Consider the following 46,243-nt stretch of genomic DNA (forward strand, 5'->3'; position numbering starts at 1 on the left):
TCGAAGCGGCCGGGAAACCCGCGGTGATCCTCTACCTATCAGACTTCGACGTGAACGGCCACGCGATGCCGGCTTCGATGGCAGGGAAGCTGGCGTGGCTCAAGCAACGCGGCGACCTCGACCAGCGCGTGCTCGTCGAGCGACTGGCCGTCACGCCCGAGCAGATCGAGGAACTTGACCTTCCGCGCAAGCCCATCGAGGAGAGCGAGGCGACGGGGACCGGCGGCGTCGCGTACAATCGCCGCGTCACCGAGTGGGAAGAGGAACACGGCGCGGGGGCCACGGAGTTGAACGCCCTCGAACAGTACCCCGACGAGTACCGCCGGATCGTCGCGGAGGCCCTACGGCGCTACTCGGACCCGGAGATCCCGACGAAGAACCGCGAGGCCGCCGCCGACTGGAAGCTGGAGGTCGAGGACCGCGTTCACGAAGAACTGCTGGCCGACGGCGTCGACGACGATCTTGACGAACTCCGGCAGTGGGTCGACGACTTCAACGAGGCGTACGCGGCGGTCGCGGACGTGTTCGAGCGCCTGCGCGACCTGAAGGGCGACGATTCGGAGCTGGGCGAGTGGGAGGCCCGCGTCGAGGACGTGGTCGGGGACGTCGAGTACCCCGTGGCGAGCGTCCCCGAGGGCGACGCGGCGCTGCCCGACGATCCGATCTACGACAGCGAGCGTGGCTACGTCGCGAACAAAGCGCGGATCGACCGATATCGGGCGGGAGGAGACGGATGACAGAGGACGAACCGACGTTCAACCGAGCCCACGCGTGGGCGTTTCGGGCCCTGCTGCTCACCGTAGCCGCCCTGCCGTCGATCCCGTACGGCTGGATCTGGCACGAGACAGTCGCCCCCGTATTCGTCGTGCTGGCCCTGCTGGCGGTGTGGATGGTGCTCACGGTCGTTGCCGAACGGCTGGAGGGCCGGAGTGTGAGACGGCAGGGACAGGTGATGCTGGCCGAGCAGGCCGGTGTCCCGCTCGACCAGGACCAGCGAAACGAGTGGAACGACCCGTACGACGCTGAGGAGCGTGATCGGTGACGAAAGAAGTTCAGACAGACCTACGTCGCGACCCGGCACGCTATCCGGTACCACTGTCTCGTGGTGGCCGCGATCGCGTACCCGATCCCGTGCAGGAGTACCGTAGCGACAGCGAGTTCGACGAGCCCAGCGGGGGACACGGGCAGTTGCATCTGTAGCGATAATCTAACGCGTTTCAGTTAAAAACTCGGTCACTCGTCGCCGAACACCTGACTCCCGATCTCGGACAGCTCACTCGCTTCGATGTGGCTGTACATCTTGCTTGTCGTCGCCGGGTCGGCGTGCCGAAGGGCTCGCTGCGCCGCCGAATGATCGGCCTCCCGGAAGTACATCTCACCGGCCCCACGCCGGCCGCCGTGCAGCGTCAGGTAGTCCTTCGAGTCCTCGCTGGTGTCGACGCCCGCGGCATCGCTCAGCCGCTTGAACAGCCGCCTGCCGCCGGAGGTAGACAGCGCCGGCGGCCGGCTGTCGAACTCCCGGATCGCTTCGAGCGGGTCGTCGAACGGTTCCAGCCACTCCTCCACGTCGGCCTCGTCGTGGCCGCGGTCGCGGAGGTCCTCGCGGACCGCACCCCACAGTGAGGGCCGGTGGAACGTCGGGAACAGCGGCCAGTCGTCGCTCGCGGGGTCGAGCACGTCGTGCCACCGCCGCAGCGCGGGGAGCGGCTTGTCGGTCAGCGGAGCCTGCTCGTCGTCCTGGCTCTTGCCGAACACGTCGATCGTCCGGTTCTCCAGATCGAGGTCAGCCCACGTCGCGCCGTTGCGGCCGTCGCGATCGTCGTCACTGCGGGACAGGACCTCCGCCCCACGGACGCCGGCGTAGCCGATGAGGTACGCGAGCGCGCGGTCACGAACGGGGGCGAGAGCGTCGCTTCCTTCCTCGTCGATGGCTTCGTGCGCCCGCTCGTCGACGTACTGCAGGAGCGTCTGTCGCTGCGCGGGACTCCAGAACTGCTGGTCGGCCGACGAGCGCGACGGCCGGTCGGGCATCTCGTCGATTACGGTCGCCGAGTCGGCGGGGTTGTCCTCGAGGTCGCGCCATGCGACACACCACGCCAGATACGACCGGACGGCGTTGAAGTATGTCCACGCGGTCCCGCGGGTGATTCCGCCGTCGGCGTCTCCGTCGTTCGCCTTCACGCGCCGGGCAAGGTACTTCGGGTAGCGGGCGAGCGTGCGTTCGTCGATGCCCTCCAGGTACTCCGTTCCAGTATGCTCGTGCATCCAGTCGATCCACGTCGGGAGGATGCGTTCGAGCTGGGCGGCGTACGCGCCGGAGCGGTCGCCGCTCTCAGGGTCGACCGTCTTCGCCTTGTAGTCGAGGAAGTCGTCTAGTGGGTCAGCGAGTGGTGTGTTCCCGGCGCTGACCCCGGGAGTAGCGTCGTTCTGGCTGGGGTCCATCGTGTCAGTGTACCCTACAGCGTCGACCCACTAGAATGTACTGTTGTTTTTCAGGCTAAACGTGAGTGGGTGCAGACACGGCGTTTCCGGTAGAGAATCGCAAGACGGCTGTACGATAGTCTTGTTGAGCGGTGGTTCTAAACCACATATGACTATACAAAACTGTGGTCTCTATCGCTAGTCACGAACTCCGGCGCAACAAGCGTCTGACGCCCGCTCCCACCGCCCGAGCTTAGAACGTGAGAAGAACGCCGATGCCGATGCCGACGAGAACACCGATCGCCACGCCGATGAACACGCCATCCGCGGCTGTAAGCGGCGGCGACTCGTCCCAGCGTCCGCACTGCGTGCAGCGCTGTCCTGATCCCATGAACGCGTCGTCGACGTAGTCGTGGCCGTGGAGGCGGCAGTACAGCGGGGCAAACGGGCCGTACGGAAGCGACGGCGTGACGTGATCGGTGTCTGATTCGCTGTTCTCACCGGTCATAATTCCCTCCGAAGCAACGCCAGCGACCCCAATACCGGCTGCCAGAGGATTCGAACAACGTTCCCAGCGGCGAGGGCCGCCCTCGTCCTCATGGACAGCGAACCCGAATCGCGGTTCCGATAGTAGTCGTGGACTTCCTCGACGGCCTCGCCAGTCCCGAAGTAGTAGTCCAGATCGTTCGCGAACTCGTGGCGGAGGAGTCCGGTGAACGTCTTTGCGGCGTCCGTCGCGTGCCCTCGCTCGTGCTGGAGAATGAGATCGTGGGCTTTCGGATACTCTTTCAACTCCTCGTCGAGGACGATGACGTTGTACCGGTAATCGTAGTGGTTCTCAGCGCCGGGGAGGTAGTAGACCTCCGGGTCAGCGTCCTGCTCGCGGGTCGTCGTGCAGTTGCGTTCCATCATGCGTTTTCTTCACGCCAGGAATGTTCGATTACGCTCTCGTCGTAGGTCACGTACTCACAGACTGCACAGACGGCGACCGAGGCCGCGTCGGGCGTGGCGATCCAGTTTCGCGATCCACAGCTATCGCAGGGTTCGCCCATCGTCCCGTGGTCATACAGATCGCGGTGCTTCGCACAGAGCGGGCGGCCGTTCCGAGTCGCCGCAGGGTTCGTCTGGCACGCCGAGACGCCGCAGGACTCGCCTGCGACGGCTCCCGACAGCGCTGTGATCAGGTCGTCAGCCATCGTCCTCGAACCCGTAGCCTTCTCGGAGATCACTTTCAGCACAGCCAAGCCGGTTCGCCGCCTCCATCCGGCAGTAGGATTCGTCGCCGCCGTCGACTTCGATCCACTCACCTGTCGTAGCGTCGTGGAACACGCGGGTCATGCCGTCTCACCGTCCTCCCGTTCGATCCGCAGTTCGCCCGTGACGCGAACCGTCTCGGGGAGCGTTCCGGCGCTGTCCGGTTCGCCGACGACCTCGACTGCCGCGTCGCCGACATCCACCATCCCGATGTTCGACAGGTCGATCGAGTCGGCGACGGTCGTGTCGATTTCGACCGTGACGGTGTCGGGGTTCTCGTCGGTCATCGGTCGGCCCCCGGTTCGCCGGCCTCCTTGTAGTCGACCTCATACTGCCGCCCGTGGAACTGCCGCGTCCACGCCGGACAGTCGGTACACTTCCAGACGGTCACCATCTTCCCCTCGGAGACGGTCATCCCGCCGCGGACCCACTGGTGGTTGTCACACTGCCAGCCGTCAGACTGAGGGATGAGGACGCTTCGGTTCGACTCCTTGTAGCCGCCATCCCACGTGCCGGCAAACTCTGAGAGCGTCTGCCGGTACTGATGCGACGCGTAGTCCCCGGAAAGCGACCACTCCAGATCGTGCAGGAGTTGAGCGATCCCCTCCAGCAGTTCCGCCTCGTCCTCGTCGAGCCGCGCGCGCCGCTTGACCTCGCGGACATCCTGGAACAGGTAGTCGAGACTGCCGCCGCTCATGCCGAATCGGCCTCCGTAACCAGCAGTTTCTCCAGCCCCTCGCGGTCGTCGTAGTCCTCCGGCAGCGCGTCGGCCGACACGAGGTCGTACATCAGCGACGCCAGTTCCGAGACGACCATCTCGCGCCGCTCGGGGTCGTCCTGTTCGAGGTGCCGGACGTACACGTCGTGGCGGATCTTCGCCCACTGTTCGCCGTCGAGGTGGCTGATGTCGCGGGCTTCGTCCCACGTGTGCTCGCAGGCGGTGCGTTCGGCGTCGCAGTCGGCCTTGACGTACTCGCGGCAGGGCACGCAGATGAGCAGGCCCGGCCAGTCAGTGTCGCTACTCGACATCGATCTCCACCTCGTCGCGCTTCGCCGCCGGCGGCAGGCGGTCCTTCGCATCCAGGCGCTCGACCACGTCGTCTGGGAGGCCACCCGCGGCCGGGTCCATGACCGTCGTCACCTGCCGGTTCGCCAGCACCGAGACGATGAAGATGTCCGCCTCACACTCCGCACAGCGGATCACGCCGACGTCCCGGTCGGTGTCGAAGCGGAACTTCTGCCGGCGGTCGCCACAGTCCGGACACTCCGGACAGACGAGCGGCCCGCTCATGCGAAGTCCTCCAGGCTCGTCGGCTTTGGCCTCGGTTCGGTGTCGATCCGGTCTTTCGAGACGGTGCCGATCGGGTAGTCGTCGTTGGCGTAGCCGTGGAGTTGGTCGACGACCGTCTCGAACGGGCCGTACGCGTCGGGAACGGGGACGCGTTCCTGACACTTCCAGGTGTAGTCGAAGGCCCAGAACGCTAGGTCGCCGTCCTCGACGGTGACGTACATCGGATTCGGGTTCGAGTCGATCCGGACGGCCTTCGTGTCTGGGTTCTCCCACAGCAGTTTCAGCGCGCGTTCTGCCGTGTGGTTGCACTCCGTCTCGGTCGGTCGCAGGTTCGTACGGTCGATCTCCGTGTCTTGATCGTGCATTAGGTCTCGCCTCCGTTGCCGTCGGTCGCCGTGTCGACTGAGCGAAGTTGATCCGCCAGCCCTCGTTTGAGCCTGACCTGCGTTTCGTCGTAGCCGTCGCCATAGCAGAGGGAAATCCCCTGATGGTATCTCCCCGCGTCCGTGGTCGTCTCCAGCGATTCCAGCACGTCATCGTAGTCCTCGCTCGGGACCACGATCATCCAGTCGTCGGGACTGTCAACCCACTCAGCGAACTCTCGTATCCGCTCTGCAATCTGCTCAGTCCCGCCCGTAGACGGCTCACTCGACACGCCGGATCACCTCCCGCGGCCGCAGTTTCTCGCAGGTGTTCGCCTTCGAGTCGAGGTCGTAGGCCAGCGCCTTGCTGTCGTACTCCCGCTCCCACGGCGGGATTACGACGCGGTACTCGTGCCCGTCGACGGCTTCGACAGTAATGCCGGGACCGAGGCGGTCGGGGTCGATCCCCAGATCGATCACCTCGAACTCGGCTTCGCCGTGCTCGACGAACTCGGTTTCCGAGTCACCATAGACGCGCTTGGTCGCGACGACGGGACTCCAGCCCTCGCGCGGGTCGTACTCGGCCGTCAGGTCCCACAGCGGGGCGCGGTGCCCGTCCTCGGCGACGGTGACCGCGTGGGTCGTGATCGCGCCTGTGCTGTGTTTTCGGATGTCGTCGACCGTGCCGACGAACCGGTCCGCGTCGGCGGGCGTGACCCGGACCGTGTCGTCCGTCGCGAGTGGTTCGAGGTCGGGGTGGGTTGGTTCGTCCGCCATCACGCATCACCCTCGTTTTGCTGCGCGTTCGGCTCGATAGTCTGTAGCTCGTCGAGAAGGTCCTGCATCTCGGTGACCTTCTGCGAGATGTCTTGGAATCGGCGCTCGACGTTGTCCTCGAAGTGTTCCAGTTCGTTGTCGAGACTGTTGAACTGGCCGCCCTCCAGCGCCTGCACGAACTGCTTGGCCTTGTTCAGCCGTTCAATCCGATCGTCGCTGATCGGGTGGACGTACCCCAGTAGCCCAGCGTCCCGGAGTTTGTCGACCGTCTCGGCCTTGTCGTGCAGGTCCTCAGCCTCACGGTCGAGCCGACGGTCGGTCAGTTCCTCCTCCGCCTCCTCGTAGCCGCGCCGGCGGGCTTCCCGGAGGTCCTGTTTCGTATAGTTGGACTCCCCGCCGACGGTTTTCTGGATAAACCGCCCCCAGAACGCCTTGTCGGGCTCGCCCTGCTGGTGCTCGGTCAGCTCCGAGTCGACTTGCTTCCAAATCTGCTCGCTGTTCGGTTTGAGTTCGAACAGTCCCCAGCCCTCAGGTAGCTCCGACTCCTCGACGACGCCGGACCAGGCGACGACGTACCACTCGTCGCAGGCCGTGACGAAGTAGTCCGCCTTCGCACCCTCGTTTTTCTCCGAGAGCCAGTCGGAGCGACTGGCCTTGAACTCGAAGCCGACGACCTTGAAGTTCCGCGACGGGAACGTGTTGACCGCGATTGCGTCGGCCCGGCGGCCGTTCGGGCTGGCCAGTTCGAACGCCAGCGACCACTCCGGTGGGTCGAAGCGGCGTTTGATGGACAGCTTGATCTTGCTGGTTTTCTCCGCGTCGGTCAGGTTCTCCGGGGGTTTGTTCATCAACTCGCGCCACTCGTCCTGTTCTGTGTCGGTGAGTGTCTCCTGCTGTGCGTCGCTCATTCAGGCATCGCCTCCGTTGCCGTCCCGTTCCGCCGGATGGATCGGCCCGAGTGTCTTCCAGATGTCCCTCTGCAGGTACGCCGCGTCCGTCCAGTACTCGTGTTCGCCGCCCCGATACGCCCGCACCACCTCGTAGTGTTCGGCGCAGCCGTCGGCGTCCTCAAGCAGGGGAACGATGTCATCGCCGAGTTCGTCAAGCAGCACGAACCCGACGCGGGTGGGATCCTTTTCGACGGCGATCTCCGTGACGACGGCCCACTGCCAGCCGTCGTACTCCAGCACCGTGCCTCGCGTGACGCCGTCGAGATGCGGGTGGTCGAACTGCAGGGTTTCGCCGCCGGCCATCACTCGTCACCTCCAGCGAACGCGTCGAGCGACTGGTTCTGTGCCTCACGCATCGCCTGCTGGAGTTCGGCGACCGACTCTACGCCCTCGCGGTCGTCGTAGAACGTCAGCAGCCACACGGTCGCCTCACGGAGTTCCGAGCGGTCCGCCCCCGTTTCGACGCTGTGGACCTCCGTGCCGTCGATCGTGAACACGAAGGTGTCCTTCGGGCCGGGCGTGCGCTTGGACGTACGCGTGAGTGCCGTGCCATCCTGGTGTTCCCATTTGGTGTGGAACTTCCCGTGGTCGGCGATGTCCCAGCCGCCGGGGACGGGGTAGCGCAGGTTGGCCTTCGACCACGTCTCGACGTCTTCCCACTCCTCGTGCATCGGCGGGTCGGGGATCGACGGCGGTTCGTCCGGGACGCCGCTGTAGTCGGTGTCGTCCGACATCACTCGCCACCTCCGCCGGCACCCCGACAGCCGGGGCACCACTGTTCCTCGTTGCCGTCTACCTCAACGCGGGTGAGGTTCACGTCGTTCGTGATTTCGATCCCACAGCCGTCGCAGTTGTCGGGTTCGTTCTCGGACATCATTGCCACCGCTCGGGCGTGTCCGCGCTCCGGATAACTGTCGCACTATGCACGTCCATCCGCCAGCGTTCGAGCCGCAGCGACGCGTCGATACACTTCGTACACGGCCGCAGGTTGAACTTCATCACCGCTTCCTCGGCGTCGGCCGCCTCGACCGCCGACCACAGCGACCCCTCGGGGAGCCGCTGGCCGCATTTGGGGTGGTACTCGTAGTCGTACTCGTCGCCGTCGCAGGCGGCCCGCTCGTGGACCGTCCCCGCCGGCGACGAGACGAACCGGCAGTCCGCGGCCTCGTGGACGGTGTCGCCGTTCGGGAGCGTTCGGGTCCGGCGCTCCGGGCGGTCGGTGTCACTCGGCACCGTGATCACCCCCTTCGACGCCGGGGTAGGTCGGCACCCGCAGCGCGACGTTGTGACTCCCGCGGTCGTCAGTCGACGGGAACACGTACCGATACACGCCCGCATCGGTGTCGCTCCCGACACTGCTGAACTCCGCGGCCTCGCCCCACGCGTCGTACACGCCCCACGACCGCGGGCCGTTGCTCGTCGGCGCGACCTCGATCGTCGTCTCACCGTCGGGCGTGTGGAACCGAAACACGTGCTTGCCGACGAGTTCGCCGAGCTGCATCTCGACGCAGTCCTCGTACCCCAGGTCGAACTTGTCACCGTGGTACGCGACGTTGACCGGGTGACCGCGGACGACCATCTCCGTGTCCTCGCTCACCCAGTGGTGGTAGTCCTCGTCGCCGACGTACTCGCGTGGCCCCCAGTCGTCGTGTTCCAGACGGCCGCCATCGGGGAGTGTTTCTGCATCTACGTCGTCGGCGTCGAGCACCTGCGGCGCGGCGAGCCCAGTCTGTAACTCCGAGAAGTTCGTCTCGTCGAGGCAGTCGCCGTGGACGGCGAACGCGTGGTCCTCACGCATCACGCGAGCGAGTTCGTAGTCCGCACCGCCGTCGCCGACACGTTCGAGTGCGTCGGCGATCGCCTCGGCGGCGTCCGCCACCGACAAGCCGTACTCCTCCCCCACGTCGTCGGGCATCTCGGCTTCTTGGATGACGAGGCGGTCACCGGACTCCATGTCGATCGGCTTCCCGCAGATGTCACAGCGGCCGGCGTTCTGCGTGATGGAGTGGTCCTGCATCACTGCCCCTCCCGCTGTTGGTCGAGTTCGTTCGTGAGCGCCGTCTCCAGTGCCTCGGTGTTCTCGACGGCGTCGAGCAGGCGGTCGTGCTGGTCGCCGCCCAGCGCCGCCGCGGAGACCTCGTTGAGCGCCGCCAGCGCGTCGCGGACCTTCGACTGGGCGCGCTCGGTAACGTCGGCGTCGGTCATGCTGTGGCCTCCGTCGGTTCGTAGTGTTCGGCCCGGAACGCGTCGATCGCCTCGCCTTCCAGCAGCGGGACCCACGCACAAGTCTCGCACTTGTAGGGGCGGTTCTTGAACTTCGCCGGGTTGCCGACGAGTGGGTTCGTCGCCTCACAGCGCGGACAGACGAACGCCCAGTAGAACTTCCCGTCATCCAGCGCCGACTCGTCGAGACCGTGGTCGGTCGTGAACGTCAGGCAGATCCCCTCGTCGTTCTGCAGGCGCTCGCGGTAGGCGTCGTGGTGTTCGTCTTGGAACCACTGCATGAGGCGCGTCCGCGTCTGATCGCCGACGCCGTCGACGGTGCTAAGGTCGGCCCCCTCGCGGAGCGCGTCGACGAGGCTGTCCACCGACGGATAGGCCACTTCGACGGCGCTGGCCTCGCGGTCCCGCAGGCCGAGCGTGTCTGTGAGCGTGTCGTGCCAGTCGTCGGTAGTAGTCTGCGCCGTCATGCTTCAGCCTCCCGGGGCTCCGTGATCTCCATCTGAACGAACTCCTCGACAGTCAGTCCACCCTTGAGCGCGGTGAGCACCTCATTCTGGAGTTCGGGTTTAACACCGGCTGTCCTAACGTCGAATCCCAGCGATGCATCGCCCGAACCGAAGGGACTCTCGCAATGGATTCTTGTGATCGCGCCTTTGTCAACAACGTCGACGACCGTCTGTTCGGTCGTCTTCTCGTCGCCGTTGACTCTCAGCGTCGCTTCGATCTGGTCCCCTTCGGAAAGTTCCAGCAGCGCCGCAGCAATCTCGGTTGGGTCGTTGTATGTTTCAACCATGGTCAGCCCACCTTCGAGTAGCCGACCTGTTCGGTTTGCTCGCTGTCGACGGGGTAGCCGGTCTTGCGCTTGACCATCTCCTCCGCTTCAGCGGCGGTTTCGGCCGTCCGTTCGTACCGCTCGTAGCGCTCCCCGGACGGCGTGTCCGGATCGGGTTTCACGACGGTGACCCCCCAGTCGGCCATGAGATCAACGCCCTCCTCGAACGCGGCATCGTCGAGAACACCGAACACCTCTCCGGCCGTGTCGTAGATGTCGCGCCAGGACTCGCCCTCGTCGCGGAGGTCCCGGACGATCTCGCTGAATGGGTTGTCGTCGGGGAGGCCGCCCTGCTCCGCGACGACTTTCGTGGCGCGTTCGGTCCCGTCGCGTGACTCGTCGAACTGCGGTTCGGGGCGGCTCATGCTTCACCCCCGTCGGTATCGGCGGATTCAGACGCGCCGTCGGCGGACACGGACAGTTGTGCTTCCCAGATACGGCCCGCCGTCAGCGGGCCGATCTTGTCGGCGCGTTGCAGCTCGTCAATCTCAGAGATCGGAACTTCGTCGGCGCTGCCGAACTCCGCGATGAGTGCCTCCAGCCGCGTCTCGCCGAGTTTCTCGACAGGTGTGCCGATCCGCTCTTTGAGGCGTTCTGTCTCGTTCATACTTCGACCTCGCCGTTCCGCTCGGCTCGCTTCTGCTGGATCGTGTCCTCCAGTCCGTTAGGGCGGTACGGGGCGAGTACGAACCGCAGTCCGTCGCCGGTTTCGACGGCCATCGGGTACGCGTCAGAGAGCCGCAGCGTCACGTCGCCGCCCGGCGGCAACGCGGTAGCCATGTCTCGCAGGTACGACGCGGCGTACCGCGAGAGCGCCTGCCCCTCGATCGTCACGTCGTCGCTGATCGGCCACAACCCCCGGCCGCCCTTCGGCGGATCCGGGCAGAACGAGACAACCCGGGAGCCGATACTGATCCGAATCGGGTGCCCGCCAGCCACGTCGGCGACACCGACGCCCGCCTTGAACTGCCTGACTGGGACGGTCGCGGTCGCGGCCTCGCCTCGGATCGGGAGTTCGGGACGGGCAGGGGTCACGTCGAGGGTATCCAGCGCGACCATCCGGTGCCAGTCGATGGAGTTCGAACACGAGAACGACAGCGGCGAGTTCTCGTCGGGCTCGCGGTCGAGGCGGACCGTCACCGACTCGGTCGGCGCACCGGTGAAGGTTGCGGCCCGGTACAGCGATCCGGTCTCGACGCCGACGGTACACGCCTCGAAGTCGGTCGTGTACTCGGCGTCGATCGTCGTCTCGACGCTCGCCACGTCGTTGTCGCCGGCCGTATTGATGTAGAGGCCGTCCTCGGTGAACTGCAGTCGGCACCGCTCGACGATGCTCTTGACCGCCGCGAGCTTGCGGCGGAGTTCGGCCTGATCGACTTTGGCTTCGAGGTGGTGCTGGGTCAGCCCGTCAACCTCCGGGTATTCGCCCGTCATGATTCGGCCTCCATCGCTTCGCGCCCCAGCTCCCGGCACTCGATTGTCGTGTCGTCACAGATGGGCTTCGCTTCCAGATGTTCCTCGATGGTATCGTCGAAAATCTGGAACGTCTCTATCTCGTCGCCACACCCCACGCAGATGTGCGTCACCTCGGCGGTGGGGGCGTCATTCTCCTCGATTACCACACCACCATTCAGGAACTCACTTCGGTGTGTCTCGCCGTCTGTCGTCTCGGCAGTAGTGGTTTCTGCCATACGCGATCATACTATATCCGCTTACAAATAGTTTCTGCCTGTATAAGCACAGACTAAGACCACATAGAGATAGAACAGGCAGAACCTATTTCCCACGGGATAGAATAAAGTCCTATATGGCCAGCCAGAGACACCGCGGAACAATGGACCGTGGGCTGCTGACGGAGAGCCAGCGTGAATTTCTCCGCGGGGAGAAAGACGACGTCGACGAGCAGACCTATCGCTACAACGTGCGGTCGGACTTCCGCCAGCGGATGGACCGATTAGAAGAGGATCTGGAACTGTTGGAACAGGCGGGCGAGGACGACCTGATCGACGAATTCAACGACCGGTTCGGTGCGAGTGAGTTCGAGCAGCAACTCGACCGGCTGGAAGAACAGTTCGAACAGCGGCTCGCAGGGTTTGAACAGGAACTCAACCGGCTCCGGGACGAGCAGGGGGACGACGAATGAGCCTGCTGTTCAAGCCCCGCCACATCGAGGCGATCCGGGAGGGGGTCAAGACCGCAACGCGACGAGACTGGGCCGACGGCTACCACCGGCCGTCTGAGGGCGATATCCGAATGGCGGTCACGGAGATGTTCACCAGCGACGAGGAGTGTGACTGCTACATCCGTGTCACCGACGTGTACCAGGAGCCGCTCGGCGAGATGGATCACGAGGACGCCCAGAAGGAAGGCGGCTACGACATGGCCGACTTCCGCGAAGCGTGGGAGCGGATCAACGGTGAGTGGGACCCGGAGCTCGTCGTCGACGTGGTCGAGTTCGAGTACGTCGGGCGAGAGCGGCCGAACTCATAGAACGGGATCCACCTGAAGTAAGGAATGGGGAATGATCTTCCTCTATGTTACTCGCAAATAGTCTGTCTGCGGTTCATAAGCTTCGCCTTGGTGTTTCAGATGAGTAACCAACTCCTCGATTTTAGAATAGTCTCCCAGTCCGATTTCGACACCACGGTCTAAGACTAAATCGATGGGGGCTCCCTCGTCATACTCTGATTCTAGTTCGCTGATAACACGCTTTAGTTTGTCAAGTTCTTCTCGTTTTTCTTTATCTTCATGCGCTGCCGTGTCTACAACATCTGCGTCAAACCTCCCAGTTTCAAAGTCAACTCCAAGCGACAGAAGAATGTCCTTGAGCAACTGCCGCGATCTCACTGCATCTGACTCGGTGGTTCTTTCAGCGAGTCGAAGTCGGGCGTGAGCAACGGTAAATCGGATCAAGGTATCTGTGAGACGGCCCGTCCCAGGGTAATACTCGAGTTCTTTCTCAGCTACCACTTTCTTATATTCAGTTAGAAAATCAGAAATCTCGTCCCGGGATTCGTCGGTGAGCACAGGCGTATACGACTGTGCGAGTTCAAGGTACTGCTGGGCTAATTCCAGTGGAAGCTCATCTTCGTCTGTGTCCACCTGATTGCTCTCCTGTTGACGGTTCGTGATAGCAAGATCAACACTATGGAGAACAGACGGGGATAGATCGATCTGTTTGGAAATACTCTCGTACTGGTCAAAATCGCCATATTTGGGATTTTGAGCCAGCAAAACTGAACCTGAAGTAGAGACTGTTTCACGATAGTTCGCCTTCGCAAATGAATAGCGGCCAGTATCGAGGATCTGTTGAAACGACTCTTGAGTCTTTGAGCCAAGAGAATCGAACTGCTCGATGATGGTGAAGTCTGTCTCACTGTCTAAAAGAGGGCCAGGTGTGAGATCTCCCCCCGATACGCTTCCAATAGCACCTGCCTTGGTAGTGTTCGTCCCATTTAGGTGATGAACAGAGCCCGGGGCCAATTCTGAAACCCGGGTCAAATATCGAGACAGGTTTGCACCTGCATCAGAGACGATCGCTAAGTGGATATCCCCAGATATTCCTTCACCGAAATCAACCTCAAAATCGTGGGAACCAGCTAGCTGGAGAACTACACAACGGGAGACATCTGCATCTATGTCTTGCTGGTCAAGCGTCGCCGAGAGCCGATCGTACATATCGTGTGTTGTGGCCAGTTTTTGGAGTTCTTCGTCATCTCCACTCTGAGACATACCGTTCTCAAACATCTGGGATGAATTAATAGTGCCGCTCGGTGTCCTCGTGTAGATCATACCCACAACGACAGTCCGGACTGCTGCCCAATGCTGTCGTCGACGGGACACAGAAACCGCCACTTCGCACGCTCTCGAATCGCTTTCTCCGGTCGGTTCCCCGCCTGCGAGGGCGTCGTTTTCCCCGCCCGCTCCCAGCCTTTGTCCCGGAGCGCCCGAATCATCGCGCCGTCGTAGTCTGCGCGGACGAACGTCAGCAGCAGCGCCACACCGCGCCGGCGGGCGTGGTCGCGGACGAACCGCTCTTGCGAGGCGGCCAGCGCCGCCGACGCGAGGTTGGGCATCCGGACGCCGAGGCAGATCCGCGCGGCCTCGACGATCTCGTCGCCGGCGTACTCCCGGCCGTCGTATTCGAGCGCGCGAATCAGCGGGAACCGATACGTAATCGCACCGACGAGCTGGTCCTGAAAGAGCAGGCCATGGTGCGCGAGGTTGACCGTGGGGACGTCGGGCATATACGAGTGATGTGCGGCGTAGATGTCGCCGGCGACGTGCTGGGGGATCGGCTCGACCGTGACGTGGTCGGCGAACGCGCTCCCGAGCGGCACCGTCACGGGTGGGCGCTCGCGGTCGCGATGGATCGGGCAGTCGCAGTCCGGCCCGAGGTCGTCCTGATGGAACCGGTCCGTCGCTGGGGAGTCGGCGCTGACGGTCCTGGTCATGCTGACCCGCCCGCGAACGTCCCGAGCGTTTCCTGCCGGGCAAGTTCGTCGGCGCGCCGGCGTTCGTAGGCGGCCTTCGCGTCGGGTTCGATGTCGATCGCCAGCACGTCCGCTCGGTCGCCGTGGTCTAGCTCGGCGGCGATCGCCGTCGGCGCGGTCCCGGCACACGGCACGAGGACGCGGTCGCCGGGAACGGTCGTGGCGGCCAGCCACGCCCGATACGGTCCGAGCGGCTTGGCGGTCCCCCAGCCGTACTGCTCCCGTTGCCGCGGGGCGGGCTGGTGTGTCGGGACTTGCACCGGACAGGCCCCGGGCGAGGCCAGGACGACCGGGTAGCCACCGCTGGCGAGGTACTGCCCGGGCGTCGAGCGGTCGGGCGTCCCGTCGCTTGCGAGCGCCGTCACCGACCCGGTGGCGTACTGGTCGGGGCCGAGCCGGTCGGCAAGATACTCGACGAGGCGGGGGAGAAGCCATGAATCCGCGTCGACGACGAGCGTCCCGCCGGGTTCGCACACGCGCAGGCACTCGGCGAGGACCTGCCGGACGGTGAGGTCGGGATCGCCGTCGACGTGATCGGCGTCGGCGCTGAATGGGTGGGTGGGGTACTCGACACCGAACGCGTTGCCTCGCTTCGGCCGCGCCCATGCGTCGTCGAGATGGATGAACGCGGCGCTGTCGGCGGGCTCGCCGGCCAGTACGTCACGGACATCCCCGATGCGGTACGTGACGCTCATCCCGACCACTCCGTGACGGTCGCCTGCGCGCTCTCCGGATCGCCAGGCTCGGGATCGGGCGAGCCGGTCTCGTCGGTCGCTTCCTCCAGCCGGTCGAGGTAATGCCAGTACTGGTTCTGGAACACCGTCGTCGTGTCGCAGCTATCGAACCCCGTCTCGTAGGCCCACACGAGGCCGTCCGCACCGCTCGGGTTCCCCACGTGTGTCCGCAGCTCTCGCTCGCGAGCCTCGGCGACGATCTGCTCGCCGTGCGCCCGGAGCCACCGCTTGGATCCGCCGACGAACACGCCCTGACAGCCCTCGATCGCCTCGAACTGGGTCCGGATCGGAAGGCCGGGCTGGATGACCCAGTAGCGCATGAGTTCGCCAGCGCCGAGCGGGAGCGGCCGGTCGTACAGCCACTCCCGATGCAGGTCGATCGTCGCCCGGGCGTCACCGGGGACATCGGGGAGGACGACGAAGTCCGGCGCGGTTGGCATCTCCGTCAGGGCCTCCTCTAGCGTGGCGATCCACAGCTCCCCGTCGAACCGATCGGAGAACGCGCCGTTGTCGAGGAAGTACGGGCCATCGTGGGGCGTCATCTTCTGGGGCGTCCACCCGTAGCCGTGCGTGTGCGACGGCGCGTGTTCACGGGCTTTCCGGAGGTTGTCGGGAGACGCGCCGGTGTAGTACAGCCGCATCACTCCCCACCTCCGGCGAACGCGTCGAGGCCGAACTGCGTGCCTGCCGCGGCGGGATCGTCGTCGACGTCCGGCCGCCGGCGCTCGGCATCGGCCTCGCGGATCCCACTCGATTTGAGCGCCAGCCGCTCACAGACGCGCTCCAGAAACCGGCCGGGGTCGGGCGCGTCGGCGTCAAGCGGTTCGAGCCGGTCCTGTTCTCGGATCGGGTCGTACAGACGGCCCGCCACCAGTGCGGTCGCGTATCCGAGGTCCCGCGGCGGCAGGACGACAAAGCGCGGGGTATGGGCCTCCGGGCAGGCCCAGTAGGGTGTCTCACCGGGGGCCTCGCCGTAGGTCTCCACGGTGGCCCCACAGTGGGGGCACCGGCCGGGCTCGCGCTCCGGTTCGACGTTCATCGCTCACCACCGTCCGTCACGACCTCGACGGCGTCGCTCATCCAGCCGATCTGCTCGAACAGCCCGCCCTGCGCTTGCTCGACCTCCTGAAACGGGAACGACACCGCCAACGCGCCAGGGATCCGAAGTGCGTCGAACACGCCGCGGGCCGCCAGCGGGTCGCGGTAGTCCGTGCCGAGCAGGATCTCCAGGTCCACGTCCCGCGGGTCGATCCCGCCGGCGGCCTCGTGGAGCCACGCGGCGAGCTGTTCGTGTACGTCAAGCGCCCACCGGTCGAGTAACGTCGTCACGGCGTCGCCGTTCGGGAGCCGCTGGTCCGAGTCGATCGGGATGCCCCGCAGGTCGTCGGGCGTCTTCTCGTAGTAGTCGATCGGCGTCCCGGGGTGGAGGACGGCGTGTTCCGCGGAGATGATCCGCCCGTCGTCGGCACACGTCTCGTAGTAGCGGCGCTTGTTGACCCAGTACGCGCCCTTGTACCGATCCTTCGCCGGCATCGGGTCGTCGTCCTCGAACTTCGACCCAGAACAGCCGACGGCCGCCAGTCGGAGCGGGTCGCGGTCGCGGTAGTCGGCGATCGCGTCGCGGACGCGCTTGCAGTAGCCCATCCCCCAGCCGACGCCGCCGATGTCGGCCCGGCCCCGGTCGATGTTGTCGACGGCGTCACGGACGGCGACGAGGTCGTCGCAGGCCGTCGCGAGGCGGGCGGGCATCAGGTCAGGGACCCACACGTCGCCGAGAATGTCCATGAGCAGGCGGTACAGGTCCCGGTCCGCCGCGGGGACCGTCGTCACGTCCCGGACGCCATGCACCCAGTGACTCGACACCGCGAGGTCGCCGCTCGGGAGACCGTGCTCGCGAGGGCGCGGGACGTGCGTGGCCGTCACGCCGACCACCCCGTGAGCGCTACCTGTTCACCGGGCGTCGCGTCGGCGGTGTCGTCAGCTTCCTCTTGCTGGGGGGTGAGCACGCCGTCATCAACGGCCGCCTCGATGCGGGCGCTGTGGGAGGACCGCACGCGGTGGCCGCTTGGGCGCTGGCACTTGCGGCCGGAGTTTGCGTTGCACTTCGGACAGACGACCCCACGGGCGGCCTCGTCGCGCTCGTCGTGGTTCCCATCTATCGGCTCCGGTTCGGCCTCGTCTGCCAGTTCGCGGGCGCGCTCCCGGATCTGCTGACGTTGCTGGGCGTACGTTCCGGTGCCGTGTTCGCGGGGCGTGTGCGGATTGAGTGCGTACCAGCCGTCAGCGGCCGCATCGAGGCGAAGCCACTCCGCCGGCGTCGGGTCGTTCGCGCCGATCATGACGAGGTGGTCCCGCGTCGGGTGGGGCTGACTGTTCGCCTCGGTGAGCGGTTCGCCGCCACAGACACAGGCGACGACGAACTCCCCGCCGTCCCAGAACATGATCCGAACCTCGTCGCCGGGGGGCGCGTGCTGGCCACCGAGCGGGCAGTCATACGTCACGATCGCCTCGTCGGTTGGTTCCGCACTCTGCATAGGCCCCGCCGCGGAGTCGAACCGCGGACCGCCCGGTCGGGGCAGGTCGTGTCCGTCGTCGCGCTACGCCTGCGATTCGGCGACGCCCGTCACCGCGCCCGTCTCCGGGTCCTGCTCGACCGTCGCGCCGCAGTGGCCGCACACCCAGCCTGCAACGCCGTCAGCGTGCCCGAGGTGGTACGCCTCCACGTCGCTCTCCCCACAGCCCGGACAGTCGAGCCGCGTCGACTGTCGCAGGTCGACGCTGTGGCCGTGGACCTCAGCGTCGAGCGTGTCGCGGACGACCCGCTCGGCCAGCACGCCGATCGCTTCGTTGCACGCCCGCCGCGCTTCGGCGAGGTGGCCGACCGCCGCCGGCTCGTCACCGTCGAACGTCCGGAGGTTCCCCTGCCGGTCGTCGGCCGCGTACTGCGCCTTCCACAGCGCCCGGAGCGTCTCGTCGTTGACCAACTCCTCCTCGGCGCGTTCCCGGGCGTAGCCGGTGAGGTCGCGGTCGTCGACGAACTCCCAGACCCACGCCCCGAACGACAGGCTCATCGCTGGCCCTCCGTGTCGGTCGGGGTGTGGGTCGGCTCGGGCAGGTCAGCGGCGTCCGTGACGCCGTTCGCGCCGGCCTGGGGACCGGGCGCGTGGTTGGCGCGTTGGGCCGACTGGTACCGCTCGGGCGTGTAGAGCTTGTAGGTCCGGAAGCCGCGGATTTCCGTCTCGCCGGCGAGGATCGCCGCCGTGTCAATGCGGTGGGTCGTGTCCTCCGACTCGGGCGACGCGGTCAGCGTCTTGCCCGTGCTGGAGGTCTCGCCCTCGACGATCGCCGGCGTGTGCATGACCCGCGTGATCCCGACGATGAGTCGCACCGTCTCGTTGGCGGGCGTTCGGGAGTCGGCCTGTGCGTCGGTCGGAGTCGCTTCCGCGCTCATATCTATACAGTACAGCCCCAATCCCTTATACTTTACTGAGTATAGTAGTCTGTACTATTCTGAGTAAACTACTTGAGTCAAGACCGTAGATATTGAAGTAGCATGGCTACGGCGCTACACACAGTGACAGTGAACGAAGATCACACCCCCGGTGACGCGGAGGAACGCGTATTACGGGCGTTCAAGCACGATGTCGAGACGTTTGGCGAGTCGCGCATGAGTCCCGGCCTGATTCGGGACCGGCTGGAGGTCGTGGATGACGGCGCGACGAAGCAAAACGTGAACTACGCCCTGCGACAGCTCACCGCCGCCGGCTGGGTCAAGAAGATTTCTGACGGGTTATACGAGTTCGTCGACGATCCCCGCGAAGAATAACGCGATCTACTTCTCACCGACTTGCCCGATGAAGTCGTCGTCGACGAGCAGCGGCGTCTCGCCGTGCTGCGCGAGGTTGTCGGCCATGCCGAGCGCCTGAACGACCGGGTGGCGCTGGTTGACCTGATAGAGCGGACTCCCGTTCATCCGCCGGGTTTCCTCGACCGCTTCGAGGGCGGTCAGCGCGTCGATCTGCCGCGTGAACGTTGCGGGACTCACGTCGGCCAGTCCCTCGTCGTCGCCCGACCCGTAGATGTCGCTCGCGGACAGCTCCTCGTTGGGCCACCCGACGAACGCCCGGAGGATCCGCGCCCGGGACGCCGGCGTGAGGTAGAAATCGAGGACGGCCGCGCCCTCGGTTGCGTCCGGATTGGCTTCGCGGTAGTCCTGGTGGATCTGCATGAGCCGCTCGCGAGTGAACGGCTCCGGGTCGGCGTCGCCAGTCTGGGACGGGGTTGGTGTCATCGTGGGGTGCCTCCACCCCATGCTTGTAGCCCCATTGGTAAAAGTGTTTTGCATAAGTGAGCAATATCAATTCAGTTTTGAGTCTACACTTTTCATAGATGAAAACCTATAAGTGACTATAGCATATACTGTTAGGTGTGAGACAGGGACGAACCCCTTGCCCTCGCGGGCTAATCACAGGAGGTGACAAAAATGGGACAACCGAAATGCGACCGTTGTGGTCTCGAAGGCACGATCCTGTACGAGGAACGGTTCTGGTCCGGCTCCTACACGGAAACCCTTCCCGACGGGACGACCGCGACCTTCGAGACGCTCTGTGACGACTGTCACAGTTCCCTCGTCCGCAACTAAGCGGACGGGTTGACTTCCCATATTTTTTTCGGGGTAACACCGTCGAGAACGGTTCTCCGAGATTACGCGTCGGTCAGGTCGACGATCATCTCTTGCTCGCGAACGTCGACCGTCGTTCCGTGCCGGTAGTGGACGCGCTCGTACAGCACCCGCCCCTCCCCATCGGTTTCGAGTCGCTCTTGCTCATGTAGTTGCTCGCCGGCGTCAGCATCGGGATCGACCAACCCGCGGGAGTGAATCACGGTCGCTTCGGCGGTGCCGTCGGCGTACCGCGTCGTTTCGATCCGCCACTCGTCGCCCCAGCGGTCCCGCGCCGCGCGTTCGAGGCGGTCGATCATCGCGGGCAGATCGTCGAGGTCGGCGGCCATCACTCTGGCACCTCGTCCTTGAACACGGTGACATCCAGCTCGTCGGCGGCCCGAAGCGCGATCACGCCGTCGTCGGCGTACACCGACAGCCGGCCTCCGTCGTCGCGGACCGACTCCGGATCGATCCCCAGCACGTCGTGATAGGACTCCGGGACGATGAACCGCCCCCGCTGTTGGACGGGGCTGGCGTCGGGGTAGCTCCGACCGTCGACCTTCCGATCGACACCGACTGCGACGAGGACGCCGTCCGTCTCGGACTGAAAGAACAGCGACCAGCCCGGCCCGATCCCGGCGGCGTCGAGCGCCGGCTTGGGCGTCACCTCGATCGAGCCGGTCCGGTATTTCGGCACAACCGTCTGTATCAGCGGCAGGCGACGATCCTCGACCTGTGGCATACTTGGAGAATGTACAAGCACAGGCAAAAAAGTAGCGACCGAACCGCGGTGGCCCTGTGGGGGCCGTCAGCGCGTCAGTCGTCGGCCAGCAGCGGGTCCGCCGCCACGGACTGCCGCAGGTAGTCGTAGGTGTCGTACTCGTCACGGCGGCGCTGAGCGACCTCGCGGCGGTCGTCGTCGCGGGCCGTCCGAATCGCCGTTTCGAGGACACGCCGGCGGGCGTCGAGCGTGTCGAGCAGGTCCCGGAGATCGGCGACGTAGGCGCGCACGTCGTCGCCCGGGGCGGGGAACGACGAGTCGTCGCCGGCCATGAGCATCCGCACGCGGCGGACGTGCTTACAGCCGTTGTCAGGGTCCCGACGCCGCGCGTCCGGGCAGTCGCAGGTGGCGTTGCCGAGGTCGACCGTGTACTGCGACTGGCTCGCCGAGTAGACGTGGTAGATCGTCGTCGCGGTTCCGTCGTCGGTCGCGTGGGGAACGACGATCATCGATTCCGTGACGGCGCGGGCCGTGCGCCGGTGGTTCGCGGACAGTTCGTCCATCGCGTACTCGCCGTCGGATTTGACGGCCAGCAGGTCGGTTTCGTTCGACATCGGTAGGGAGTCACGGGCGTTTGCCCGTACTTGTACATTGTACGAGTAGATAATAAAGTTTGTGGTTTATTATAGGCCCTAAATTCGGCTCCCCTCGTGCGTTTTCAATCGGTATCTTTAAGGTTCTTCTTGTATATAATGGTAGTACGGGCGGAAGCCCGTGACTCCCTACATGACCGAGCAACAGACCACTCCCGCCGCGCCCGACTCCCGGCCCGACACGCCGACGGGCAAGCCGGCGGGGATGCCAACCGAGGAGTACAGTCAGCAGATCGCGCGCCTTGTCGCGGTTCGGGACGCGTTCGACGCCGCGCCGCAGGTCACGTCCCACAGCATGTCGCTCGGAGACTCCGGGGCCGTGTCGGGCGTCGTCCGCGTCCTGACGACCGGGCGGCTCGCCGAACTCAACGGGATTCTCGACGAGCATGGACTGGCCGCGTCTGCGGTCACGCTCGGCACCGAGCGGATCGACGGCGAGCGCACGCAGACGCTCGGGTTGGTGCTGACCGAGGCGTAGGGGACCGATCCCCGACGCCCCGCCATGGCTCCGTCCCAATCACGGTGGGCGGCGGCCACGGTCGGGAGCGCGGCCCGCCGGCGTGCGTTCCGCGAGGCCGTGCTGGCCGAGCTGGGTGAGCGCGGCGATCGCTATCGTGAGCGTGCTGCAGTCGCCTATCGGCGGCCCGACACCGTCGATCCGACCGGGATCGCGCTCGACCGCGGCCTCCCGCTGTCCGCTGGGGCCGCCGAGTCGGTCGCTGACGCGTTCGTTGACCGCGTCGACCGTGGCGTCGGCGACGTGTGAGGCGGCGCGTGGCGGCCGGCAGGCGGCGCTCGTCGCAAGCTTTTTCGGCGGGTGGACGGTAGGTTCAGATGCGGACAGTCGGCATCGTGATGTAGGGAGTCACGGGTCGTTCGGTCTCGCCGACTGTCTTTGCTTTCGGAGGTTCGTTCTGGAGCGACAGCAGTTCCTCGCGACAGGCCACAGTAAGCAGTCATTACTGTCCGGTAATGTTTTCATAGTTCGGACAGACAAACCAGTTTGTATGGCAAAACCCGCAAAACTCGCTGTGACAAATCAGAAGGGCGGCGTCGGAAAGACGACCGTCGCCATCAACGTCGCCGGCGCGCTCGCAGACCGTGGCCGTGAGGTGCTGTTCGTCGACCTCGACCCACAGGGCAACGCGACGGAGAACCTCGGCATGATGGAGGCCTATGACGAGCAACCGCCGTCGCTGTTCAACGTCCTCACCGAACCCGACAAGCGCGACGCAATCACGGAGATCACGCGGACGCACCCAGCAATGGGCATCGACGTGGTCCCGTCGAACATCGACATGACGGCGGCCGAGCGGGAACTGACGCTGTCCCGCCGTGGGGCAGAGCAGCTCGCGCTCGCACTCGACGGCGTCGACGACGCGTACGATTACATCCTCGTCGACTGTCCGCCGAACCTCGGCGACCTCGTTGACAACGCGCTGTACGCGACGCAGAACGTTCTCATCCCCGCACTGGCCGAGACGACGAGTAAGCGCGCGTTCGAGCTGCTCCACGACCACATCACGATGCTCGAAGGTGACTACCAGGACGAGGACCTGTCGATCCGTGAGGTCGGCGTCGTGACCAACCGGATCGACGTGCGGAAGAAACAGGCCAAAGAGATGGTCGACTGGATCAACGAGGCCTATCCCGATGTGCCCGTGTGGGAGATTCGGGAACGCGCGGCGATCCAGCGGTCGCTCGACGAGGGCGCGTCGCTGTTCGAGGTTGAGCCCGAGTGCGACCAGCGGGAGGCATTCGAGTCGATCGCCGCGTCGCTGGATGAACAGTTCGGCATGGCGGAGGTCGAACCATGACCGACGACCGCGCAGAGCGGATGCGCCAGCGCCGGCAGCAATCCCAACGCTCACAACCGGACGGGGACGAACAAACAGCACAACAAGCAGAACCATCACAACCATCACAACCAGCAGAACAGTCCGAACCAGCAGAGACAGGCGAACCAGACAAACCAGACGAACAAGTCGAGACGGCCGAGCAGGACGAACCGGGCGAGACAGGCGAAGAGTCTGTGAAAGACGAACACGAAGGCGTGTATGTCTATCTCCCGAAAGCACAGAAGAAGCAGCTAAAGCACGTGTACACCGCCGCCAAGGCGACGTACGAACCCGAGTACGACACGGATTTCGAGAAGAACCGCCACTACTACCCGCTCGTCGTCGAGTTCGGTCTGGAGCGCGTCGCCGACGCGGACGCTGAGGAGTTAGACGAGATGCTCGACGAACTGGATTACTGACGGCCGCCCGCTTTTTCGTAGTCGTGCCCGAGCGCGTCGACGATCGTCTGGAGTGAGATCCCGCACTTGTCGCAGACTTCTGCCTCCCCGTCGTGGACGATCACGTGTTCGCCATCCGGACAGGCGTCGTGAAGGTGTGGCGAGTCCATAGCTACCCATCTCGCTGTGAACGTAAGAACCCACGCTACGCCCGGAGATACTCGAGTATCGCCCGCGCCCGGTCCTCGCCGACGCCGGGCACGGCCTCCAACTCCGCCCGGTCGGCGTTCGCGACCGCCTCGATCGACGCGAACTCCCGGGCGATCGCCTTGCTCGTCGCCGGCCCGACGCCGTTGACCTGCTCGACGGCCGCCCGGATACGAGCGTTGCGCTCGTCGAGATGCAGTTCGAGCCGGCGTTCCAGTTCCTGGCGAGTGATGTCACCGTTCTCGTACGCCCGTTTGGCCTGCTCGACGGGGTCGGGGTCACTCTGGAGGTGGTCGTACAGGACGCTCGCGGCCGCGAGCGCGAGTATGAAAACCGTCAGCCAGTCCGGCGATCCGTGGGTCATGCGTCGTCGGCGTTGTCCTCGCTGTCGAAGGGGTCCACACCGTGGTACTCACCGTACTCCATCCAGAGCGGCTCGACGCCGTGGATGCGACACCAGTCCTTCCGGGCGGCGGCGAACGACAGCACCGCGAACAGCCAGCAGAAAGCGATCCCGCTCAGTCGGAGCAGTGGGTCGGCCAGGTCCGGATGGTCGACCACCGCGATCGCGCCACCGGCCGCCGCCGTCACGATCGCCAGCATGAGGTCGCAGTAGTAGGCCAGCCAGCCGGGGCTGTCGTCGGCGGTCATCGCACGGCCGCCAGCACTTGCTCGGCGCGTTCGGACGGCTGGTCGCCGGTGATGAAGCCCCGTCGCGTCCCGGCCTCGAACGGCGGCAGGTCGACCGGCGGCGTCGTCGGCAGCGCCAGGTCGATAAAGCGGCCCTCGTCGGGCTCGCGCAGATACCAGTGCGTGCCCGCGTAGTCGGGATCCACGTCGGCCCAGTTGAGACAGAAGACGTCGAGGTCGCAGTCCCGGAGGTGGTAGTAGCACTCGGCGGCCGGGTAGCACAGCCCCAGCAGCGGGTCGGCGTCGCCCGTGTCGTAGTCGTCATGCTGGAGTTCGGGGTGGTCGCGCAGATACGCGCGAATTTCACGGGCGCGTTCGTCGGGCACGATCAGCGCCGTCTCAGTGTCGGTTGGACACGTACAGCCCGGAGTCGGGTGTTCGCACAGGCGGCACACTTCGAGTGGAAGAAACGCGGGATCGATGGTGCTGGCCGTCATGAGTGGGTGAAGAAGTCGTCGATGGTCCGTGTCTCAATCGGCAGCTCGCGTGCCCACAGCGTCATCTCGCAGCGACAGGCCACGTCGTTGCTCGGCCACGATCCGCAGTCGGGACACGCGTCGCGGGACTCGGCGTAGTGCTTCGGGAACTGCTGGATGGGCACGAAGTCGTAGGCCTCGAACAGCGGGCGACTCGTCCGCCCCGCATGCCGTTCCCAGCCGAACGCGAACACCATGCCCGCGCCGTGGCGTTCGGCCCACTCGAGCCGGCGCTCGAACAGCGCCCGGCCGATGCCCTGCCCGCGCCACGCCGGGTCGACCGCCCCGAAGCACAGGTACGCGTTCCGGTCGCCAGCGAGCGCACCGGCGTCGAACCGGCCGTCGGGCAGTTCGTCGACAGCCTCGGCGTGGTCCATGATCGACACGATCCCGCCGCCGATCTGCACGTCCCGGTGGCGGGCGACGACACCGCAGGAGTCGAGGAGTGGGTTGTCGTCGTTGTCCCACCCCATCGCGTCGTGCAGCGGCCACGGGAGTGCGTTGTGGGAGTAGCCGGTCCCGAAGTAGTGATGCCAGAGGCCGGCGAGGTAGAACGCGTCGTCGCGGCCGTCCGCGCGGTCGATGGTCCACGACTGAGGGACTGATCTGTGTGCCGACTTGTGAGCCATCATCCCTCGTACGTCCCTCCGATCCGGCGCTGGCCCCCGAGGCGCTGGGCGCGTTCGTCTCTCGCCTCCGCGACGGCCTCGGCGGTGTAGTACCGCTCCATGTCGAACTCGACGGCGCGGTCGGCGCAGTTGTCACAGACACGCATCGTCCGCCCCTCGTCACGGCCACGGCGTTGGACGTGGAGGAACTGTTCGGCGGGCGCGACGGCGGCACACTGCCGGCAGTAGCTCCAGTCGTCAGCGCCGACGACATCCAGCGCGACGAGGTGGCGGTGGTCATCGATCGCCGGTGCGTGGACGCCCCGGATACGTTCGCGAGCGACCGTGAACATCCGATACCCGAAGCCAGCGATCGTTCGGAAGTCGCCAAGCTGTGCGTCTTTCCGCATCCACGCCATGTCGTACAGGTGTTCCCGATCCCGGTCCTCGCTGTACTTGCTGCCGGGGTCCCACTCCGAATCGAGGTCGATCGGGTGTCCCCGGCGCGGGTGGAGTTTGCGAGCCCGGAACGCGGCGTGTTCGATCTCCTCCTGCAGCGTCGTCAGCACGCGGTGGCGGTGGTCGGCGTCGGCGATCACCGCGTCGAGGCAGTCGAACCGGTCGAGGTCCTGATCACGGATTGCTGAGCGCAGGTCCTCGGGATGGGGGATCTCGAACTCGCACACCGTCTCGGGGCGGCGGCTGCCCCCGTGGATGAACGTCGACTCGCACCACTCGATTTCGGCGTCGGTCAGCTCCCGCTCGGTGAGCGGGACCTCCGCGTAGATGCCGTTCGCGCCGTGGATGTGGTTGCCCTCGGTGTCGCCGATGTGGGCCGCCGTGCCGATTCGGACGCGGTCGGGGCCGTTGTGGGCGGCGAACAGGTCTTCGTACTCCCGCGTGAGGACCGACGTGCTGCCGCGTTCGTGGTCGTCGAGATCGTGGCGGCACTTCGCGACGACGCGGAGGCGGTCCCCCAAGTCTTCGACGCGGCGGATCGGATCGCCCGGTTGGTCGGTCATGCGTCCGGGGGCACCTCCTGTAGGTCGACGATCTGCACCGTGTGGTTCAGCGGCGAGACGCTGTCCGTCTGGGACCGCATCTCGTCGGCCAGCGTTGCGGCTTCGTCGTGGGTGCGAGCGTACTGGTAGTCGTTGTCCGACCGGACGACGGCGTACTCGTCCTCGGGCTTGGCGTGCTCGACCGCGGCGGCGATCACGTAGAACGGGATCGCACGGGGCATGGCAGTGTCCGTCATCGGTCGTCCTCCAGCAGTTCCACGGGCTCGCATTCCTCCAGCAGCACGACCGGCTCGTCGAGCCACTCCCGAAGGAGGTACCGTCCGCGATTCCCCGCGTACTCGTGGAACAGCTTGACCGTCCGGGCGTCTGCGTCGTAGTACGCCTCGCAGACCGACCCCTCGTAGAGGACGGCGTCGGCGTGGATCATCGCCCGCGGGTTGCGTGACTCCCCGACGACGCGGTAGCAGTCGACCAGGCGCTCGGGGACGTCGTGAACGACCAGCGTCTCGCCGGCGTGCTCGACAGCGGTCCACTCCCGCGGGTACGACTGGTCGGCGTGGGGCGTCGGGGACAGCGCGGTGACGGTCATGCTGTCTCACGCTCCGGGTCGACCTGCCGCCAGACGGTTTCGTGCGACTCGTCCTCGAACGTCTGCTTCTCCCGTTCGTGGGAGTTGCCCTCCTGCTGCACGCGCTGTTTCGCCGCGTGGCGGTTCGTCGCGCGTTCCTCGCAGCGATAGCTCCAGCCGCAGTCGAGACACTCCGCGACGAACGCGACCGGGGCGTTGATGCAGTCCCGGCAGATGAGCCGGCCGCCAGCGACGCCGGCCTGCTCCCCGTCGGCGGCGACCGTCTCCCGACACTCCGCGCAGGTGCCGCTTCGGTCCGTGGTGGTCTGGTCGGTGCTCACACCTCGGCCCTCCGTGTCGTGCGGACGTCAGGTTGGCCGCCGTCCTCCGCGGACCCGTCCTGTAGATAGCGACCCGCACACCAGCCACAGCAGAACGGACCGGCCAGACAGCCGCCTGCCTGGTGGAACCGCCACGGGTGATCCTCGGTGGCCGCGCGGCCACAGACGATACACCAGACCGCCGTGAGACGGTCGCGATTGTGCATCGCGACGCCCACGTCCATCCGGAGTTCGGCCCACGAGCGGCCGTCGAAGATGCGGGCGAGTCGGGTGGTGGGTTTGGGCTTACTCGGTTGCATCGTCACCACCTCTCCGGCCGTACGTCTCTGGTTCGAGGACCTGGCTCCCCGAACGATATCGGAGGCCGACCAGCCCGTGGTCGGGATGCTCGAACACGAGCGCCCGGTCGCCCTGCAACTCCGAGACGGCGACGTCGACGAACTCTGCGTCGGCCAGATCGTGCCAGTCCTGCTCGGACACCTTCGAGACGGGGCCGTCCGGGCCGTCGAACGACAGCGTGTCCGGGCGGGCCTCCGAGAGCGTGACCGAGTCGTCGGCCAGCAGGTGCATCGCCGTCTCGACGTGTTCGAGCGCCTCGTTCACCTCGCCCGGGGCGTCGGCGGCGCTGTCGTAGGCGTTGCCGATGGACAGCAGCGCCGACAGTAGTTGGTACTGGATCTGGCTCGGGCGGAGGTCCTCGCGGGACACGTCGGCGTTCATGCGTCGGAGACCTCCACGCGCCGCAGTTCGATCGCGAAGTCGTACTCGTCGTGATCGGCGAGGAACACGTAGGGGGCGTCACTACGTTCGTCGGCACGCTTGCACGAGAGCAGCACCAGATCCTCGTGACTCTCGGCGTCCATCACAGCGGCCCCGACGCCGAGCCCGCCCTCCCAGGACACGCCGGCTTCGATGATCGTCTCGTCGCGATGTAGTGATACGTCGACGTGTGGGCCGTCAGCGTCGACCCGCTCCATCAGTTCAACATCGACCGACTCGTCGTTCGGCTCCGGATCGAACCACGCATCCAGCCCGTAGCCGTCCTCGGTCTGGATGTGTGCGTCCTGCGGGAGTCGCGGCCGGTCGATCTCGGCCGTGGTGACTGCCGCGAGGTCGTAGCTCTCCCAGTCCGGTAGGGCACGTTCCATCGCGTCGAGCGTGTCGACGACCCGCTTGTGGTCGCTGCCGTAGTCGGAACGGACCCAGCACATGACGCGCCGGAACCGCGGGTGGCCCTCGACGTCGATCGTGACCCGGGTTTCGCGGGTGTCGCCGTCGTTCGTGTTCGAGTGCTTCACGTCCTCGACGGTACCCGTGATGCCGTAGACGCCGGCCTCGTCGGCCAGTTCGAACTCCATGTAGAGTTCGTCCTGTTCACGGGCCGCACCGAGGATGTCGGCGTGGCTTCGCTCCAGGTCGTCGTCCGGGGTGAGCGAGACGCTCATTCGTGCTCGTCCTCCAGCAGGTGTCCGACACGCTGGCGGTTCCACGCCTCGTTCGCACGGATCACGCGCCGGCCGCGGTCGGTCAGCTCGTAGGAGTTGGTCCGGCGGTCCTTCTCACGCTTGGCCACGAATCCGCGCTCGACGAGCACGTCGAGGTTCGGATACAAGCGCGAGTGGTTCAGTTCATCGTAATCAGCTTCGAGGTACTCCTTGATCGCCAGGCCCTTCGGCGCGCCGAGGTCGGCGATCGCCACGAGGAGATCCCGCTGGAACTCTGTGTGTTCGGGGAGCGTTCGCGCGTCGTCGCTGGTTGTCGTGCTGTCGTCGGTCTCGGAAGTCGGTGTGGTACTGCTCATGCTGTGAATTCAGTAAGAGTCGCTTGCGTTCGGGCCGTCTGTTCGATCTGGTCGTTTTCTGCCGATTGCCGGCGCTCCCAGTACTCCTTGGAGTGGTACTGGCCATGGTCCGAGGCATCCATCAGTTCGATGTTCTCGGGGCGGTTATCCCAAGGAACGTGGTTGGAGTGATGGACATCGCTATCAGCGACCGCTTCAAAGCCGTGCTCTGCAACGGCTAGAAGCCGGTGAACGTAGACGATTCGTCCAGTCCGATCCTCGCCCTCTTTCGACGTCCAGTACTCGTAGCCGGCCGGGAGTGTTCGGAGCGTGACTTTCTCGACGCGGTTTGCTTCTCGGGCAGCTTCGACCCCGGCTTTCCAGTTTGGCCGGGTGTCGATATCGAACTCGTTGAGGTACTTGCTCACCGTTCCGTTCGTACACCCCAACTCGTCCGCAATTTCCCTCGTCGTCAGACCGCGGTCGTGGTAGAGTTCCCGAAGCCGTTCCTCGTCTCGGTACGGCTTCGAAGTACTCGACTGGTCTGAGTCGGTCATGATCTGTGTGTCGGTCGGCGGTACGTCGCCACCGTAGTTGCCGCACGATTCCAACGCCCTCCCGCGGACTCGAACCGCGGCACCGCCGCGAGGGCACGCAGGGGCCGGAACTGGGGGGAAGTCGTGGGTGGAGCGGCCATTTCGGGCATCCGTGGACACCGTCGGCCCCAAGGCCCGCCACCGGGAGTCGAACCCGGCGTCGCAACCGGACGGGCACCGCATCGCGGTCAGTCCTCTCTCGGGTCGTCGGGCAGCGCCGTCTCGTCGGGCGTCCGGTCCGGATCGGGGCGCGGGCGGCGAGTCGTTCGCGAGCCCGTGTCCCGTGACAGCCACACCGCGACCGTCTCACCGCACAGGCCGACGAACAGCACGCCCGACACGGCCGCCAGCGCCAGCAGGCCGACCAGCGCACCAGCGTGCTCAGTCCCCAGCATTGGCACCCTCCACGGCGTCGAGCCCCCGTGCGACGAGCTGGCGCAGCGCCTCCGAGCGGTTCGGGAACACGTCCTCGTCGACCAGCGCCTCGACGCGGTCGACCAGCGGGTCGTCGTAGCGGACCGTGATGCGCGTGTGATCGGTCGTCGCGGCGCTGCCGCGGCGCTGGTCCGTGCTCATCGCTCGGTCCTCCGTGGTCGGTCGCCGAACAGCGCCGTCGCGACGTTGAGCAGGCGGATCGCGTCCGTGGTCCGGGCGGTCGCGTAGAGCCGCCGGTCGTCGCAGGTCAGCAGGGCGGCGGCGTGGAGTTTGGGGAGGTGGCGATGCACGAGGTCGACGTAGACGTCGCGACGCTCGTCGGGCGAGGGCTCGTGGACCGGGCCGACCTCCCGCTCGGCGACCCGCGACGCCAGGTCCGCAACCGGGAGCGGCTCGGCAACGTCGAGGATTCGAACGGTGTGTTGTCGGCGCGGCGCGCGGAGTGCGTCGCAGATCGCGGCGACAGTCGTCATCGATTCCCACCCGTCTCGGCTTGCAGTAGCGTCGTCTGTTCGCCATCCTCGAGGAACTGCGCGCGTGTCGCCGGGTCGAAGTTACAGACCAGATGTTCGGTAGCCTCGCTCGTCCCGCGGCACATCCGGTGGCGTCGATCCCGGTGGACAACGTGGAACTCCTCGCCAGTCGTTCGCGTCGCACCGATCAGTCGGGCCACGAGCGCATCGGGGAGTTCCGCGTACGAGACCATCCAGTCGCTCTGCAGACCGACGAGTGCGTCCGCGAGGTCGGCGTGGGCGAACTCGACGGGGTAGTAGTGCTCCCCACCGGGGTACGGCGGGTCGCAGTAGAACAGCACGTCGACGCTCCCGTCGTCGTAGGTTCGGAGGACACGCTCGAAGTCGCGGCACTCGATGATCACGTCCCGGAAGCGGTCTGCCAGTTCGTGAACCCGCTCGCGAGCGTTGTCGAACGTCCGGGCCGGCGACCGTTTCGCCCGCGTCTTGAACCCGTTGACCATCGACAGGTCGCCGGCGAACTGCATGTATCGGAGTGCGAAGAACCGACCAGCACGCTCGACTGGGTCTTCCGGGCGGTGGCCGTTGAAGAAGGCGTTGACCCACTCCTCGTACACGCTCCGAGCGTAGGGCACGTCCCGAAGCCAGTCGATCAGGTCGTCCTCGCGTTCCCGGAGGACGCGGAAGAACTGCACGAGGTCCTCGTTCGCGTCGTTGTAGACCTCATTCTTGGACGGTGGCTTGTTGTAGATGATCGCGCCGCTTCCGCCGAAGACGTCGACGAACGTGTCGTGGGGTGGCATCCGGTCGAGGATCCAGTCGACCTCGCGGCCCTTGCCGCCTGGATACGGGAACACCGAGACGTGGTTGTCCGGGCGGCCAGTACCGTTGCGCTGCATTACGCACCGCCCCCGTTAGCGTCGGCACGAACTTCCTCGAGTGTCGTCGCGATGAACTCGTAGGCGTCGCCGCGACTGTCGAGGTGCCCGACGCGGTCGGTTAGCGCGTCCGCGAGTTCGCCGAGTGTGTCCTCGGTACCTGCTTTCGCGCGCCGGACGTCGGCCGGCATCCCGCCGAGGTAGTAGGCGTCTCGCCGGGAGCGCGGCGTGCCGCGCAGGTCGACGCCGGAGAATCCGATCCACGCTTCGCACGTGAAGCAGTAGGTGTCGGGGATCTCCGCGTCGGCTTCGACCTCCATTCCCGGGCCGGGTTCGTCGGGGTCGACCGACAGTTGTGAGGTGGTGTCCCGTACGAGGTGGCCGTCGTGTGCCTTCCGGAGCGCCCGCTTTTCCTCGGCGCTCGGTTCCTGCGCTTCGAGGTGCTTGCGGACTGAGTCCGAGACGGAGGTCTCGACGTCGGCCTCGGTGCGGTCGACCTCAGACATTATCCATGCACCTCCCCGAGCGCCCGGGCAGTCATCTGGCCGTCGACGGCGATGTAATTACGCGCCGTCGAGAGGTCCCGCCAGCCGAACATCGACTGGAGCGGCCCCGCATCGAGGCCGCGACCAGCGTGATACGACGCCGCGGTCGCGCGAAGGCCGTGTAGCGTCGTATCGCTCTCGTCGAGTCCGTCGGCTAACTCCAGTGCCGTTTCGAGCCGGCGCTGAAGCGTCGAGAACGAGTGTGGCCAGCCGCCGTACGTGTCGATCAACCACTCGATGGCGACCGCGATCCGCTGGTCCCAGCCGAACGGCACGTCCCGGACAGCGGCCTCGGTCTTCGGGTTCCAGTACTCGTCGAGGACCGTTTCGAGGTCCTTGTCGGCGTCGTGGTCGAGTTGCTGCTTGGCGGCCTGTGTGCAGTAGCCGCAGGGACCGCCGTTGCGGCCCTTCTTGCACGAGTCGTGGCTGGGGATCGACAGCATCTCCCGCCGGCGGTTGACCCACGACGCGTCAATGTGCGTCACCTCGCCGGGGCGGAGGCCCATCCGGCCCCCGATGAGTAGCATGGCCCGCGTCTCCATGCTTCGCTGGGTGTCGTCCATCCGCATCGCGCCGATAAGCAGGCGTTCGAACTCCCGTTCGGTCAGCGCCTTCTCGCGGGTTTGCTGTCTCATGCGCTATCGGCCTCCGATTCGGCCGCAGCGACGAGCGCGTTGTACGCCGAGTGGTCCTGGTCCTGCTCGGACTGGTTCAGCTCGCCCGAGCAGATCTTGCACTCCTCGATATCGTCAGGGTACGCCTCCCGGGAGCGTGGCAGCGGGTTCCGGGCCTCCTTCAGGCCGGGGCAGTCCGGGTCAGTGTGGACCTTCCGGTCGCCGTGCCCGCCGTTGCTGCGGCCGGCGACGTAGACCGTCTCAGTCTGGTTAGTCACGCCGACTCACCTCCTTCGACGTGGGCGACGTGGCCGGTGACGTCGTTGTGTGCGAGGCCACGGCCGATTGCGATATCCTTCTCGCTGTAGGGTTCATCGAGGTCGCAGTCGGTACAGACGACGCGGTACTGTTGGGTTCCAGTCACGGATTGATCAGTCATCGGTCTCACCGCCTTCGAGAGCGCCTAAATCGGCCGTCGAATGGTCTGCCAGCCATGCCGCTGCGTCGGCGTCGTACTCTTGCAATCGGAGTTCGGTGATGAAATCCCGCAAACCATCTTCGGTGAGTCGGAGTGTCAGACGGCGGTCGTCGCAGTCTTTCAGTCCCGCACTCGTAACCTCGCATTCTGCCCCTCCGACAGACAATGTCGCGTCAACCGTGTCGTGCTCAGACTCCCTCCCACACGTACCGGATTCGTCGCTCATCCCTCAACCACCTCGGCACCGACGACCCAGCCGTGGCTCGCGAGGTCGGTCATGTCGGCGATCCCGGCCTCGGGCTCGTACGGACAGCTCACGATCTCCCACGGGTCCATCTCGGCGTTGCCACGCCCGGTCATGTAGAGCCGGAACAGGTCGCCGTCGTGATGCAGCAGCGAGACGCGACGCTCGAAGCCAGCCACCTCCGTCTCGGTCCGCAGGCACTTCATGACGCTCGTGCCGCCCGTCCGGCCGGTACTGGGGTGGGCGATGGCCATCCCGATCTTGACGAGGTCGCCCGCTGCAACGCGGTCGAGTGTCTCGGTGACAGCCGCGGTATCCCGCTCGGGTTCGGAAACGCGGTCGTTCGGGATCGACTTTCGGCGGGTCATCGCGACGCCGCCGTCGAAGCCGTCCCACGTCGCGGAGTCGTCGCTCACGCCCGCTCACCCCCAGTCTGCCGCGCCCGAAACCCGCGCTCATAGAACGCCTTCCACTCGGGATGCGAGTCGAAGGGCCAGTACGCCCGGAACCCACACGCGGGGCAGTGGACCTCGGGATAGCCGACCGCCTCCCAGTGTAAGCAAAACAGCAGCCGGCCACAGCCCGGACAGCGGACGTTGCGATACCGCGTGACCGGGTCCTGCCGGGGATCGTCGCCCTCCCACCCCGGCGTAATGGCGTCGACTTTGACCGTCGCGTAGTGCGGGACCGCACTCGTGCCGGCCTCGACAGCGCCGCCGTCGGCCACCGCCTCCCCGCCGACCTGCGTAATCCCCGTCGCCGGATGCAGTTCCCACGCCGCCTGCTCGGACCAGCCACCATCGTGGCGTTCGTGCCGGACGTAGGCCCGCGGGGCGTGGTCGTGGGTCTCGACCAGGACGCGGTCGTTCCCGTGGCGCGTGCCGATCTCCAGCTTGCGCTCGACATCGGCGGTCGGCTCGACGGTCACCGCGTCGATCGTCCCCTCTCGGGGGTCGCGGTCGTCGTACGGGTCCGGATGGTCGATCCGTTCGTGGCGGACGGTGATCGCCGGGCGCGACGCGTCCTGTTCGAGGACGAGGCGCTGGATGACCTTGCCGTTCGCGAGGCCGAGGCCCGCCGTCTGGGTTTCGGCGAGGATCTGGCGGTCAGTCATCGCCGACCACCTCGTCGTAGTCGGGGACCTCGGCGTCGGGATCGGACGACAGCCCTGCGTCGAAGTTCGACAGCGACGGCGTGTCGTCGGCGAGCAGATGGCCGACGAGCGACGCCGCGAGGTTGACCGGGACGGCGTTCCCGATCTGCGCCGTGATGTCCTTCTTGCGGTCGCCGGCCAGCTCGTAGTCGGCAGGGAACCCCTGTGCCTGCTTGAGTTCGCGCGGCTGGAGCATCCGGTAGCGGACGTCGAGCCCCCACGGGTAGCACTCCGGAACGACGAGGGCGAACGTGTCCTTCGACGTGACTGTCGGCAGCGGGTCGTCGAGCGGCTGCGGACCGTCGGAGTTGCCGTAGTACTCGACGAGATACGGCGTCGCGAGCCCGCTCGGACTCTTGGAGGCCGGCACCGTCATGATCGGCCGGTCGGGTGAGCGCGTCCGCGGGCGCTGGCTCCCGGACGCATTGTACATCGGCGTCAGGTACGGCGCGGTCAGGGCGAACGCCCCGCCCTTCTCGGTCGCGACGGTCGGGAGCGGGTCGGCGATGTCCCGGAGCGCGCCGCCGTGGGAGTAGTGGATCAGCGTCGGCGTGACGAGATGGCCGTCGTGGTTCCGTGCTGTGACCGTGTGCAGCGGGCGGTCCTCGGGGGCGTACAGCGCGTTCGAATGGTCGCCGCCACGCGGCCCGTTCCGCGGTTGGACGAGCGTGCCCAGGTCCGCCGTCGCCATCCCGATCGCGCCGGCCTTCGAAACCGTCGGGAGCGGCGTGTCCGGTGTTGCCGGCACGCCGCCCGACTGCTGCCGGAGGATGACCGAATCCGTGTTGAAGTGATGGATCTTCCCACCGGCAGCGACCGTCGACAGCGGCCGTTCAGTTACGTCCCGGGCGATCGCGTTGCCGTGCTGGCCCATCACGAACGAGCCAGTGGTCACCGCCGGAGTCTGGTTCCGGACGAGGAACGGTTCGTCGAGGATCTGTGCGACGCGGGCGGCGTGCTCAGCCGGGACCACACGCTCCCGCAGACGCTCCAGTTCGTCCGGGCCGATGCCCTCCAGTGCGTCCGCGAACGGCTGGAGCGCGTCCTCGCAGTGCCGGCGGATGCCCTCTGCGATCCGGCCCATCGTAGTTTCCGAGAGCGGCTGGACACGGGCGTGTTCGAGGTCGCGCGTCCAGATGGACGTCCCGCGGTCCGACCAGTCGATGATCTCCGCGGCCGGGCGGCGGTCCGGCTTGTCCGGGTCCGCGTCGTCGTGGGTCGGTTCGGGGGGCGTCGGGCGCTTGGAGCGCGAGGCCAGGACGAACAGGCGCTCCCGGCTCTGGGCGTCGCCGTAGTCGGCGGCGTTGAGGACGGTGCCGTACGCGTCGTCCTCGGTGTCGTACAGCACGGAGTAGCCCAGCGCTTCGAGCATGCCGACCCACCGCTCGAAGATCGACCCGTCACGCGTGGGTTCGCCGTCGATGATCGGTCCCCAAGAGCGAAATTCTGGGACGTTTTCGAGCAGGACGTGTTCAGGGCGCAGTTTTTCGACCCAGTCGAGGACGTGCCAGCCCGACGCCCGCTTTTGCTCCTTGACGGGCTTGCCGCCGCGGGCCGTCGAGTAGTGCGTGCAGGACGGCCCGCCACAGAGGAGGTCGACCGTTCCCGGTTCGACGACCTCCGGTGGGTGCAGTTCTTCGATCTTGGCGTGGTAGTGGTGCGCCCACGGGTGATTCTGCTCGTGGGTCTGGATGGCCGGTTCCCAGTGGTTGACCGCGTGGAGTTCGACATCTTCCGACGGGTCGAGGTTGCCGTTCTCGCAGGCACGGGCCACGCCCGTCGAGAGACCACCAGCGCCGGCGAACAGGTCGACCACGGTGAGGGCGGCGTCGCTCACAGCGACCACCCCCAGTCACGGCGGACGAGGTCACCGCGCTCGGCCAGCTCCGAGAACAACGAGTCCGGCCAGTCGGTGCCGAGGAAGTGCAGCGCCGTGTTGAACGACACACCGGAGGCCTGCTCGCCGGGCGTGACATCCTCGTATCCGTCGAACAGGTCCGGGTAGCCCTCAGGAACGACGAAGTCGAGGCGCGAGGTCTCGAACCACGTGACCGGGAAGTACGTCGCGACGTAGCTGTGCCACCACGACGCCGGAGACGTCGAGTCCGGCGTCAGGAAGATCACCCGGTCGACGTTCCCGACCATGTACTGGCCGACCGCGCGCTGGAGCCAGCGGATCTTCTCGGAGAACGGCGGGTTCACGAACGCCGTCGTGTTCTCGCGAACGCCCCACGGCGTTTCGAGGCCGTCCGTCTCCGGGAGCCGGAAGTTGACCGCGCCGTGGTCGGTGTCCCGGCCTGGGCAGGGGTCGAGGTCGATCGTGACATGGGCGTCGAGCGTGTCGATCAGCTCCGCCGGCGTCTGCCACACGTCGTTCTTGGAGCGGGCCTCGACGAACTGCATCGCGCTCACGCCTGCTCACCCCACGTTTCGAGGGAGGCGTTGTGGTTGCGGCCGCGAACCGTTCTCGACTTGTCCTCCAACACGCGGACTTCGGCGTCATCATCTTCTCGGAGTTCCTCCAGATGCGACTGGCAGATAGGCTGTCCCCAGCGCCGCGTCGATTTCATCGGGTCATCAGGCTCCTTTGCCACCCGAACGTACACGTCGGCCGCGCTGGGGTCGTCGCACTCCCAGCAGGCAATCTCGAAGTCGGCTTCCGGCGGCGCACGACTTTTCCGGCCTTCGAGATTCACGCCTCATCGCCTCCGTTGAGGTGGTACTGCCCTATCCTTTCGTGGTACGTCTGGCTCAGGGACCACGGGACACGAATCCCGCTGCCACGCTCGATGGCGATTCGGGAGGGAAGTTGGTCATCCGGGCCGACGCTTCGCCGGACCGCCCAGTTCCCGGTCACGGTGGCGTAGACCGCCTCGAACTCCGCCTCCCCGAGCGGCGTGCGGAAGTGGTGGAGTTCGACCAGGTACCCCGTCTGCTCGTCGGGCGCGAGGGCGATCTCCGGAGCGTCGAACGGCTCACTCGGGACGCGGGCGTTGACGTGCTCGCGGTCCTGGGGGGCGATGCTGCTGTCGGTCGTCGTGGAATGGTCGGTACTCATGCAGTCTCACCGCCGTCGCTGCTGATGGTTGCTATCGGGCCGATACCCCAGCCGTCGTCGGGACCGACACCGTCGAACTGGTCGAGGACGATCGGCGACGCGTCGTACTCCCGCAGGTCCGCCGCCAGGTCCCGCGGCGCGTACTCGTCGGTCGTCGTGGCCGCGTGGACCGCCTGCTTGTCGAGGCGGCCGTGTGCGGCGTCGTAGCGGACGACCCACGCCCGGCCGCGCTGGTCTGGTGTCGGGTTCTCGGGCTGCAGCAGGATCGCGGCCTCGCCGTTGGTCTCGGTGAGGACGTGTGCCCAGTCCTGGTACGTCAGGTCGGCTTTGGTGAGCCGGCCGGCGTCGGTGATCGCGCTCGCGACGCGCTTGATGTGTTGCGAGGGGAGCGCGCGTTCGAACACGCGGAGGATGGCGGGCGTGTCGTCAGTCATCTACCCGAACACCTCCAGTTCGAAGGCCACGCGACAGGGCTGGCACCGCCAGATGTGCGACCCGTCGTGACGCTGGCCGCCGTAGCGGTGCAGCGTTTCCTCGTCGCAGTCCTCGCAGTAGCGACGTTCACTCGTCATCGTTGCCCTCCGTGCAGATCGCCGTCACCCAGTCACACAGGTCCTGAGCCAACTCCTCGTCGTCCGTTTCTTCGGCGTAGCGGATCAGCGCCTCCCGGGCGGCCGGGTCGGTCTCCGGTTCGAGCACGAAGCAGTCTGCGACCGGCTCACCGTCCTCGAACACGGCGTACTTGTCGTGGAGGCCTGCCTCGTCGGTGGCGTCGGTCTGCAGGACTGCAACCGAGAGGTCGCGGGCCTCGTGCTGGAGCGGGGCGGTCGGCGTCGACTGTGGGATCAGGTCGTTGTCTTTGCCCCGCTCGATCGCGGCTTCGCGAAGGTCGTCGACATCGGCCAGTACCGGGCCGACGCTCATCTGGGCCTGCCCGAGTTTGGTGAACCGCCGTTCGACCTCGTCGAGCAGCGCGACGAGTTCGATCAGCTCCTGGCGGGCGTCGTCCGTTTCGGTGCCGCCGTCGGTGGCGATGCACCGGCCCGTACAGACAGGCTTCTCGTCGTCGGCGTCGTCAGGGATGTGCGTGTGGTCGACATCTTTCCACGTCCCACACCGGCTGCACTGCTTCATCCACTCGTAGTCCGGCGAGTCGCAGATGCACGCGTTCTCGCCGAACTGGGGGAGCCCGCACCAGGTGCAGCGATGTTCGCGGGCTCCCGTCACGCCTGCTCACCCCCGTCCTCGTCGAGCGTGATCCGGTAGGTCGTCGGCGTGCCGTTGCCCCACGTTTCGAGATCGCCTGCCTCGCGGAGTTGCCCCATGTTCGCGCCGACGACGCTGGTCGACAGGCCCAGCGCTCGCGCCACGTCCCGGCTCTTGCAGTACGGGCCGGTCCGCTCGCGGTACTCCCGGAGGAACGCCCGAATCGCGTCGCGGACGGCTTCGGGGTCGTCGCTCCTGGGCGCGAGATCCGGCCGGAGCGCGGCCGGGGTCCGAGCGTCGCTCATGGCGGCTGCTCTCCGAGGTGGGTGCGGGCTTCGCGGCCTTCGATCGCGCCCGCGCCGCTGTTCAGGTCGGCCTGCGTGCCGCAGTTCTTGCAGGTCTTGAGTTGGTCGTTGTTGTCGCCGAACACGCGGGCGAAGCGGTCGCTGACCGGAGCCCCGCAGTTCTGACACTCGTCCATCAGGCACCACCCCCGAACACGGCCTCGATCGTCGCGCGGTCGTGGATCGTTCCGCAGTCCTTGCATTCGTACTCGTCGTTGCCGACGGTCACGAAGCCGGTGTGCGGAGCCACGTCGCTACACGGCAGGGCGTCGTGGTCGGCCTCTAACGTCTGCTGGATGATGTGGTAGGCGTCCTCTTTGACCTGCCACTGCTTGACGGTGCGATAGACAGGCGTGTCGTCCTCGCGCTCGTCGTACTGGAGTTTCTGCCGGCCGACCTGCTCGACGATCTCCTTTTCGTCGAGGGTTTGGATGCGGAGCGACTCCGCCAGATCGTCGACGACGAACGTCTCGTCGGGGGCCGGGAGTTTGGCGAGGCGGGTGATGTTGTTGCGGATCCACGCTCTGCTGAGCGACCGGCTTGCGGTATGGGTTGTCGCGGGCATCACGCGCTCACCCCGCTGTTGCGGACGGTCAGTTCACGGTGCTCGCCGTCCTCGCGGTCGGCCCAGGTCACGACGCTCTCGGTCGGCTCGACGGCGTCGCGGTCGACGTTGAGTTCGTCGGGGCGCTCGCCGTTCGCTTCGAGATGGGCCTTCCGCTGGTTCAGCCGTTTGATGACCTCTTGGCGTGGCCCTCGATCGAGCTGGGTTTCGGCTTCGATCCAGCCCTCGACGACGTGGACGTGGTCGATCCCGCGGATGCGCGCCTGGGCTCGCAGTTTGGCGTCGGTGTCGCCGTCGAACAGCGCGTGATCGAGGAAGCGTGCCGGGTCCTCGCCGATCTCCGTGGCGATGTCCGGACACTCTTGGTGGTCCGAATCGGCGGCGGCTCTCATGGCCGTGCCCCCATCTGTCGGTACCGGTCGAGGTACGCTGCAGAAACCGAGTGGCCGCACGGTTCGGCCTCGTGCGTTCCCGGCCCGCGCGTCGAAATCGCGGTAATCGCGGCCCCGCAGGTCGGGCAACTGGTTGGTTCGCAGGCAGTTCGGCTGTCGTTGGACTTTAGTCCTAGCGCGTTTGATGGTCGCATGGTTCCTTGGTTTGATCGGGGAACCGCCGTTCGCGGGTGTGCCATCACCCGTGGACATTCTCGACGGAATCAACCGACGAGCATGGCGAGCGGCGGTTCTGATTCGTATATTATCATCAGGCCACTTAGTAATTTCCCTTTGACGAGTCGCAAAGGGTTTGTAGGTGCTTGCTGTAGTAGTGCCCGTGACAGACGGGCCATACGACGAGCGCGACGAGGATACTCAACAATTCACGTCGACGTATCCCGACTCTGCGTTCTTCGACGCGATTTCCGATTGCCGAAGCCAGGATCAGCTCGCAACGACCGTCGCGATCGCCGAGCGTGTAGGGTGTACGAGGCAGTCCGCATACTATCGGTTGTCAAAACTGGAGGACGCCGGTAAAGTCGAAAGTCGTGATGCTGGCGGATCACGTGTCTGGCGGCTCGTTGAGGAGTAATCCATTCTCGCGGTCGCGTACGGTGTTCCATGTGGAAGGTTCCGGAGGCCGTTCTGAGACAGCGGGTCGCGGTTCGTTCCGCCGACACTCGTCGTCTAGGGCATCACCTCCACACCCCGTCCTCGGTGATCCACCGCCTACACCGCTCTAGCACGATATACGCACTAGTAACGATACGCTAGTAGCGGCGGGTTCGTGGGGTGTGTCAGTGTGGTCGTGTTAGATCGTGAACGCTCTCGCGTGCTGTTGGCCCCCTACCGACACTACTCACCACCGACGTCATCTGTCGGCGGGGACTCACCGGGGATCTCCGCATCCGCCGGGAGCGTGAGCCGCCGTTCCTTGTACTCCAAGCCGTCCTTGCGGCGCTTCCGGAGTTTCACGTAGGTACGGTTCTTGGTGAGCTCGACGAGTGAGTCCATCGCCCGCTCGGCGAGTTTCTGGGAGTACTCCTTCGAGACGCCAGTCTCCCACGAGCGGATCTCACTCGCCAGGTCCGAGGCGTCCATGTACAGTTCGACCTCGTTGCTGCCCTTGCTCCAGAGACCGTAGTCACCCGTGTCGTCACGGTTCTGCCAGGCCTTCACAGCCAGTTGGACGGGGCGGGCCTCGTTGGCGAGCATGTCCTCGTCGAGCCGGGCGAGTTGCTGGATCGGGAGGAGATCCGCGTCGGTAAGCACGTTCTCGCCAGACCGGCCGAGCGGGTCAGCCTCACCGGGCAGACGGGCGTACTCCTCGTCGTCCTCAGTACTGAACCGTTCGAGCCGGTCACCGGAGATCGTGAGTTCCTCCGTGAACGGTTCGACGTTCTCCCAAGACAGGTGCGCACCCTTCTCCAGTTCGCGGGATGCCAGTTCGCTGTGACCGTCGACGAGCAGGTCTTGGGTGTGAACGACGCCGTCAACTTGGCTCTTGAGGATCTGATTCTGGCGTTCGAGGTCCTCGATCGCATCCTCAAGTTCGGACCGTCGAGCGCGTTCCTCCGCTAGTTCTTCGTGGAGTCGTTCGTTTTCCTCTCGGAGCTCCGCGGTTTCCTCGCGGACGCGTTCGTCGACCACGTCTTCGATGTAGGTTTCGAGGTCCTGGCCGTCGACGGTCGGTGTGGCACCAGCGCTCATGCGATACTCACCTCCCGGAGCCGGTCGACATCGATACGGTCGTCGTCCCGAAGCGTCTCGATCTCGTCGTCGGTGAGGTCGAATGTTAGCACACGTGAAAGGTCGGCGTCGAGAACGTGGGCAGCGTAGCGCTGTGTGATGATGCTCCCTGCCGTCTCGTCGAGGCTCGCGTCGTACACACGGTCAGCGAGCACGGATAGTTTTTTAGCGGTCGAGCGCGGAATTTCAACTGGGTTATCTCGGTTTTTCATGGTTTGATCTCAGTAATGAGCGACTGCGATGGCTGACTGCACGATTCGCGAAAACACACAGGCAGAGAACTCCAACCGTATCTGGCCGCGGTCGGCCGCGTCGGTCAAATCGCGTAGGCTACGTTGTGTCGAACACTCTGCCATGTGGGTTTGATCGGGGTTCCGCCGTAATCTCGCTCCACAAAGCCTGTGCCATCAGGCTGGGGGAGGTGCCGGTCTTCAGGCGTCGACGTCGTCGTAGCCAGCCTCCAGCAGCACGCGCTGAAGCCACCCCGGAATCGCGGTGATTCGCGAGGGCGACCCGTGGTCGTGCCGCCGGCGCTGGGGGTCGAGCGTCCCGTCGTGGGTCAGTTCGAACACCCACGTGGTTGTGTGCGCGTCGACCTCGACGCGAGCTGCGGCGTCCGGATGGGATGACTGGCGGACCGTGACCGTCTCGGGGCGGTCGTCGCCGATCGCGTCCGGGTTGATCCCGCAGTCCCGCACGAGGTGGACAGTGAATCGCTCGTGAACGACGCCGTCGCGTGTGGTTGCTCCCATTGTCGGTCCCCGTCCCACTGGTTCGCGTGAGCGCTACTTCAGTATAGGAGGGGGGGTGGGGGAGCGCGCCCGAGACAGCGCGCGCGGTCCACTCGAAGGAACTGCTTACGAACGGACCTATCATTTTATCCGTCGCCGTAGTGACGGACAAAACGGCGCTGTCCGGTGATTCGGGACAGATGCCACTCGCCACGGGTGCCCCGAGCACCCGTTGGCTTTCGTCGGCGAGCCAATCTATCGTGACGAGCGACATCTGTAGCTAGTCGTGTTAGACTGGGGTTACTTAGTCTTTTGGACGTTAGTGTACGAGAACGGGACTTCTATGTACGAGGAGCTATACAATGCAAATACGGTAAATAATGGTCGTTCGAACTGCCCTCAATGGCACGCCGTCGACGACGGGGGGCATGGATGAATAAAGCATCCGACCCCGTACTCGAATTTCTACACGAGCATGAGATCGGTGTGCCGATCGGCGTGCTGAACAACGAACTCAACGAGGGACGCGGCACGATCGCTGACGCTCTCGACGAAATGCTCGACCGCGGTTTCGTGAAGAAAGACGAGGACTACAGCTCGTACTACCGCATCACCGAGCGCGGCCGGAAGTACCTCGACGGCGAGATCGACGCGGACGACTACTGACGCGCCTGTTCTCGACACTCCGCCCGCCGGCCCGAGGCCTTAACCAACATCCCGTCCCGGACGCGCCAGCCTGTTGGTTAAGAGCGAGGCCGCCACGACCAGTCGAACTCGGCCACCGACTAAATTACAGCGAAACTTCGATCGATATCTCGCGAACTTCGATCGGTTTCCCCGAAACTTCGATCGGTTCGGCGGGAACTTCGATCGGTATAATAATATAGTTTACATGAAGTTCAGATCGTCGACCATCGAATCGAGCTGACGCTTTGTCTCTAAGATTCTGTGGGTTCGGTAGATCACATAGATACTGGAAGCAATTCCAATGGCGATGAGGCCGCTCGCTAGATTAATTGCCCAAGTGTTGTTCGGGAGAGTAAACGAAAGTACTACAGCAGGAGCACTGGCACCGAATGCAACCATCACGCCGTAGAACGCTTTTCGCCAACACGCCCGACATTCTTCGTAGATCTCGCGTGGCTCACGTACATCCCGCAATGCCGTGGCGACTGTATCCAAGCGGTCCGGTTCGAGGGTCTGTCGGATAAGTACGCTTGCTTTTGCAGTAGTGTCGAGATCTTCCTGTTTGTAATCAGATCCATCGTGCTTGATGGTGCTCATGATCTCGTCGACGACGACATCCGCGAGTTCGTTGCTGACAACGTCCCATCGGTCTTCTTGGAGGTCCTGAACGTCGTCTTCGTACTGCTTTTTCGGATTCTCGATGGCCTGAATTGTAATACCGGCTAGTAAGTGAATGCCTGCCAACAGCGCGGAGGTCGCACGAAGGATAGCGTCAACCTCCGCCATGCACTACTTCAGTACAGACTTTGTCGTATAGTCCGGATACTGACTGTAGACAGAGGCAAGAAGCTGCCCAAGTGGCACCATCGCCTTATCGTACTTCACCCACTTCACCAGACGGATCTGGTTTTCGGATAACCGGGTGAAGTACTCCTTGGCCTTATTTGTACCCTCTGCTGTGATCGCATACCGAGTCCCATCGTAATCGCCGTCGTGATCGCCGTTTTCGTCAACGTCAATCAATCCACGATCTTCGAGCCGGTCGACCGCGTCGTAGACACCGGGGTCTAATGGCCCGTATTTGTCAGCGTGGAACTCGAAGCCAGTCTCAGTACCGAACGCTTCGTCCATTTTCTGGTCGATGAGAAAACACGCCTTCATCAACCGCGTGGTACCGTAGATGGGACAGGATTCGCCATTCTGGTTCGGCGCGTACAGGAGGCAGAGTATCCACTTATCGCGGCTGCCTGGTCCGTCCGAACCAGATGACATCTCGTTTGCACACCCCACCTTGGTACTCATAGTAACGTACTCCTTACTCGTAACAGGTGGTGGTTGTAACTAGAGTATTATAAGCTCTTCTGACAAACAATCACCCTGATATAAAGAATTCCGAAGCCGAACGGCTAGCACTCTGTGTCACCGATGTAACCCTGAGTCGGAAGTCAGCAAGGCGCTGATCCGCCTCGACGCCGCGGTCAACGCTGTCGGTGTGTTTTCACACGAACTTCGATCGATTTCTCGCGAACTTCGATCGGTTCGGCCGCTACTTCGATCGCTTTCCTCAACCAGCGTACCATATATCGAGCTCGGACAACGTACCGGGGCCAGTACTGTCAGATGTGCAGTAGTTCAGAGTGCCAATTGAATCGCCAAGGTCTGGTCGGGACATTTTAGTATAAATGGTTTTCGAAGATGAGTGTCAAGAATCAAAAAAGCCGTATACGAGGAACCACAAGAACTAATTGAGATGGAAAAACGGCTGATGCCCTTGATGCTGTTAGAAGCAAATGAGGGTGAATCAGTCGAGGGTATAACCCGTCTGCAGAAGTTGATTTTCCTTGCGCAGAAAGAGGGGGACGGAATCGACGAAGAGTATCAGTTCAAGCCGGGGAAGTATGGTCCGTACTCACGCCCACTTTATGATGATGTTGATCGGCTCGTTGACGAGGACTTCATCAGCGAAAGCATTGAGCCGAACCCCTTTGGAAATGAAAAGAAAGTCTACGAGCTGGAAGACAATGGTGAACAACTCCTTGAGAATCCGTCACAGTTCGTAGACAACCCAGGGGAATTGAGAGACAGTATCGAGAAGATCAAGGAAGAATACAACGAAATGGGCTTCTGGGAGTTGTTGGAATACGTCTACGAGAACTACCCGAAGATGGCGGAGAACAGCGAACTGAATATTTAATCCTCTCTGTCCATCTCATCTACGCTTTCACTCTCGTCAGAGGTATCTGTAGAATCAATCGACTCAGACTCAAGAACTTCTTCAACTGTCGGCATGGGTCCGTCATACTCCTCTCTATCGAAGGAATCCGGGTCTTCTACAGTTTCGAGGAACACATCGATTACCTCTTCACGTTCTTGGTTTTCTTCTTCATCGGATTCCTCGTCCTTCAGAGCAATCATATCGGCATCCCAGAGGGAATCGACCTGTACCTGCGAAATATTCTCAGATTCGATGTAGACTTCACCCGTCCAATTCTCAATTTCGTCCTTATATCCAGCGTCAGTCACTGTCTGTGTCTTCGGGTTCTCTAGAATAAGGTCCCGGTTTTGGGCCGTTGGCCCGTACTTGCTTACCGTGCCGATAACCCGTTCGCCCTCTGTTGTAATAACGCGAACAACGTAGCTTTCTGTATCTTTAACGACCTCCTCAATGTAGTATTCCCAGAGATTCCGGCGCGATCTGACTTCTTCTTCTCTCCGATCGTAAAGTTTCCCGACACTGAAACCGACAATGAG

92 protein-coding genes and 1 pseudogene (1 of these 93 cut by a window edge) are annotated in these 46,243 nt (G+C 64.8%); 13 read left to right on the top strand and 80 right to left on the bottom strand.

All coding sequences use genetic code 11. The features are described from left to right. Positions 1-737 (top strand): annotated as a pseudogene (locus EYW40_RS20100) (hypothetical protein); the annotation flags it as partial. Next, positions 734-1,042 (top strand): hypothetical protein, encoded by a 309-nt coding sequence (locus EYW40_RS17790; RefSeq protein ID WP_135822971.1) that lies wholly within the window; start codon positions 734-736, stop codon positions 1,040-1,042. The pseudogene EYW40_RS20100 and the gene EYW40_RS17790, both read left to right, overlap by 4 nt. A gap of 191 nt (positions 1,043-1,233) precedes the next feature. Here EYW40_RS17790 and EYW40_RS17795 read toward each other — a convergent pair whose 3' ends face one another. From EYW40_RS17795 to EYW40_RS17905, 25 genes are all read right to left on the bottom strand, one after another. After that, entirely contained in the window at positions 1,234-2,442 is a 1,209-nt protein-coding gene (locus EYW40_RS17795) for a tyrosine-type recombinase/integrase (RefSeq protein WP_135822972.1), read from the bottom strand. A 232-nt stretch (positions 2,443-2,674) separates the two neighbouring features. After that, entirely contained in the window at positions 2,675-2,929 is a 255-nt protein-coding gene (locus EYW40_RS17800; protein WP_135822973.1) for a hypothetical protein, read from the bottom strand. After that, complete coding sequence (locus EYW40_RS17805; RefSeq protein WP_135822974.1) at positions 2,926-3,333, bottom strand: hypothetical protein; 408 nt, start codon at positions 3,331-3,333, stop codon at positions 2,926-2,928. Before EYW40_RS17805 ends, EYW40_RS17800 begins: the two co-directional genes overlap by 4 nt. After that, positions 3,330-3,617 (bottom strand): hypothetical protein, encoded by a 288-nt coding sequence (locus EYW40_RS17810; RefSeq protein WP_135822975.1) that lies wholly within the window; start codon positions 3,615-3,617, stop codon positions 3,330-3,332. The genes EYW40_RS17805 and EYW40_RS17810 overlap by 4 nt, the downstream gene beginning before the upstream one ends. Next, positions 3,610-3,759 (bottom strand): hypothetical protein, encoded by a 150-nt coding sequence (locus EYW40_RS19680; protein ID WP_161973233.1) that lies wholly within the window; start codon positions 3,757-3,759, stop codon positions 3,610-3,612. The genes EYW40_RS17810 and EYW40_RS19680 overlap by 8 nt, the downstream gene beginning before the upstream one ends. Then, positions 3,756-3,962 (bottom strand): hypothetical protein, encoded by a 207-nt coding sequence (locus EYW40_RS17815; RefSeq protein ID WP_135822976.1) that lies wholly within the window; start codon positions 3,960-3,962, stop codon positions 3,756-3,758. The genes EYW40_RS19680 and EYW40_RS17815 overlap by 4 nt, the downstream gene beginning before the upstream one ends. Continuing rightward, positions 3,959-4,372 (bottom strand): hypothetical protein, encoded by a 414-nt coding sequence (locus EYW40_RS17820; RefSeq protein WP_135822977.1) that lies wholly within the window; start codon positions 4,370-4,372, stop codon positions 3,959-3,961. The genes EYW40_RS17815 and EYW40_RS17820 overlap by 4 nt, the downstream gene beginning before the upstream one ends. Continuing rightward, a complete protein-coding gene (locus tag EYW40_RS17825) occupies positions 4,369-4,704 on the bottom strand; it encodes a hypothetical protein (protein WP_135822978.1) in 336 nt (111 codons plus the stop codon). The genes EYW40_RS17820 and EYW40_RS17825 overlap by 4 nt, the downstream gene beginning before the upstream one ends. Further along, positions 4,694-4,966: a hypothetical protein gene (locus tag EYW40_RS17830; RefSeq protein WP_135822979.1), complete on the bottom strand. Its 273-nt coding sequence runs from the start codon at positions 4,964-4,966 to the stop codon at positions 4,694-4,696. The genes EYW40_RS17825 and EYW40_RS17830 overlap by 11 nt, the downstream gene beginning before the upstream one ends. Then, positions 4,963-5,331 (bottom strand): hypothetical protein, encoded by a 369-nt coding sequence (locus EYW40_RS17835; protein WP_135822980.1) that lies wholly within the window; start codon positions 5,329-5,331, stop codon positions 4,963-4,965. The genes EYW40_RS17830 and EYW40_RS17835 overlap by 4 nt, the downstream gene beginning before the upstream one ends. Beyond that, entirely contained in the window at positions 5,331-5,621 is a 291-nt protein-coding gene (locus EYW40_RS17840) for a hypothetical protein (RefSeq protein WP_135822981.1), read from the bottom strand. The genes EYW40_RS17835 and EYW40_RS17840 overlap by 1 nt, the downstream gene beginning before the upstream one ends. Continuing rightward, positions 5,611-6,105 (bottom strand): hypothetical protein, encoded by a 495-nt coding sequence (locus EYW40_RS17845; protein ID WP_135822982.1) that lies wholly within the window; start codon positions 6,103-6,105, stop codon positions 5,611-5,613. Before EYW40_RS17845 ends, EYW40_RS17840 begins: the two co-directional genes overlap by 11 nt. Next, positions 6,105-7,013 (bottom strand): hypothetical protein, encoded by a 909-nt coding sequence (locus EYW40_RS17850; protein WP_135822983.1) that lies wholly within the window; start codon positions 7,011-7,013, stop codon positions 6,105-6,107. The genes EYW40_RS17845 and EYW40_RS17850 overlap by 1 nt, the downstream gene beginning before the upstream one ends. Continuing rightward, positions 7,014-7,358, bottom strand: a complete 345-nt coding sequence (locus tag EYW40_RS17855) for a hypothetical protein (RefSeq protein ID WP_135822984.1) — start codon at positions 7,356-7,358, stop codon at positions 7,014-7,016. Then, positions 7,358-7,789, bottom strand: coding sequence for a hypothetical protein (locus EYW40_RS17860; RefSeq protein WP_135822985.1), 432 nt, complete (start codon positions 7,787-7,789; stop codon positions 7,358-7,360). The genes EYW40_RS17855 and EYW40_RS17860 overlap by 1 nt, the downstream gene beginning before the upstream one ends. Continuing rightward, positions 7,789-7,932, bottom strand: coding sequence for a hypothetical protein (locus EYW40_RS19685; protein WP_161973234.1), 144 nt, complete (start codon positions 7,930-7,932; stop codon positions 7,789-7,791). Before EYW40_RS19685 ends, EYW40_RS17860 begins: the two co-directional genes overlap by 1 nt. Beyond that, positions 7,929-8,288, bottom strand: a complete 360-nt coding sequence (locus tag EYW40_RS17865) for a hypothetical protein (RefSeq protein ID WP_135822986.1) — start codon at positions 8,286-8,288, stop codon at positions 7,929-7,931. Before EYW40_RS17865 ends, EYW40_RS19685 begins: the two co-directional genes overlap by 4 nt. Beyond that, entirely contained in the window at positions 8,278-9,072 is a 795-nt protein-coding gene (locus tag EYW40_RS17870) for a hypothetical protein (RefSeq protein WP_135822987.1), read from the bottom strand. The genes EYW40_RS17865 and EYW40_RS17870 overlap by 11 nt, the downstream gene beginning before the upstream one ends. Continuing rightward, positions 9,072-9,260: a hypothetical protein gene (locus tag EYW40_RS17875; protein WP_135822988.1), complete on the bottom strand. Its 189-nt coding sequence runs from the start codon at positions 9,258-9,260 to the stop codon at positions 9,072-9,074. The genes EYW40_RS17870 and EYW40_RS17875 overlap by 1 nt, the downstream gene beginning before the upstream one ends. Continuing rightward, positions 9,257-9,745, bottom strand: a complete 489-nt coding sequence (locus tag EYW40_RS17880; RefSeq protein WP_135822989.1) for a helix-hairpin-helix domain-containing protein — start codon at positions 9,743-9,745, stop codon at positions 9,257-9,259. Before EYW40_RS17880 ends, EYW40_RS17875 begins: the two co-directional genes overlap by 4 nt. Continuing rightward, positions 9,742-10,071 carry a hypothetical protein gene (locus EYW40_RS17885; protein ID WP_135822990.1) on the bottom strand — a complete coding sequence of 110 codons (330 nt, stop codon included), beginning with the start codon at positions 10,069-10,071 and terminating at the stop codon, positions 9,742-9,744. Before EYW40_RS17885 ends, EYW40_RS17880 begins: the two co-directional genes overlap by 4 nt. Positions 10,072-10,073: 2 nt before the next feature. Beyond that, positions 10,074-10,475, bottom strand: coding sequence for a hypothetical protein (locus EYW40_RS17890; RefSeq protein ID WP_135822991.1), 402 nt, complete (start codon positions 10,473-10,475; stop codon positions 10,074-10,076). Then, the gene (locus tag EYW40_RS17895) at positions 10,472-10,717 is read right to left on the bottom strand and encodes a hypothetical protein (protein WP_135822992.1); all 246 of its coding nucleotides are present in this window, start codon (positions 10,715-10,717) and stop codon (positions 10,472-10,474) included. Before EYW40_RS17895 ends, EYW40_RS17890 begins: the two co-directional genes overlap by 4 nt. Continuing rightward, complete coding sequence (locus tag EYW40_RS17900) at positions 10,714-11,544, bottom strand: beta clamp domain-containing protein (RefSeq protein ID WP_135822993.1); 831 nt, start codon at positions 11,542-11,544, stop codon at positions 10,714-10,716. Before EYW40_RS17900 ends, EYW40_RS17895 begins: the two co-directional genes overlap by 4 nt. Beyond that, on the bottom strand, positions 11,541-11,801 hold the full coding sequence (locus EYW40_RS17905; protein ID WP_135822994.1) for a hypothetical protein: 261 nt from the start codon (positions 11,799-11,801) through the stop codon (positions 11,541-11,543). Before EYW40_RS17905 ends, EYW40_RS17900 begins: the two co-directional genes overlap by 4 nt. Positions 11,802-11,944: 143 nt before the next feature. Between EYW40_RS17905 and EYW40_RS17910 the strand changes: the two genes are divergently transcribed. Both EYW40_RS17910 and EYW40_RS17915 read left to right on the top strand, forming a co-directional pair. Next, positions 11,945-12,253 (top strand): hypothetical protein, encoded by a 309-nt coding sequence (locus tag EYW40_RS17910; protein WP_135822995.1) that lies wholly within the window; start codon positions 11,945-11,947, stop codon positions 12,251-12,253. Then, positions 12,250-12,600: an ASCH domain-containing protein gene (locus tag EYW40_RS17915; RefSeq protein ID WP_135822996.1), complete on the top strand. Its 351-nt coding sequence runs from the start codon at positions 12,250-12,252 to the stop codon at positions 12,598-12,600. The genes EYW40_RS17910 and EYW40_RS17915 overlap by 4 nt, the downstream gene beginning before the upstream one ends. Before the next feature lie 42 nt (positions 12,601-12,642). Here the strand turns inward: EYW40_RS17915 and EYW40_RS17920 are convergent, their stop codons facing one another. The 9 genes from EYW40_RS17920 to EYW40_RS17960 all read right to left on the bottom strand — a co-directional run bounded on the left by EYW40_RS17920 (position 12,643) and on the right by EYW40_RS17960 (position 18,788). Further along, complete coding sequence (locus tag EYW40_RS17920) at positions 12,643-13,842, bottom strand: minichromosome maintenance protein MCM (RefSeq protein WP_161973235.1); 1,200 nt, start codon at positions 13,840-13,842, stop codon at positions 12,643-12,645. A gap of 56 nt (positions 13,843-13,898) precedes the next feature. Then, entirely contained in the window at positions 13,899-14,564 is a 666-nt protein-coding gene (locus tag EYW40_RS17925; protein WP_135822998.1) for a hypothetical protein, read from the bottom strand. Continuing rightward, positions 14,561-15,298, bottom strand: coding sequence for a hypothetical protein (locus EYW40_RS17930; protein ID WP_135822999.1), 738 nt, complete (start codon positions 15,296-15,298; stop codon positions 14,561-14,563). Before EYW40_RS17930 ends, EYW40_RS17925 begins: the two co-directional genes overlap by 4 nt. Further along, positions 15,295-15,978, bottom strand: a complete 684-nt coding sequence (locus tag EYW40_RS17935; protein WP_202614601.1) for a hypothetical protein — start codon at positions 15,976-15,978, stop codon at positions 15,295-15,297. Before EYW40_RS17935 ends, EYW40_RS17930 begins: the two co-directional genes overlap by 4 nt. Next, positions 15,978-16,376: a hypothetical protein gene (locus EYW40_RS17940; protein ID WP_135823000.1), complete on the bottom strand. Its 399-nt coding sequence runs from the start codon at positions 16,374-16,376 to the stop codon at positions 15,978-15,980. Before EYW40_RS17940 ends, EYW40_RS17935 begins: the two co-directional genes overlap by 1 nt. Next, positions 16,373-17,260 carry a DUF6884 domain-containing protein gene (locus EYW40_RS17945; RefSeq protein WP_135823001.1) on the bottom strand — a complete coding sequence of 296 codons (888 nt, stop codon included), beginning with the start codon at positions 17,258-17,260 and terminating at the stop codon, positions 16,373-16,375. The genes EYW40_RS17940 and EYW40_RS17945 overlap by 4 nt, the downstream gene beginning before the upstream one ends. Beyond that, positions 17,257-17,871 (bottom strand): zinc finger domain-containing protein, encoded by a 615-nt coding sequence (locus EYW40_RS17950; RefSeq protein ID WP_202614602.1) that lies wholly within the window; start codon positions 17,869-17,871, stop codon positions 17,257-17,259. Before EYW40_RS17950 ends, EYW40_RS17945 begins: the two co-directional genes overlap by 4 nt. 63 nt (positions 17,872-17,934) lie before the next feature. Continuing rightward, positions 17,935-18,408, bottom strand: a complete 474-nt coding sequence (locus tag EYW40_RS20105) for an eL43 family ribosomal protein (RefSeq protein WP_135823002.1) — start codon at positions 18,406-18,408, stop codon at positions 17,935-17,937. After that, positions 18,405-18,788, bottom strand: coding sequence for a hypothetical protein (locus EYW40_RS17960; protein WP_135823003.1), 384 nt, complete (start codon positions 18,786-18,788; stop codon positions 18,405-18,407). The genes EYW40_RS20105 and EYW40_RS17960 overlap by 4 nt, the downstream gene beginning before the upstream one ends. A gap of 102 nt (positions 18,789-18,890) precedes the next feature. On the opposite strand from EYW40_RS17960, the gene EYW40_RS17965 reads away from it, so the two are divergent. Continuing rightward, a complete protein-coding gene (locus EYW40_RS17965; RefSeq protein WP_135823004.1) occupies positions 18,891-19,163 on the top strand; it encodes a MarR family transcriptional regulator in 273 nt (90 codons plus the stop codon). Between the two features lie 6 nt (positions 19,164-19,169). On the opposite strand, the gene EYW40_RS17970 is transcribed toward EYW40_RS17965, so the two are convergent. Further along, positions 19,170-19,628 (bottom strand): hypothetical protein, encoded by a 459-nt coding sequence (locus EYW40_RS17970; RefSeq protein WP_135823005.1) that lies wholly within the window; start codon positions 19,626-19,628, stop codon positions 19,170-19,172. A gap of 192 nt (positions 19,629-19,820) precedes the next feature. Here EYW40_RS17970 and EYW40_RS19690 point away from each other — a divergent pair, with 192 nt between their 5' ends. After that, entirely contained in the window at positions 19,821-19,979 is a 159-nt protein-coding gene (locus EYW40_RS19690) for a hypothetical protein (protein ID WP_161973236.1), read from the top strand. 62 nt (positions 19,980-20,041) lie between these two features. Here the strand turns inward: EYW40_RS19690 and EYW40_RS17975 are convergent, their stop codons facing one another. From EYW40_RS17975 to EYW40_RS17985, 3 genes are all read right to left on the bottom strand, one after another. Further along, positions 20,042-20,347: a hypothetical protein gene (locus EYW40_RS17975; RefSeq protein WP_135823006.1), complete on the bottom strand. Its 306-nt coding sequence runs from the start codon at positions 20,345-20,347 to the stop codon at positions 20,042-20,044. After that, positions 20,347-20,742 carry a hypothetical protein gene (locus tag EYW40_RS17980; protein ID WP_135823007.1) on the bottom strand — a complete coding sequence of 132 codons (396 nt, stop codon included), beginning with the start codon at positions 20,740-20,742 and terminating at the stop codon, positions 20,347-20,349. The genes EYW40_RS17975 and EYW40_RS17980 overlap by 1 nt, the downstream gene beginning before the upstream one ends. 74 nt (positions 20,743-20,816) lie before the next feature. Continuing rightward, positions 20,817-21,335, bottom strand: a complete 519-nt coding sequence (locus EYW40_RS17985) for a hypothetical protein (protein ID WP_135823008.1) — start codon at positions 21,333-21,335, stop codon at positions 20,817-20,819. Positions 21,336-21,507: 172 nt separating this feature from the next. On the opposite strand from EYW40_RS17985, the gene EYW40_RS17990 reads away from it, so the two are divergent. From EYW40_RS17990 to EYW40_RS18005, 4 genes are all read left to right on the top strand, one after another. After that, on the top strand, positions 21,508-21,852 hold the full coding sequence (locus tag EYW40_RS17990) for a hypothetical protein (protein WP_135823009.1): 345 nt from the start codon (positions 21,508-21,510) through the stop codon (positions 21,850-21,852). Positions 21,853-21,876: 24 nt separating this feature from the next. Then, the gene (locus EYW40_RS17995; protein WP_135823010.1) at positions 21,877-22,140 is read left to right on the top strand and encodes a hypothetical protein; all 264 of its coding nucleotides are present in this window, start codon (positions 21,877-21,879) and stop codon (positions 22,138-22,140) included. 241 nt (positions 22,141-22,381) lie between these two features. Next, positions 22,382-23,191, top strand: coding sequence for a ParA family protein (locus EYW40_RS18000; protein ID WP_135823011.1), 810 nt, complete (start codon positions 22,382-22,384; stop codon positions 23,189-23,191). After that, positions 23,188-23,631, top strand: coding sequence for a DUF8160 family protein (locus EYW40_RS18005; RefSeq protein WP_135823012.1), 444 nt, complete (start codon positions 23,188-23,190; stop codon positions 23,629-23,631). The genes EYW40_RS18000 and EYW40_RS18005 overlap by 4 nt, the downstream gene beginning before the upstream one ends. Here the strand turns inward: EYW40_RS18005 and EYW40_RS19695 are convergent. The 36 genes from EYW40_RS19695 to EYW40_RS18165 all read right to left on the bottom strand — a co-directional run bounded on the left by EYW40_RS19695 (position 23,625) and on the right by EYW40_RS18165 (position 40,283). After that, positions 23,625-23,780 carry a hypothetical protein gene (locus tag EYW40_RS19695; protein ID WP_161973237.1) on the bottom strand — a complete coding sequence of 52 codons (156 nt, stop codon included), beginning with the start codon at positions 23,778-23,780 and terminating at the stop codon, positions 23,625-23,627. The two genes, EYW40_RS18005 and EYW40_RS19695, sit on opposite strands and share 7 nt — an antisense overlap. Positions 23,781-23,815: 35 nt before the next feature. Further along, positions 23,816-24,181: a helix-hairpin-helix domain-containing protein gene (locus EYW40_RS18010; protein WP_135823013.1), complete on the bottom strand. Its 366-nt coding sequence runs from the start codon at positions 24,179-24,181 to the stop codon at positions 23,816-23,818. Next, positions 24,178-24,468 carry a hypothetical protein gene (locus EYW40_RS18015; protein ID WP_135823014.1) on the bottom strand — a complete coding sequence of 97 codons (291 nt, stop codon included), beginning with the start codon at positions 24,466-24,468 and terminating at the stop codon, positions 24,178-24,180. The genes EYW40_RS18010 and EYW40_RS18015 overlap by 4 nt, the downstream gene beginning before the upstream one ends. Beyond that, positions 24,465-24,833 (bottom strand): hypothetical protein, encoded by a 369-nt coding sequence (locus tag EYW40_RS18020; RefSeq protein WP_135823015.1) that lies wholly within the window; start codon positions 24,831-24,833, stop codon positions 24,465-24,467. Before EYW40_RS18020 ends, EYW40_RS18015 begins: the two co-directional genes overlap by 4 nt. A 107-nt stretch (positions 24,834-24,940) precedes the next feature. Continuing rightward, positions 24,941-25,612 carry a GNAT family N-acetyltransferase gene (locus tag EYW40_RS18025; RefSeq protein ID WP_161973238.1) on the bottom strand — a complete coding sequence of 224 codons (672 nt, stop codon included), beginning with the start codon at positions 25,610-25,612 and terminating at the stop codon, positions 24,941-24,943. After that, positions 25,612-26,613, bottom strand: coding sequence for a hypothetical protein (locus EYW40_RS18030; protein ID WP_135823017.1), 1,002 nt, complete (start codon positions 26,611-26,613; stop codon positions 25,612-25,614). Before EYW40_RS18030 ends, EYW40_RS18025 begins: the two co-directional genes overlap by 1 nt. Then, the gene (locus EYW40_RS18035) at positions 26,610-26,849 is read right to left on the bottom strand and encodes a hypothetical protein (protein ID WP_135823018.1); all 240 of its coding nucleotides are present in this window, start codon (positions 26,847-26,849) and stop codon (positions 26,610-26,612) included. Before EYW40_RS18035 ends, EYW40_RS18030 begins: the two co-directional genes overlap by 4 nt. Further along, on the bottom strand, positions 26,846-27,202 hold the full coding sequence (locus tag EYW40_RS18040) for a hypothetical protein (protein ID WP_135823019.1): 357 nt from the start codon (positions 27,200-27,202) through the stop codon (positions 26,846-26,848). Before EYW40_RS18040 ends, EYW40_RS18035 begins: the two co-directional genes overlap by 4 nt. Continuing rightward, a complete protein-coding gene (locus EYW40_RS18045) occupies positions 27,199-27,522 on the bottom strand; it encodes a hypothetical protein (protein WP_135823020.1) in 324 nt (107 codons plus the stop codon). Before EYW40_RS18045 ends, EYW40_RS18040 begins: the two co-directional genes overlap by 4 nt. Further along, on the bottom strand, positions 27,519-27,821 hold the full coding sequence (locus tag EYW40_RS18050; protein ID WP_135823021.1) for a hypothetical protein: 303 nt from the start codon (positions 27,819-27,821) through the stop codon (positions 27,519-27,521). The genes EYW40_RS18045 and EYW40_RS18050 overlap by 4 nt, the downstream gene beginning before the upstream one ends. Further along, a complete protein-coding gene (locus tag EYW40_RS18055) occupies positions 27,808-28,242 on the bottom strand; it encodes a hypothetical protein (protein WP_135823022.1) in 435 nt (144 codons plus the stop codon). Before EYW40_RS18055 ends, EYW40_RS18050 begins: the two co-directional genes overlap by 14 nt. Further along, on the bottom strand, positions 28,239-28,967 hold the full coding sequence (locus tag EYW40_RS18060) for a hypothetical protein (protein ID WP_135823023.1): 729 nt from the start codon (positions 28,965-28,967) through the stop codon (positions 28,239-28,241). The genes EYW40_RS18055 and EYW40_RS18060 overlap by 4 nt, the downstream gene beginning before the upstream one ends. Beyond that, complete coding sequence (locus tag EYW40_RS18065) at positions 28,964-29,323, bottom strand: helix-turn-helix transcriptional regulator (RefSeq protein WP_135823024.1); 360 nt, start codon at positions 29,321-29,323, stop codon at positions 28,964-28,966. Before EYW40_RS18065 ends, EYW40_RS18060 begins: the two co-directional genes overlap by 4 nt. After that, positions 29,320-29,859: an HNH endonuclease gene (locus EYW40_RS18070; protein WP_161973239.1), complete on the bottom strand. Its 540-nt coding sequence runs from the start codon at positions 29,857-29,859 to the stop codon at positions 29,320-29,322. Before EYW40_RS18070 ends, EYW40_RS18065 begins: the two co-directional genes overlap by 4 nt. A gap of 227 nt (positions 29,860-30,086) precedes the next feature. Continuing rightward, a complete protein-coding gene (locus EYW40_RS18075) occupies positions 30,087-30,293 on the bottom strand; it encodes a hypothetical protein (protein WP_135823026.1) in 207 nt (68 codons plus the stop codon). Continuing rightward, complete coding sequence (locus tag EYW40_RS19700) at positions 30,280-30,474, bottom strand: ribbon-helix-helix domain-containing protein (protein ID WP_161973240.1); 195 nt, start codon at positions 30,472-30,474, stop codon at positions 30,280-30,282. Before EYW40_RS19700 ends, EYW40_RS18075 begins: the two co-directional genes overlap by 14 nt. After that, positions 30,471-30,806 carry a DUF7344 domain-containing protein gene (locus EYW40_RS19705; protein ID WP_161973241.1) on the bottom strand — a complete coding sequence of 112 codons (336 nt, stop codon included), beginning with the start codon at positions 30,804-30,806 and terminating at the stop codon, positions 30,471-30,473. The genes EYW40_RS19700 and EYW40_RS19705 overlap by 4 nt, the downstream gene beginning before the upstream one ends. Continuing rightward, entirely contained in the window at positions 30,803-31,705 is a 903-nt protein-coding gene (locus EYW40_RS18085) for a DNA adenine methylase (RefSeq protein ID WP_135823028.1), read from the bottom strand. The genes EYW40_RS19705 and EYW40_RS18085 overlap by 4 nt, the downstream gene beginning before the upstream one ends. Beyond that, positions 31,705-32,190: a hypothetical protein gene (locus EYW40_RS18090; RefSeq protein WP_135823029.1), complete on the bottom strand. Its 486-nt coding sequence runs from the start codon at positions 32,188-32,190 to the stop codon at positions 31,705-31,707. The genes EYW40_RS18085 and EYW40_RS18090 overlap by 1 nt, the downstream gene beginning before the upstream one ends. Beyond that, positions 32,190-32,864, bottom strand: coding sequence for a tyrosine-type recombinase/integrase (locus EYW40_RS18095; RefSeq protein WP_135823030.1), 675 nt, complete (start codon positions 32,862-32,864; stop codon positions 32,190-32,192). The genes EYW40_RS18090 and EYW40_RS18095 overlap by 1 nt, the downstream gene beginning before the upstream one ends. Then, on the bottom strand, positions 32,861-33,121 hold the full coding sequence (locus EYW40_RS18100; RefSeq protein WP_135823031.1) for a hypothetical protein: 261 nt from the start codon (positions 33,119-33,121) through the stop codon (positions 32,861-32,863). Before EYW40_RS18100 ends, EYW40_RS18095 begins: the two co-directional genes overlap by 4 nt. Continuing rightward, positions 33,118-33,282: a hypothetical protein gene (locus EYW40_RS19710; RefSeq protein ID WP_161973242.1), complete on the bottom strand. Its 165-nt coding sequence runs from the start codon at positions 33,280-33,282 to the stop codon at positions 33,118-33,120. Before EYW40_RS19710 ends, EYW40_RS18100 begins: the two co-directional genes overlap by 4 nt. Beyond that, on the bottom strand, positions 33,275-33,547 hold the full coding sequence (locus tag EYW40_RS18105; RefSeq protein ID WP_135823032.1) for a hypothetical protein: 273 nt from the start codon (positions 33,545-33,547) through the stop codon (positions 33,275-33,277). The genes EYW40_RS19710 and EYW40_RS18105 overlap by 8 nt, the downstream gene beginning before the upstream one ends. Continuing rightward, positions 33,544-33,981: a hypothetical protein gene (locus EYW40_RS18110; protein WP_135823033.1), complete on the bottom strand. Its 438-nt coding sequence runs from the start codon at positions 33,979-33,981 to the stop codon at positions 33,544-33,546. Before EYW40_RS18110 ends, EYW40_RS18105 begins: the two co-directional genes overlap by 4 nt. Next, positions 33,978-34,679: a hypothetical protein gene (locus tag EYW40_RS18115; RefSeq protein ID WP_135823034.1), complete on the bottom strand. Its 702-nt coding sequence runs from the start codon at positions 34,677-34,679 to the stop codon at positions 33,978-33,980. The genes EYW40_RS18110 and EYW40_RS18115 overlap by 4 nt, the downstream gene beginning before the upstream one ends. Next, positions 34,672-36,555, bottom strand: coding sequence for a DNA cytosine methyltransferase (locus tag EYW40_RS18120; RefSeq protein ID WP_135823035.1), 1,884 nt, complete (start codon positions 36,553-36,555; stop codon positions 34,672-34,674). The genes EYW40_RS18115 and EYW40_RS18120 overlap by 8 nt, the downstream gene beginning before the upstream one ends. Beyond that, positions 36,552-37,121: a phage N-6-adenine-methyltransferase gene (locus tag EYW40_RS18125; protein ID WP_237560648.1), complete on the bottom strand. Its 570-nt coding sequence runs from the start codon at positions 37,119-37,121 to the stop codon at positions 36,552-36,554. Before EYW40_RS18125 ends, EYW40_RS18120 begins: the two co-directional genes overlap by 4 nt. 5 nt (positions 37,122-37,126) lie before the next feature. Next, the gene (locus tag EYW40_RS18130) at positions 37,127-37,414 is read right to left on the bottom strand and encodes a hypothetical protein (protein ID WP_135823037.1); all 288 of its coding nucleotides are present in this window, start codon (positions 37,412-37,414) and stop codon (positions 37,127-37,129) included. Next, positions 37,411-37,776, bottom strand: coding sequence for a hypothetical protein (locus tag EYW40_RS18135; protein WP_135823038.1), 366 nt, complete (start codon positions 37,774-37,776; stop codon positions 37,411-37,413). Before EYW40_RS18135 ends, EYW40_RS18130 begins: the two co-directional genes overlap by 4 nt. Further along, the gene (locus EYW40_RS18140; protein ID WP_135823039.1) at positions 37,773-38,210 is read right to left on the bottom strand and encodes a hypothetical protein; all 438 of its coding nucleotides are present in this window, start codon (positions 38,208-38,210) and stop codon (positions 37,773-37,775) included. Before EYW40_RS18140 ends, EYW40_RS18135 begins: the two co-directional genes overlap by 4 nt. Then, positions 38,211-38,348: a hypothetical protein gene (locus EYW40_RS19715; RefSeq protein WP_161973243.1), complete on the bottom strand. Its 138-nt coding sequence runs from the start codon at positions 38,346-38,348 to the stop codon at positions 38,211-38,213. Beyond that, positions 38,338-39,003, bottom strand: coding sequence for a hypothetical protein (locus EYW40_RS20230; RefSeq protein WP_237560643.1), 666 nt, complete (start codon positions 39,001-39,003; stop codon positions 38,338-38,340). The genes EYW40_RS19715 and EYW40_RS20230 overlap by 11 nt, the downstream gene beginning before the upstream one ends. Continuing rightward, on the bottom strand, positions 39,000-39,287 hold the full coding sequence (locus tag EYW40_RS18150; protein ID WP_135823040.1) for a DUF7123 family protein: 288 nt from the start codon (positions 39,285-39,287) through the stop codon (positions 39,000-39,002). Before EYW40_RS18150 ends, EYW40_RS20230 begins: the two co-directional genes overlap by 4 nt. After that, positions 39,284-39,463 carry a DUF7563 family protein gene (locus EYW40_RS18155; protein WP_135823041.1) on the bottom strand — a complete coding sequence of 60 codons (180 nt, stop codon included), beginning with the start codon at positions 39,461-39,463 and terminating at the stop codon, positions 39,284-39,286. The genes EYW40_RS18150 and EYW40_RS18155 overlap by 4 nt, the downstream gene beginning before the upstream one ends. Beyond that, positions 39,463-39,891, bottom strand: a complete 429-nt coding sequence (locus EYW40_RS18160; protein WP_135823042.1) for a hypothetical protein — start codon at positions 39,889-39,891, stop codon at positions 39,463-39,465. Before EYW40_RS18160 ends, EYW40_RS18155 begins: the two co-directional genes overlap by 1 nt. Further along, a complete protein-coding gene (locus EYW40_RS18165; protein ID WP_135823043.1) occupies positions 39,891-40,283 on the bottom strand; it encodes a hypothetical protein in 393 nt (130 codons plus the stop codon). The genes EYW40_RS18160 and EYW40_RS18165 overlap by 1 nt, the downstream gene beginning before the upstream one ends. A 379-nt stretch (positions 40,284-40,662) precedes the next feature. Between EYW40_RS18165 and EYW40_RS20475 the strand changes: the two genes are divergently transcribed. Next, positions 40,663-40,917, top strand: a complete 255-nt coding sequence (locus EYW40_RS20475) for a winged helix-turn-helix domain-containing protein (RefSeq protein ID WP_161973244.1) — start codon at positions 40,663-40,665, stop codon at positions 40,915-40,917. A 263-nt stretch (positions 40,918-41,180) separates the two neighbouring features. Here EYW40_RS20475 and EYW40_RS18175 read toward each other — a convergent pair whose 3' ends face one another. The 3 genes from EYW40_RS18175 to EYW40_RS18185 all read right to left on the bottom strand — a co-directional run bounded on the left by EYW40_RS18175 (position 41,181) and on the right by EYW40_RS18185 (position 42,826). Beyond that, positions 41,181-42,035: a DUF8008 family protein gene (locus EYW40_RS18175; protein ID WP_237560644.1), complete on the bottom strand. Its 855-nt coding sequence runs from the start codon at positions 42,033-42,035 to the stop codon at positions 41,181-41,183. Beyond that, a complete protein-coding gene (locus tag EYW40_RS18180; protein WP_135823045.1) occupies positions 42,032-42,214 on the bottom strand; it encodes a hypothetical protein in 183 nt (60 codons plus the stop codon). The genes EYW40_RS18175 and EYW40_RS18180 overlap by 4 nt, the downstream gene beginning before the upstream one ends. A gap of 291 nt (positions 42,215-42,505) precedes the next feature. Then, complete coding sequence (locus EYW40_RS18185) at positions 42,506-42,826, bottom strand: hypothetical protein (protein WP_135823046.1); 321 nt, start codon at positions 42,824-42,826, stop codon at positions 42,506-42,508. 411 nt (positions 42,827-43,237) lie between these two features. On the opposite strand from EYW40_RS18185, the gene EYW40_RS18190 reads away from it, so the two are divergent. After that, the gene (locus EYW40_RS18190) at positions 43,238-43,471 is read left to right on the top strand and encodes a helix-turn-helix domain-containing protein (RefSeq protein ID WP_135823047.1); all 234 of its coding nucleotides are present in this window, start codon (positions 43,238-43,240) and stop codon (positions 43,469-43,471) included. Positions 43,472-43,693: 222 nt separating this feature from the next. On the opposite strand, the gene EYW40_RS18195 is transcribed toward EYW40_RS18190, so the two are convergent. Continuing rightward, positions 43,694-44,278 (bottom strand): hypothetical protein, encoded by a 585-nt coding sequence (locus tag EYW40_RS18195; protein WP_135823048.1) that lies wholly within the window; start codon positions 44,276-44,278, stop codon positions 43,694-43,696. Between the two features lie 3 nt (positions 44,279-44,281). Further along, positions 44,282-44,794 (bottom strand): Panacea domain-containing protein, encoded by a 513-nt coding sequence (locus EYW40_RS18200; RefSeq protein ID WP_135823049.1) that lies wholly within the window; start codon positions 44,792-44,794, stop codon positions 44,282-44,284. A gap of 397 nt (positions 44,795-45,191) precedes the next feature. On the opposite strand from EYW40_RS18200, the gene EYW40_RS18205 reads away from it, so the two are divergent. Further along, entirely contained in the window at positions 45,192-45,686 is a 495-nt protein-coding gene (locus tag EYW40_RS18205) for a helix-turn-helix transcriptional regulator (RefSeq protein ID WP_135823050.1), read from the top strand. Here the strand turns inward: EYW40_RS18205 and EYW40_RS18210 are convergent. Beyond that, positions 45,683-46,243: the 3' portion of a DUF6338 family protein gene (locus EYW40_RS18210; RefSeq protein WP_259370038.1), read on the bottom strand. Its footprint extends 285 nt past the window's final position; 561 of the gene's 846 nt are visible here — the last part of the coding sequence; its start codon lies off the right edge, out of view; the stop codon is at positions 45,683-45,685. The two genes, EYW40_RS18205 and EYW40_RS18210, sit on opposite strands and share 4 nt — an antisense overlap.

This window comes from Halostella litorea, assembly GCF_004785955.1.
In the GTDB taxonomy this organism is placed as follows: domain Archaea; phylum Halobacteriota; class Halobacteria; order Halobacteriales; family Natronoarchaeaceae; genus Halostella; species Halostella litorea.

Bases quoted from the DNA above. Each gene is read 5' to 3' on its own strand.
- EYW40_RS20105 (WP_135823002.1), bottom strand. From the start codon at position 18,408: ATGAGCCTGTCGTTCGGGGCGTGGGTCTGGGAGTTCGTCGACGACCGC.
- EYW40_RS17805 (WP_135822974.1), bottom strand. From the start codon at position 3,333: ATGATGGAACGCAACTGCACGACGACCCGCGAGCAGGACGCTGACCCG.
- EYW40_RS18125 (WP_237560648.1), bottom strand. From the start codon at position 37,121: ATGCAGTTCGTCGAGGCCCGCTCCAAGAACGACGTGTGGCAGACGCCG.
- EYW40_RS17965 (WP_135823004.1), top strand. From the start codon at position 18,891: ATGGCTACGGCGCTACACACAGTGACAGTGAACGAAGATCACACCCCC.
- EYW40_RS18195 (WP_135823048.1), bottom strand. From the start codon at position 44,278: ATGGCGGAGGTTGACGCTATCCTTCGTGCGACCTCCGCGCTGTTGGCA.
- EYW40_RS18030 (WP_135823017.1), bottom strand. From the start codon at position 26,613: ATGACCGACCAACCGGGCGATCCGATCCGCCGCGTCGAAGACTTGGGG.
- EYW40_RS17845 (WP_135822982.1), bottom strand. From the start codon at position 6,105: ATGGCGGACGAACCAACCCACCCCGACCTCGAACCACTCGCGACGGAC.
- EYW40_RS17910 (WP_135822995.1), top strand. From the start codon at position 11,945: ATGGACCGTGGGCTGCTGACGGAGAGCCAGCGTGAATTTCTCCGCGGG.
- EYW40_RS18200 (WP_135823049.1), bottom strand. From the start codon at position 44,794: ATGAGTACCAAGGTGGGGTGTGCAAACGAGATGTCATCTGGTTCGGAC.
- EYW40_RS19710 (WP_161973242.1), bottom strand. From the start codon at position 33,282: ATGACTGATCAATCCGTGACTGGAACCCAACAGTACCGCGTCGTCTGT.
- EYW40_RS18085 (WP_135823028.1), bottom strand. From the start codon at position 31,705: ATGCAGCGCAACGGTACTGGCCGCCCGGACAACCACGTCTCGGTGTTC.
- EYW40_RS17960 (WP_135823003.1), bottom strand. From the start codon at position 18,788: ATGAGCGCGGAAGCGACTCCGACCGACGCACAGGCCGACTCCCGAACG.
- EYW40_RS17890 (WP_135822991.1), bottom strand. From the start codon at position 10,475: ATGAGCCGCCCCGAACCGCAGTTCGACGAGTCACGCGACGGGACCGAA.
- EYW40_RS17835 (WP_135822980.1), bottom strand. From the start codon at position 5,331: ATGCACGATCAAGACACGGAGATCGACCGTACGAACCTGCGACCGACC.
- EYW40_RS17855 (WP_135822984.1), bottom strand. From the start codon at position 7,358: ATGGCCGGCGGCGAAACCCTGCAGTTCGACCACCCGCATCTCGACGGC.
- EYW40_RS17905 (WP_135822994.1), bottom strand. From the start codon at position 11,801: ATGGCAGAAACCACTACTGCCGAGACGACAGACGGCGAGACACACCGA.
- EYW40_RS17850 (WP_135822983.1), bottom strand. From the start codon at position 7,013: ATGAGCGACGCACAGCAGGAGACACTCACCGACACAGAACAGGACGAG.
- EYW40_RS17920 (WP_161973235.1), bottom strand. From the start codon at position 13,842: ATGTCTCAGAGTGGAGATGACGAAGAACTCCAAAAACTGGCCACAACA.
- EYW40_RS17795 (WP_135822972.1), bottom strand. From the start codon at position 2,442: ATGGACCCCAGCCAGAACGACGCTACTCCCGGGGTCAGCGCCGGGAAC.
- EYW40_RS18040 (WP_135823019.1), bottom strand. From the start codon at position 27,202: ATGACCGTCACCGCGCTGTCCCCGACGCCCCACGCCGACCAGTCGTAC.
- EYW40_RS17820 (WP_135822977.1), bottom strand. From the start codon at position 4,372: ATGAGCGGCGGCAGTCTCGACTACCTGTTCCAGGATGTCCGCGAGGTC.
- EYW40_RS19690 (WP_161973236.1), top strand. From the start codon at position 19,821: ATGGGACAACCGAAATGCGACCGTTGTGGTCTCGAAGGCACGATCCTG.
- EYW40_RS18015 (WP_135823014.1), bottom strand. From the start codon at position 24,468: ATGACCGCCGACGACAGCCCCGGCTGGCTGGCCTACTACTGCGACCTC.
- EYW40_RS17810 (WP_135822975.1), bottom strand. From the start codon at position 3,617: ATGGCTGACGACCTGATCACAGCGCTGTCGGGAGCCGTCGCAGGCGAG.
- EYW40_RS18070 (WP_161973239.1), bottom strand. From the start codon at position 29,859: ATGACCGACTCAGACCAGTCGAGTACTTCGAAGCCGTACCGAGACGAG.
- EYW40_RS18060 (WP_135823023.1), bottom strand. From the start codon at position 28,967: ATGAGCGTCTCGCTCACCCCGGACGACGACCTGGAGCGAAGCCACGCC.
- EYW40_RS17980 (WP_135823007.1), bottom strand. From the start codon at position 20,742: ATGCCACAGGTCGAGGATCGTCGCCTGCCGCTGATACAGACGGTTGTG.
- EYW40_RS18050 (WP_135823021.1), bottom strand. From the start codon at position 27,821: ATGCAACCGAGTAAGCCCAAACCCACCACCCGACTCGCCCGCATCTTC.
- EYW40_RS19685 (WP_161973234.1), bottom strand. From the start codon at position 7,932: ATGATGTCCGAGAACGAACCCGACAACTGCGACGGCTGTGGGATCGAA.
- EYW40_RS17900 (WP_135822993.1), bottom strand. From the start codon at position 11,544: ATGACGGGCGAATACCCGGAGGTTGACGGGCTGACCCAGCACCACCTC.
- EYW40_RS18190 (WP_135823047.1), top strand. From the start codon at position 43,238: ATGAATAAAGCATCCGACCCCGTACTCGAATTTCTACACGAGCATGAG.
- EYW40_RS17935 (WP_202614601.1), bottom strand. From the start codon at position 15,978: ATGCGGCTGTACTACACCGGCGCGTCTCCCGACAACCTCCGGAAAGCC.
- EYW40_RS18155 (WP_135823041.1), bottom strand. From the start codon at position 39,463: ATGGACGAGTGTCAGAACTGCGGGGCTCCGGTCAGCGACCGCTTCGCC.
- EYW40_RS17895 (WP_135822992.1), bottom strand. From the start codon at position 10,717: ATGAACGAGACAGAACGCCTCAAAGAGCGGATCGGCACACCTGTCGAG.
- EYW40_RS17940 (WP_135823000.1), bottom strand. From the start codon at position 16,376: ATGAACGTCGAACCGGAGCGCGAGCCCGGCCGGTGCCCCCACTGTGGG.
- EYW40_RS18095 (WP_135823030.1), bottom strand. From the start codon at position 32,864: ATGAGACAGCAAACCCGCGAGAAGGCGCTGACCGAACGGGAGTTCGAA.
- EYW40_RS17830 (WP_135822979.1), bottom strand. From the start codon at position 4,966: ATGAGCGGGCCGCTCGTCTGTCCGGAGTGTCCGGACTGTGGCGACCGC.
- EYW40_RS17860 (WP_135822985.1), bottom strand. From the start codon at position 7,789: ATGTCGGACGACACCGACTACAGCGGCGTCCCGGACGAACCGCCGTCG.
- EYW40_RS17815 (WP_135822976.1), bottom strand. From the start codon at position 3,962: ATGACCGACGAGAACCCCGACACCGTCACGGTCGAAATCGACACGACC.
- EYW40_RS17880 (WP_135822989.1), bottom strand. From the start codon at position 9,745: ATGACGGCGCAGACTACTACCGACGACTGGCACGACACGCTCACAGAC.
- EYW40_RS18005 (WP_135823012.1), top strand. From the start codon at position 23,188: ATGACCGACGACCGCGCAGAGCGGATGCGCCAGCGCCGGCAGCAATCC.
- EYW40_RS18115 (WP_135823034.1), bottom strand. From the start codon at position 34,679: ATGACTGACCGCCAGATCCTCGCCGAAACCCAGACGGCGGGCCTCGGC.
- EYW40_RS18055 (WP_135823022.1), bottom strand. From the start codon at position 28,242: ATGAACGCCGACGTGTCCCGCGAGGACCTCCGCCCGAGCCAGATCCAG.
- EYW40_RS18185 (WP_135823046.1), bottom strand. From the start codon at position 42,826: ATGGGAGCAACCACACGCGACGGCGTCGTTCACGAGCGATTCACTGTC.
- EYW40_RS18075 (WP_135823026.1), bottom strand. From the start codon at position 30,293: ATGCTGGGGACTGAGCACGCTGGTGCGCTGGTCGGCCTGCTGGCGCTG.
- EYW40_RS18035 (WP_135823018.1), bottom strand. From the start codon at position 26,849: ATGACGGACACTGCCATGCCCCGTGCGATCCCGTTCTACGTGATCGCC.
- EYW40_RS18090 (WP_135823029.1), bottom strand. From the start codon at position 32,190: ATGTCTGAGGTCGACCGCACCGAGGCCGACGTCGAGACCTCCGTCTCG.
- EYW40_RS17950 (WP_202614602.1), bottom strand. From the start codon at position 17,871: ATGCAGAGTGCGGAACCAACCGACGAGGCGATCGTGACGTATGACTGC.
- EYW40_RS19715 (WP_161973243.1), bottom strand. From the start codon at position 38,348: ATGACGAGTGAACGTCGCTACTGCGAGGACTGCGACGAGGAAACGCTG.
- EYW40_RS17885 (WP_135822990.1), bottom strand. From the start codon at position 10,071: ATGGTTGAAACATACAACGACCCAACCGAGATTGCTGCGGCGCTGCTG.
- EYW40_RS18160 (WP_135823042.1), bottom strand. From the start codon at position 39,891: ATGCCCGCGACAACCCATACCGCAAGCCGGTCGCTCAGCAGAGCGTGG.
- EYW40_RS18025 (WP_161973238.1), bottom strand. From the start codon at position 25,612: ATGGCTCACAAGTCGGCACACAGATCAGTCCCTCAGTCGTGGACCATC.
- EYW40_RS19695 (WP_161973237.1), bottom strand. From the start codon at position 23,780: ATGGACTCGCCACACCTTCACGACGCCTGTCCGGATGGCGAACACGTG.
- EYW40_RS17995 (WP_135823010.1), top strand. From the start codon at position 21,877: ATGGCTCCGTCCCAATCACGGTGGGCGGCGGCCACGGTCGGGAGCGCG.
- EYW40_RS17925 (WP_135822998.1), bottom strand. From the start codon at position 14,564: ATGACCAGGACCGTCAGCGCCGACTCCCCAGCGACGGACCGGTTCCAT.
- EYW40_RS18140 (WP_135823039.1), bottom strand. From the start codon at position 38,210: ATGACTGACGACACGCCCGCCATCCTCCGCGTGTTCGAACGCGCGCTC.
- EYW40_RS18150 (WP_135823040.1), bottom strand. From the start codon at position 39,287: ATGAGCGACGCTCGGACCCCGGCCGCGCTCCGGCCGGATCTCGCGCCC.
- EYW40_RS17915 (WP_135822996.1), top strand. From the start codon at position 12,250: ATGAGCCTGCTGTTCAAGCCCCGCCACATCGAGGCGATCCGGGAGGGG.
- EYW40_RS17790 (WP_135822971.1), top strand. From the start codon at position 734: ATGACAGAGGACGAACCGACGTTCAACCGAGCCCACGCGTGGGCGTTT.
- EYW40_RS18065 (WP_135823024.1), bottom strand. From the start codon at position 29,323: ATGAGCAGTACCACACCGACTTCCGAGACCGACGACAGCACGACAACC.
- EYW40_RS17870 (WP_135822987.1), bottom strand. From the start codon at position 9,072: ATGCAGGACCACTCCATCACGCAGAACGCCGGCCGCTGTGACATCTGC.
- EYW40_RS18105 (WP_135823032.1), bottom strand. From the start codon at position 33,547: ATGAGCGACGAATCCGGTACGTGTGGGAGGGAGTCTGAGCACGACACG.
- EYW40_RS17985 (WP_135823008.1), bottom strand. From the start codon at position 21,335: ATGTCGAACGAAACCGACCTGCTGGCCGTCAAATCCGACGGCGAGTAC.
- EYW40_RS19705 (WP_161973241.1), bottom strand. From the start codon at position 30,806: ATGACGACTGTCGCCGCGATCTGCGACGCACTCCGCGCGCCGCGCCGA.
- EYW40_RS17800 (WP_135822973.1), bottom strand. From the start codon at position 2,929: ATGACCGGTGAGAACAGCGAATCAGACACCGATCACGTCACGCCGTCG.
- EYW40_RS17825 (WP_135822978.1), bottom strand. From the start codon at position 4,704: ATGTCGAGTAGCGACACTGACTGGCCGGGCCTGCTCATCTGCGTGCCC.
- EYW40_RS19700 (WP_161973240.1), bottom strand. From the start codon at position 30,474: ATGAGCACGGACCAGCGCCGCGGCAGCGCCGCGACGACCGATCACACG.
- EYW40_RS17990 (WP_135823009.1), top strand. From the start codon at position 21,508: ATGACCGAGCAACAGACCACTCCCGCCGCGCCCGACTCCCGGCCCGAC.
- EYW40_RS17930 (WP_135822999.1), bottom strand. From the start codon at position 15,298: ATGAGCGTCACGTACCGCATCGGGGATGTCCGTGACGTACTGGCCGGC.
- EYW40_RS17975 (WP_135823006.1), bottom strand. From the start codon at position 20,347: ATGGCCGCCGACCTCGACGATCTGCCCGCGATGATCGACCGCCTCGAA.
- EYW40_RS19680 (WP_161973233.1), bottom strand. From the start codon at position 3,759: ATGACCCGCGTGTTCCACGACGCTACGACAGGTGAGTGGATCGAAGTC.
- EYW40_RS17875 (WP_135822988.1), bottom strand. From the start codon at position 9,260: ATGACCGACGCCGACGTTACCGAGCGCGCCCAGTCGAAGGTCCGCGAC.
- EYW40_RS18175 (WP_237560644.1), bottom strand. From the start codon at position 42,035: ATGAGCGCTGGTGCCACACCGACCGTCGACGGCCAGGACCTCGAAACC.
- EYW40_RS18010 (WP_135823013.1), bottom strand. From the start codon at position 24,181: ATGACCCACGGATCGCCGGACTGGCTGACGGTTTTCATACTCGCGCTC.
- EYW40_RS18135 (WP_135823038.1), bottom strand. From the start codon at position 37,776: ATGAGTACCGACCATTCCACGACGACCGACAGCAGCATCGCCCCCCAG.
- EYW40_RS18165 (WP_135823043.1), bottom strand. From the start codon at position 40,283: ATGAGAGCCGCCGCCGATTCGGACCACCAAGAGTGTCCGGACATCGCC.
- EYW40_RS17970 (WP_135823005.1), bottom strand. From the start codon at position 19,628: ATGACACCAACCCCGTCCCAGACTGGCGACGCCGACCCGGAGCCGTTC.
- EYW40_RS18000 (WP_135823011.1), top strand. From the start codon at position 22,382: ATGGCAAAACCCGCAAAACTCGCTGTGACAAATCAGAAGGGCGGCGTC.